Here is a 50,304-nt window from a genome sequence, read left to right on the forward strand (position 1 = left end):
AGTTGGATGCCCATTTTTTGGCCTTTATTCATTTGGCTGCAACCGTTCTCTGGTTGCGCGACTGTTAACACCTCCTAGCTTATTTGCCCGGCGCTTCTGACCCCGCCTGAATGACAACCACTTAATAAAAAACCTTCCGCCAGTGGCGGAAGGCTTTCCTAGCTATGAAAACAACTGTCTCCTGTAGAAGACTTGCCAGTATGTACGCCGGAAAGTGGGCGCCCGGTTTGCCGGGCCGGGTTTCAGGCGCCGTCCATGCGCACTATTTTGGGGGTGAATGAACCCAAAACGTCCACCAGTTCCCGCTGGTGCGCCATTACCTGCCGAATATCTTTATAAGCCGCCGGGGCTTCATCGAGCCCACCGCCCAGCAGCTCCACGCCGTGGTCCTTCAGTTCGCGCCGCAGTTCGCCTTGCGTGATTTGGTTTTTGGCCTGGGTGCGCGAAAGCCGCCGCCCTGCGCCGTGCGAAGCCGAATTGAGCGACTCCCGCTCGCCCCGGCCGCGCACGATAAAGCCGGGCGCCGTCATCGAACCGGGAATGATACCGAGCACACCCGCGCCCGCCGGCGTGGCGCCCTTGCGGTGCACAATGGCCGTGCAGCCGTCGGCCAGCGTCTCCTTCCAGGCGAAGTTGTGGTGGTTTTCAACCTGCGCCAACGGCTTTTCGCCCAGCGCCTTGCTCATGCGGCGGTGAATGTCGTGGTGGCAGGCCGAGGCGTAATCGCCGGCCAGGTTCATAGCCGCCCAGTATTCCTGCCCTTCCTGCGAGTCGAGCGACAGCCAGGCCAGGTGGCGGGCCTGCGGCGGCAGCGGGCACTTGTCCATGGCTACTTTGGTGTAGTGCTGGGCAATGGTCGCGCCCAGCCCGCGCGAACCTGAGTGCGAGAGCACGCCGAGGTACTGCCCCACGGGCAGGCGCAGGCCGTTGGCCGGGTCGGTGATGTCGACCACGCCAAATTCCACGAAGTGGTTGCCCGAGCCCGAGGAACCCAATTGCTTCACGGCGGCGTCGCGCTTCTGGCGCGCCACGGCTATTTCCCGGAACTCGGGCCGGTCGAGAATGGGGTCGTCGGTGTTGATTTTCTGGAACACTTCCTTGTTGCCAAAGCGGGTGTTTTCCAGCAGCAGCTTGCGCAGTTCCTGCCGGCTCTGCTCCAGGTAGGCGGCCGGCAGCTCAAACACCGACAAGGCCATGCGGCAGCCAATGTCCATGCCCACGCCGTAGGGAATCACCGCGTTATCCGCCGCCAGCACGCCGCCGATGGGCAGGCCGTAGCCCTGGTGGGCGTCCGGCATCAGCGCGCCGTCCAGGGTAATGGGCAGCTGCATGGCCACGTCCATCTGCCGGCGGGCGCCGTCCTCGATGAAGTCGTTGCCGTAGCGGCGGTAGTCTTTGATGGCCGGGTTCAGGGCCACGTCGCGCGCGGGCTGGGGCACCAGCTCCTCGGCCACCGGGCGCCAGTTCTCGTCCCGCACGTACTTGAACGGGTCGTCCTTGATTTGCTTGAGCAGCGCCAGGGCGCTGCCTTTGTCCATTTTCTTGAATGGCTTTTGGGCCAGCACGTCGAGGGCGCGGCCAATGGCCGGGCCTTCAGGGAAGCCGATTTTGCGGAGGTCGTTGCCGCGAATCTGGTTTGACATAGGCGGGAAGGAAAAGGTGGGATGGCAGATGTACGCGGGCGTCAGGGCGATGTTATGGCCCCGTAGAAGCCGGAAAAGCCCCGCCAGTTGCTACTGACGAGGCTTTTTTGATGGCTCTGGGGTTTCCTCAGCTTGGCCAGCAGCTGGTGTTCGCACTCCGGGGCAAGAAGCAACTCAAGGCCCACAATACCAAACACGGCCGTCGCGAGTGGCTGCTAAGCCAACCAACATGTTTGCTATATGCCTTAAATACGTTGTTTCAAGGCATTCTGTTCAGGATATGGGCACCGGTGAGATGTCTTTTTCATTACATTTTGCTAATCAGCAAGTGGCATATTGCTAAGTAGCTTGGGCAGAATCAGTTCCGTTGGTATAATCCACGAATCAGCTCATTCTTTTTGTAAAAAAGTGGCCTATCTTGATTTAAAGCCTGTTTCTAAACCAAAACCTACTTAGCAACTGAACAAAAGAAGTCCCAGCCATGCAGGCCAGGACTTCTTCATATTGCGCTAGAGAGTACTTGTCATAAGCAGCTCCGGCCAGGCAAATCCACTACGCCCCGTCCATCCGCACGATTTTTGGGGTGAACGAGCCCAGCACGTCCACCAACTCGCGCTGGCTGGCCATCACGGTATGAATGTCTTTATAGGCCATCGGCGCCTCATCAAGCCCGCCACCGATTAGCTCGATGCCGTGCTCGGCCAGGTGCTTCCGCACGCCCGATTCGGTCAGTTCCGCCTTGGCCCGCGTGCGCGACATGAGCCGCCCGGCGCCGTGCGAGGCCGAAGCCAACGACTCGGCCAAGCCTTTGCCGCGCACGATGAAACCCGGGGCCGTCATCGAGCCCGGAATGATGCCGAGTACGCCCTGGCCCGCCGGCGTGGCACCCTTGCGGTGCACCACCACCTCGCGGCCATCGGCCAGCCGCTCCTTCCAGGCAAAGTTGTGGTGGTTTTCCACTTTGGCCACGGGCCGTTCGCCCAAGGCTTTGGCCAGCCGCTGGTGAATCTGGGCGTGGCAGGCCGAGGCGTAGTCGCCGGCCAGGTTCATGGCGGCCCAGTATTCCTGGCCGGCTTCGGTGTCGAGGCCGAGCCAGGCGAGGTGCTGGGCTTCGGTGGGCAGCTGGCACACGTCTTTGGCGAGCTTGGTGTAGTGCTCGGCCACGCTGGCGCCCAGGCCCCGCGAGCCGGAGTGCGAGAGCGCCCCGAGGTACTGGCCCACCGGCACGCCCAGTTCGTTTTCCGCCTCGGTGATTTCGACAATACCGAACTCCACGAAGTGGTTGCCGGAGCCGGAAGTGCCCACTTGTTCAGCGGCTCGGTCGCGCTTGTTTTTCAGGAAAGGGATTTCCAGAAATTCGTCGCGCTCCAACACGGCCGAGGCCATGCGCTGCCCCCGCTCCCAGCCCCGGCCGGAGCCGAAACGGGTATTATTGAGCAGCACAGTGCGCAATTCCTGCACACGCTGGGCAAGGTACTTGGGCGGCAAATCGAACACCGACAGGGCCATCCGGCAGCCGATGTCGACGCCCACGGCGTAGGGAATCACCGCGTTATCGGTGGCCAGCACCCCGCCGATGGGCAGGCCGTAGCCGTGGTGGGCGTCGGGCATGAGGGCCCCGGCCACGGTCACGGGCAATTTCATGGCCGTTTCCATCTGGTGGATGGCGCTGGGGTCGATGTGCTCGGCGCCGAACGTGACGTAGGGCTTGCGCTCCACCAGAGCAATGTGCCGCGAGGGCGCCGGCAGCAAGGCCGCCGCGGTGTGGCTCCAGTCGAGGTCGGTGAGGTAGTTTTTGGGGTTGGCTAAAAGTTGACCTAGCAAAGCAAGCTGGTCGGTTTGCGAGAGTTTTTTGAGGTGCTTGCGTTGCAATTGTGCCAGCGCGAGCCCGATGGCCCGGCCTTCCGGAAACCCGAGGGTGCGAAGGTCGTTGCCGCGTAAAAGATTGGCCATAAAATGGTCGTTGCACGATGTAGAGACGTGTTTTCGCGTCTCCGTCGTTGATTGATAAAAAAGATAAAAACGGGCTGGGCAACAGGGCGCACCGCCCACATATGTGCTCTACCAACTGAGCTACCGCGGGCCGAAACCCACGAGCCGGAATCGAACCGGCGACCCCATCGACCCGAACGAAGTATGGCGGTGCTACGGCACCGGCCCGTTTTATCAGACAAAAAACCGGAGCGACAGACGGCCCGCGCAACGGGCATGAAGCCTGACGTGACAGGTCGAAGGAACGCAAGCCTACGGCATCCGGCTGGGTTTGTAGCGTGGGCTCTGCGAGTCCGCGCGTGGTAGAATGTTCGCCAAGGCGCGGACTCGCAGAGTCCACGCTACAGTTCCCTGCCCGGGGCAACAAGCGCCCGGCCTCCGATATCCTGCTCTAACCAACTGAGCTACGGCGACGGCCTTGCGGCAATTTCCGGCGGGGCTCGAACCCGCGACCTGGGCATTAAAAGTGCGAAGTATGGCCGGACTACGACACCCGGACAGGGAGTAGAATGAATGTATTGGGGCAACAAGCGGAGGGTGCAATGTTTTCGTCCTCCAGCCGAAGCCGGAAGCGGGATTCGAACCCGCGAGGTGAAAATGCTTTCACCCGAAAACTTTACCACGAAGTAGCGCCCGCCTACGGCACCCAATACAAGCCATCGTTTCCGGAAGGGGCAACAGGCGCCCGGCCAGCTGGTGCGGCCCTACCAATGCGCGGCGCGCGGCCTTGCGGCAGCACTTCGGGAGTCGAACCCGCGACCGCACCTACGGTTGAGCGAAGGAAGGCCCGGCTACGGCACCCACCCGGAAACGTATTTTTCTCGGCTTCCGCCGCAAATTCAGGGCAACAAGCGGCTGGCGCGTCAACCGCAGCCGAAGCTGCGGAAGGGGACTCGAACCCAATCTCTCTGATTAACAGTCAGATTTCAACCAACGAAGTAGCGCCCGCCTACGGCACCTGAACCATGCGGAGGCCGCCGAGGTGGAACGGGCCACCGCAGTGGCGCCGTCCCGGTCGGCGACTGCCCTGTTGGGCAGCCGTCGTCCTAGTCGTGGAGTGTACGTTTTAACGTCATGAGCGTAATTTTTAGTATAGTTTGAAGCAATAGACAGCGGTGGAATCCACTGCGCCAGGCTCAAATTCGATTACAGAAAGTGGCTTGAATAGCCCAATGGCGAAGTTTTGCCGCGAAGCAAGGGGAATGAGCGGCGGGCTACGATGGACGAAGGGACTCGAACCCTCGCCGCCGAAACGGCCACCCGATGTGCGCCCGCGAAGTAGGCCCGGCCTACGCCACCTTGCGCCGCGCTTAAAACCGGGCAACAGACGCCGGACTCCCGACTCTGGGCCCTAAACCCAGCGAAGCATTGCAGCTTCCATCGTGTTGGCAACGAAGTATGTCTCGGCTACGGCACCGGTTTAAGCGTTTTGGCAATCTCGTTGCGGCCGGGGATTCCGCTTTATTGCCCGGCCGTTCGGCATGGTTTTACAGTTCAATTTTCTCGATTTCGGTGAGCGCCGAGCCGCCGTTGTCCAGCGCCTGCAGCACGTCGAACACCTTGTCGGACCAGCCGGCGATGAGGGCCACGCCCGTTTCGGGGCGCACCTCCAGCGGCGCGGTGCCGTGGCCGGCCAGGTCGAAGAGGTAGAGGCGGGCGCCGGGGGCCACGGTGCGGCGGTACTCGGCCCATTCCTGGGCCAGGGTGCCGCCGTCGCCGGTGCTGTTCCACAGCTGCACGTCGGTGAATATCATCACCTTGTCCACCACTTCCCGGCGCTCACGCAAGTCGCGCACCACGAGGTAGCCGTTGGTGGAGTAGCCCACTTCGCCTTCGCGGCGGTAGAACTCTTCCACGTTGCGGAGCACCGGCCCGCGGGGCAGGCTGATGCGCTTCCACGTGTTGCCGAACATGCCGGTGGTCACGTGCTGGCAGCGGCTTTGCAGCAGCATGCCCAGCATGAGGCTCACGTCGTAGAGCAGCACTTTGCTGCGCGCCGAAATGGGCTGTTGCATGGAGCTCGACACGTCGCAGGCCACCACCACGCGGGTGTCGGGCCCGAAGCCGCGCAGGTTGACGGCGCTGTGCGCAATGGCCGTTTCCAGGGCCGCCAACACGCCCGCCACGAGGCCGCTTTGCACGGCTTTCACTTCGCGGTAGGCGGCCAGGAAGCGGAACGGCAGCTGCTTGCTGCGCGCCACCGCAAACCGGTCGGCCAGCGTGTCGCACACCCGCTCCATCGCCGCGGCCGAAACATTGGCTTCGAGGATGTTGCGCAGGTTGCGGAGCAGGGCCATGTAGCCCAGCTTGCCGCTCGCAATGAGCGTTTCCCAGGTGGTGCGAACGGCCGCTTGCCGCTCCGCCTCAGAGGCAAAGGCTTGCTGCCCCACCGCCGACAACTCAGTTTCCCAGGTGTAGGGCGTGGGCAATTCGCCGCGCACTAACTGGTCGAACAAGGCTTGCTGGGCCGCGTCGCGCGCCTTGGGGTGCACCACGAACAAGGCATCGCGCAAGCGCACCGCTCCGGCGCGGTCGTACTTCGCCAGCTGGTAGCCGTCGAAACGGTTGAAGCTGAGCGCCAGTCCTTTTTGCAGTTGCTTGGAAACGCGGTTGAGGATTTTGGTTCCGCCACGGCCGTTGGCCTGGGCGTAGTACGCCAGCAATTCCGTGATTTCGTCGGGGCGCTGCACCACCCGCGCCACCAGGCGGCTCAAGAGGCTGTCGCCGCGGTGCAGGCGGGCCAGCTCCACGCACAGCACCAGCGGCACCGAGCGCAAATGCAGGCTTTCGCGGGCATACACCGCCAGTTGCGCCACAAACAAGGGCTCGTTCTTGGCCACCAGCTCACGCAAACGCTGCAGGCGGGTGTCGGCTTTTTCGTAGAACAAGTCGCTGAGTGCGGCCGTGGCAACGGCCGCATACAGCTCCACCTGCGGCGTGAGCGTGAAGGCGGGCGCGCCCTCATGGTTGACGGTGGTGGGCGCGCGGTTTCGGGAGAAGAAGTTGAAGCGCATAATAGTAGGGATGGGATTTGAATGTGAAGGGTTTGCGCCCACTGGTCATGCAGAGCGCAGCGAAGCATCTTGCTTGTGGTAGTAATTATTTACGATTGGTTTACTGCTCCGAGCAAGATGCTTCGCTGCGCTCTGCATGACCAGCTGGATTATTCCTGCCAGTCGATGCCCACGTGTTTTGAGAGCACCAGGCGGGCCTGGCTGAGCCACTGAATTAGCCAAGCGTGTTCCTGCGGGGTCATCCAGCGGTTGTATTTGCCGCGCACCTGCACCACGGTGCGGTTGGCGGTTACTTCGATGGTCAGGCCGCGGGTGCCGTCCACGGTCAGCGAGAAGATGCCGCAGCGGCCCAGGCGGCACGACTGCAGGTAGGTGGCCACGCAGTTGCGCTGCGCGTTGCCCTCGTCCTGCAGTTGGGCGGAGGTGGTGAGCTGCTCGATGCGCACCGGCCCGGCCCGGAAATCATTCACCGGCAGGCCCGGCCAGCTACTGTCGGCAGGGCCGGCCCCGCCCGATTGGCGATGCCCCCGGGCCTGGCCGCGGTGCCACTGCTCGGCCTGGGCCAGCACCGAGGCCATGCCACGGCCCCGGAGGGTAAAGCCCGGCTGGGCCGGCTCGGGCCCGATGCCGACGCTGCGCTTCTGATGAATCCAGTCGCAGACCGGCCCAAAGTGGCACGGGTCGACCATGGGCGCGGCCACAAAAAAGTCCACCACGCTCAGCCAGAAGGCATCATCGACCAAGGCCGCGCGGCCCAGGCGCGATTCCATCACCACGCCCCACCAGTCCAGCGCGTTGCGGGCGGCCAGTTGGGCGTAGCGCAAGGCTTCGCGGAAGGTGCAGCCGGCGGGCGCTTCTCGCATGCCGTGCTCCAGCCGTTTGCTGATGGGCACGGGCAGCCGGGGAAAGCTGCGCAGCGAATGCCCCTGCCCGAGGTGCAGGGTCAAATCGGGCAGGCTCACGCCGTCTTCCGCCAGCGTGGGCCGCGTCCAGGACTCAATCAGCCAGTCCGGCGCGTTGCCGTAGCGGTCGAATAAGTGCCGAACCAGGCTGGCCAGCTGCCGAAACACGTTGTTGCTCCTGGGCTTCCAGTCGGCCACTTCGCGCACTCGCCGGGCGTATCGGCTGGCTAGGGCGGCTACGTTCAGGGCCAGTTCGGGGCGGTGAAGCAGGCCCGTGCGTTTGGCGGCCAGGGCCCGCAACGCCCCCATCACGCTGCCCTGCTCTGGACCGGTGCAATTCGCCACGCACGCCGCATACAGCTGCGCCAGGGCCGAATCGACGCCCAATGCTTCGTAGAGCGCGTGGGGCGAGCCGAAGGAAAACATATATTCTACTTGCTTGGACTGGGGCCAGTTGCGCCAGTCGACGTGCCGCGAAAGCGCGGCCCCGGCCTGTTTCCAGCGGTAAGCTTCCGCCGAAAGGGGTTTGTTACGGTTTGCCATAAAGCGGGGGCCTGCCCGCGGGCAGTGCCTAGCTAGAAGGTGAAAAGAGGGAGGCGGGCGCACGCAGTCGGCGCCCCGGTTTCAGTTGTTTCCGGGGCCACTCAGCGCGGCCCCGGTGCTGAGAATGGGCCACTACTGCCAGTGGCCAGTTCGCACCAGGCGGGATTAAAGCGGAATTGAACACGTAGAGACACATGGTGAAAGCAGAGTTAAAAAGCGTGGGCAATGAGTTGATTGGGGAAGGTAATTGCGACCAATTAATTAGCCGTTTTGCAATTGGTTATTGATTTAAATTGCATTAGACGCACCTTTCCCGTTCAAATAAAACAGCATTTTATTTGCGAATTAATAACACGAAAAAGCCCGGCTTTTGGTGGGCCGGGCTTGTCTGATTCGTGGAGTTTACGCCGAGGCTATCGACGTTTCCGACAAAGAAGAGAAGCACGGCCGCACCGGTCCCAGAGGCCGCCATCGAGCCGGGTCGAGAACTGCTTGGGCAGGTAACTGGGGCGGATATTGCGCATGGGTTGAGTGATATAAGCGGTTGAGAACCGGCTAGCAACAAAAAACCCGAGCGTTGCGGGCTCGGGCGGTGTCAGGTTTCAGCAGGAGCTGAAATCAGGCAAACGTACCGAGCGGGAGCAGCTTTTCTAGCTGCATCTTATCCGAATTGCTGGTGAATGTGAGGTGCCGGTACATGTTTGTTTGCTTTTGGTGCGACAAAGGTTTGCAATTAATTTTTAATGCACAAATTATTTTTAAAATAAATAGAAAATAATTTTCTCAATCTGCAAATTCAATTCATTTAAGCAGTTTTCGTCACCCAATTATTTTCACTAACACATTACTCTTCGTAAACCCAAGCTGCCGCTTCCCGGTATTATTGCCACATGCCGCGCCTTGCCACTTCCGACCATTACACCCTCGACCTGCCGGCCGGCCACCGCTTCCCCATCGCCAAATACGCCCTGATTCGGGAGCAGCTGCTGTGGCAGGGCATTGCCGCGCCGGAAGACTTCTACGAGCCCGGCCTGTGCGCCGAGGAAGACGTGCTGCGCGTGCACACCGCCGAATATTGGCACAAAGTCCGCGACCTTCAGCTGAGCCCCGCCGAGGTGCGCCGCCTGGGCCTGCCGCAAAGCCCGCAGCTGGTGCGCCGCTCGCTGAGCAGCAGCGCAGGCACGCTGCAATCGGCGCTGCACGCCCTGCGCGACGGCGTGGGGCTGAACCTGGCCGGCGGCACGCACCATGCCTTTGCCGACCGCGGCGAAGGGTTTTGCGTGCTGAACGACCAGGCCATCGCGGCGGCGCACCTGTTGGCGCACGGCCTGGCCCGGCAGATTTTGATTGTGGATTTGGACGTGCACCAGGGCGACGGCACGGCGGCTATTTTTGGGCAGGAGCCGCGCGTTTTCACGTTTTCCATGCACGCCGGGGCCAATTATCCTCTGCGCAAAGAGCGTTCGGATTGGGATGTGGCGCTGGAACTGGGCACCGCCGATGCCGAGTATCTGCGGCGGCTGTGCGAAACGCTGCCGGCCCTGCTGGAGCGCGTGCAGCCCGATTTCGTCTTTTACCAGGCCGGCGTGGACGTGCTGGCCACGGATAAGCTGGGCAAGCTGGCCCTGACGCCCGCCGGCTGCCGGCAACGTGATGAGTTCGTGCTCGGCCTGTGCCACGAGCAACGCCTGCCGGTGGCCGTGAGCATGGGCGGCGGCTACTCCGAGCGGCTGGCCGACATTGTGGACGCGCACTGCAACACGTTTCGGGTGGCGTTTGAGCTGTGGCCGTAGCCGCAGGCAGCTTTCCATCCGCCCTACCTTTGCACCCGATGAAAAAAGCTGATTCTGCGCATCCTGCGCCCATCAACGTGCCCGTTCGGCAAGCGGAGCAACCCGTAGGCTCGCCGGCCCAACAAGCCTTTCGGCAAGCCATTCTGGACGTGAAAAACCTGCGCGAGCGGCTGCGCGACCTGCGCGTCGAGCAAGCCGAAGCCCGGCGCCGCTACTGGCAGCAAGTGGGCCCCGCCGCGACGGCCGTGGTGGCGGCCCGACGCAGTCTGTTTCCGCCACTGGAAGAATCCCTGCTGCTGGGCTACTTCAGCCGCCTGGAAGAGCAGCAGATTACGGAGTTGATTCTGGGAAATGCGCGGGCGCTGGAAGACCGGTTTGGCGAGGACGAGGGCGCTATCATTCAAAAGTATGCGCCCAAGGGCCGGAGTGCAACCGTCGATTTAGAACCATCAGCTTCCAACGCGGCAAGTTCCAAAGTAGAGCCAGAATACCTCCCCGACCCTACCCTGCTGCCCCACGAGCAGGCCGCCGCGGCAGCCCGGGCCCGGCGCAAAACCAAAGCCCAGCGCCAGCAGGAAGCCGAAGCGCAAGCCGACCAAAAGCAACTCGAATCAAACGCGAAGACCATCTACCGCCAACTGGCCCGCACCCACCACCCCGACTTAGAGCGCGACCCCGACAAGCAAGCCGCTAAAACCGCCCAGATGCAGCGCATCACCGAGGCCTACGAGGCCGACGACCTGTATACCCTGCTGCAGCTGCTGGCCGAATCGGGCCCCGCCGATGCGGAGGCCGACGACGTGCTGGCGCGCTACACCCGCGCCCTGCAGCAGCAGCAAAACCAGCTGAAGCAGGAAATGAACGAGCTGAAATACGGCCCCAACGGCTTCGTTACCGGCACCGGCAAAAAGCAGGAGCTGGAGCTGCGTCAGCTCAAGCGCGACCTGCGGGCCGAGGCGGAGTACGTGCAGCACGTGGCGCGGCTCATCGGCGAACCCGACGGCTTGCGCGACGTGCTGCGCCAACTGGCGGCGGAAGGCCTGGATGCTATTTAGACTCTATGCGACAAGTGCTTTATCCGGCCGCGAAGTGCCGCCGCACCGACGCCGGCAAGTAAGGAATGCGGAGCAGCTCCCGCACGGCGGCGGGGTCCTGCAGCACACCGTAGTACAAATCGGCTACGTCCTGAATGGTCACGGAATATGGCGACTGCTGGCTCAGCTCGATGGCATCGCCGGCCTGCACCACGCCGGGGCGCAGCACCTGAAAGTAGATGCCGCTGCGGCCGGCGGCCACGAACCGAGTCACCATCTGCGGGTCATCGAAGCGCGCGTTGAGCTTGTAGCAGGGCTGCCGGGGCTGGGCCGCGCGCAGCCGGGCCGTGCCCACGGCAAATTCGTCGCCGATGCGCACGTCGCGCTCAAGCAGGCCCGCGGTAGTCAGGTTTTCGCCAAAAGCTGCGGGGCCGGCCAGGGCGCCGGGCGGCAATTCGGCTTCCCAATAAGCATAATGCTCGCTGGCGTAGGCATACACGGCCTTATCGGGGCCGCCGTGCACGCGCAGGTCGGCCTGCTGGTCGCCGGCAAAATTGTGCGCCGCCAAGGGCACCGGGCCGGTTACGGGCTCTTTGAAAATGGCGGTGGTAATGGCCCGGCCCTGCCAGTCCACGGTGCGGGGCCGGCCCACGTTTACGGAAAGAACTTGCATCAGCGACTGGTTGAAAGCCCGCAGGAAACGAGGTTCAAAAGTAGTGGCCGCAGCTTAGTTATGCGGCTGGGCTAATGTTACCCGTTTTTGCGGAGCTTTAAACGCAGTTCAGGCAGCTGGGCGCGTTGCCAGCACTTCCTGCACCGAAGTCCAGCGAATTTCCGGGTAGCGGGCGTTGTCGAGGGGCGCTAATTTGGGCTTGCCCGTGAACATGTTGTGCAAATATTGCATGCCCTGCCAGGGCGGAAACACGTCGTCGTTTTTCGGCGTCAGGGCTTTGGCAATCTTGCTCATTGCCCCCAAAACGCCCACGCTGCCGGCCCACAACAGCCGAAACGGCTGGCGCGTGGCGGCGCTGGCCGCCGCTTGCAGGCCGCGGACGGTGGCCACTTCGCCGGCCACGCGCAGGTAGCGCGGCGTGGTGGGGTCCAGGGCGGCCGCGGCGGTGAATTCGGCGGTGTTTTCTATCGTGGTGAAGTCCAGCGGCTGGTCGGCGCTGCCCCAATACACCACCCGCTTCGGGCTGAACAGAATGACCGGCGCCTGCCCGGTCAGCAAATCGGTGAACATGCCGTTGAGCACGGACGTGGCCTGAATGGGCGTCTGGTCGAGCCGCTGGCTGAATTCGCGGCGCAGGTCCAGGTTGCGGTTGCTGCCGGCGGGCAGCTTGGTGTAGTCGATGCAGTAGTCGGAGGGAATGAAGCGCGGCACGCCCGCGGCCACGGCCGCATCCAGCAGCCGTTTCTGGGCATCCACAATCACCTCCCGCAGCCCCGATAAGGCCGACACCACGCAGGCCGCGCCGGTGCAGGCCTGCTGCAGTGCCGCCACGCTGTTGAAATCGACTTCCACCACTTCCACGCCCAATTCGCGAGGAGAAGCCACCGCCGGGCTGGTATTGCTCGGGCGAACCAGCGCCCGCACCGCGGCCCCGCGCTGCACCAGGTGGCGGGCAATGCGCAGGCCCAGGTCGCCGGTGGCGCCGGCCAGCACGATGGTGGGATTAGAGGAAGTCGCGGAATCGGTCATAATAGAGAATTGGCTTGCAACTCTCCCACAACAAAAGCCGGGCGGTTTTGGCCGGAAAAGCGCGGATTTTTATCCGATGAACGCCACCGCGGCCTGCACCACGGCCGCGTCGCGCAGGATGCGGTTGTGGCCCAGCCCTTTGGTGGCGTGCAGCACCGCGCCGGGCCAGGCGGCGGCCACCTGCCGGCCTTCGGCGAAGGGAATGATTTCGTCGTCTTCGTCGTGGAGCACCAGCACCTGCTGCGCCCCCGTGGCCGGCCCCGAAACCGCGGCGGCAAACGAGCCAACGGGCCGGCCGGTGGCCTGCTCCACATATTGGGCAAACTGCGTCACAAAAGCGCCCGGCAAATGCAGAAAATCGGCAAAGCGGGCGGCCACGGCCCGCGGCCCTTCCGGCACGCTCAGCAGCACCAGGCGCGGCAAGGGCGCCCCGCCCGGCAGCCGCACCGGCAGCCCCGCCACCGACGCCGCCCCAAACGAATGCGCCACGATGGCGCGCACCTCCCCCACCGTGTCGGCCACGGCCTGCACGGCGCCGCCAAAGTTCATCAGCGTCACCAGCTTGCCCGCCGAGGCGCCGTGCGCGGGCCCGTCCAGCGCCACCACGCGGTGGCCGGCCGCCAGCAGCGGCGGCACCCAGGCGCGCCAGAAACTGGCCCGGTGCTCCCAACCGTGCACCAGCAGCACGGCCGGCGCGGCGGCCGGGCCCCACTCGTACACGGCCACGGGGCCGGTTTCGGCGGCCACGGTGCGGCGCCCGGCATCGGCCAGCGCGGGCGCTTCCCAGGCTTTTTCGGGCAGGCGCCGGGGCGTGCAAAACACCTTCCAGGCCATCTTAAAAGCCAGGCCCGGCGCCACGGCCGTCAGCACTTTCAGCTGCCAGCGCAGCAGGCGCAGGCCCGCCGGCGGCGAGGGGTAGCGCACGCGCAGCGCCGGGCGGGCACCGGCTGCTTCGGCCGGGTAATAGTCGTGGGCGGGCGAGAAGGTGTTGGTCATAGCGCTGCGAAAACGGGTGAAGAATCCAGATTTAAAATACCTTCTACCTCAGGCCAGCAGCTCCAGCCGAAGCTGGCCCACGATGACCTGAAAAGGCGTTTCGTCGTGCACCCGGGCTACTTGCAGGGCTCCGGCCAGCGTGGTGAGCACCTGCGCGGCCTTGGCGGCGGGGCTACCCACAAAGCGCAGGCTGGCGGTGGCGCGCCCCACGGCCAGCACCTGGGCCAGCCACTCGGTCAGCTCGCGGTTGAAGGTGCGCAGCTCCGCCTGCATGAGCGGCGGCAGCGTCCGAAAATCGGCCGCCAGCGACCCAAAAAGGCACACCCGCCGGTCGTGGCCGAGGTGGTTGTCATACACCGCAAATAGGGCTTCTAGCTGTTCGACGGGCGGCAGGTCGGCCACGCGGGGCAGGTCGCGCCACTTGCGCAGGCGCCGCAGCTGCCGCGTCACCAGGGCCGTGCCCAGGTCGTCCTTGCTCGGGAAATGATAGTGAATGGCCGCCGGCTTCACGCCCAGCTCTTTGGCCAGGTGCTGGTAGCTGAACGCATTGAAGCCGCGCTCCAGCAGCAGCGCCTCGGCCAGGTCGAGAATGCGCGTGCGGGTATCAGGGGCAAGAGTTGGGGCAGCAGCCTTAGTCGTCATAATAAGACAAAGATAACACTTACTTACTAAATAGTAAGTTATTTTTCATGAACCTAAAAAAGCCCTTTCCAATTCAGGAAGGGGCTTTTTGTTTTACATACGGGTTTCACTGAAACCGCTGGCCTTATTCTTCGGGCCCGCCAAGGCCCAGCGAGTCCACGGCCGCCTGCACGGCTTCGGCCCGGAAAGCTGGCGCGGTGGCCGGAGCTTTTAGGAGGCGCAGCAGGCGCTGGTATTTCTGCCGGCCCTCGGCCAGCATCTGCTCGCTCACTTCGATGGTGAACACGCCAAAGGGCTCCACTTTTTGCACGCCCACCAGCAGGAACCGCTCGGCGTGCAGGGCATCGGTGTAGAAGGCAGCTTGCCGGTCGTAGTCGTAGGCCGCGCACTGCCAGAGGAAGTGGTCGGCGTCGCGCGCCATGGTGGTTTTGAAATCGATGATGGTGAACGGCTGGTCGGGGTGGTCCACCACAAGGTCGGCCCGCAGCTTGCACAGCGTATCGGTTTGGGGCTCTGTAAACAGCACGCTCACCTCGGGCTGGCCCAGGGCCAGGAGCTCGTTCAGCCGCGAATCGAGCTTGACGCCCTCCACCAGCCACCACACCAGCGTGTCGTTGAGGCCGGGCTGGCCGGCTACATAGTCGTTGGGCTCCAGCAGGGCCGTGTGAAAGGCGGTGCCAAAGCTCAAAGCGCCGTCGCCGGCGCTGGTTTGGGGGCGGGGTGGGCGGCCGTCGAGGGCGTCGCGCAGGCGCGAAAGGTCAGAATTGGCCACGGCGGGCAGGGCCCGGTAGGTATCGTAGTCGAGGCGCAGCAGGTCGGGCCGGCGGAAAGTAGAATCAGATTCGGGCATGGGTGGTAAGGTAACAGCAAACTCGGCATTATGGCTCCGCCGGGAGTAGTACTAACGGCGGGGCCCGGCGGTTTCGGGGCGCGGTGCGTAAGCCTGCGTAAGTGCCCTGATTCGCCCGTTTATCCGCATTTTTATGGCCCCCTGGATTCCGTACGCGCTGCTTTCGGCCCTGTTTGCGGCCCTCACTGCCCTATTTGCCAAAATCGGCATCAAGGGCGTTGATTCCGACCTGGCCACGGCCATTCGCACCGTGGTGATTCTTATCCTGGCCTGGGGCATTGCCGCGGCGCGCGGGGCCACGGCCGGACTGCCCGCCCTCACGGGGCGCACGTGGCTGTTTCTGGTGCTGTCGGGGCTGGCTACGGGGGCGTCGTGGCTTTGCTACTTCCGGGCGCTGAAGCTGGGGCCGGTGAGCCGCGTGGCCCCCGTCGACAAGCTGAGCGTGGCCCTCGCGCTGGTGCTGGCGGTGGTGTTTCTGGGCGAAACCATTTCCGCCCGTGGCGCTCTGGGCGCGGGCCTGATACTGGCCGGCACCGTGGTATTGGTGTGGTCCTGAGTAAGCAATTAAGTAATTCGTGACCTGACCAACTGTTGGAAGACGCTATTTTTCGGTCTTCTCAAACAGGGAGCTTTGCGCTTTCAGCTGCGCCACTTTGCGCGCTATTTCCGGCAGGCCCAGGTTGTGAATGCTCCCCAAATGAGTGGTCTGAAATTCGCGGTGCGGCACGTAGCTGCCATCTTCCACGGCGCGTCCCACCTGCTGGTAGGCATCGCGAAACGGCACGCCGGAAATAATTAATTGATTAATGTTTTCCACTGAAAATATGGGGTCGTATTTCGCCTGCTCAATCACGCCCGGCTTAATCTTGATTTCGGGCAGCGCAAACAGCAGGATATCCAGCAAGTCCGAAAACTGCATCATGGGTCCGAACAACAGTTCTTTCAGCAGTTGAAAGTCGCGGTGGTAGCCGCTGGGCAGGTTGCTGGTGGCCAGAATGATGTCGTTGGGAAGGGCCTGCAGGCGGTTGGCGTGGCCGCGCACCAGCTCAAATACGTCGGGGTTCTTTTTGTGTGGCATGATGCTGGAACCCGTCGTAAACTCCTTTGGCAAGGTCACAAAGCCCAAGTCCTGGCTGTTGTACATCACCAAATCGTACGCCAGCTTGCCCAGCGTGCCGGCCGCGCCCGCGATGGCAAACGCCAGCGTTTTCTCGGTTTTGCCGCGTAGCATTTGGGCCCCCACGGCGCTCACGGCCACGTTGCCGAAACCCATTTCGCGGGTTGTCATCGCGCGGTCAATTGGGAAGCTGCTGCCGAAGCCGGCGCCTGAGCCCAGCGGGTTCTGGTCGGCCACGGTGTGCGCGGCCTCAAATAAGGCCAAATCCAGCAGCAGATGCTCGGCATACGCCGAAAACCACAGGCCGAAACTGCTCGGCATGGCCGCCTGAAAATGCGTGTAGCCCGGCAGCAGGTCGTTTTTGTGCGCTTCGGCCTTTTGCAGCAGCACCTCTACCAGCGCCAGCATTCTACTGGCAATACGTTCGGTATAATCCTTTATAAACAGCTGAATGGCCGTTAGAACCTGGTCGTTCCGCGAGCGTGCTGTGTGAATTTTCTTGCCCGCGTCGCCAAATTTCGCCGTCAGGTAATGCTCAATTTTGGAGTGTACGTCTTCAAAATCTGCCTCTATTTGGAACGTACCCGCTGCTACCTGGGCTAAAAGCTCATCCAGCCCAATTATCAACTGCTGCCGTTCGGCCTCGGAAATCAGGCCCACGCTGGCCAGCATGTTGGCCTGAGCTTTCGAGGCGAGCATATCGAACGGCGCGAGGTACATATCCAGCGCCCGGTCCTGCCCGACAGTAAATTGTTCGATGGTATCGTTCACCGAAAATCCTTTTTCCCAAATTTTCATAGCGCGAGCTAGTAATTAATTAAAAGCTGAAGCCCGATAACAAGGCGATGTAATCCCGAATGCCTGCCCGAATTTCACTCACCAAAATATATTCGTCCGGCGTGTGCGAGCGGGCGCTGTCGCCCGGCCCCATTTTCAGGGTTTCAAACGGCATCATCGACTGGTCCGACAGCGTGGGCGAGCCGTAGACTGTTTTTCCCATGGCTATTCCTTTGCGCACCAGCGGGTGGGTTTCGCTGATTCGGGAAGAATTTAAATGCGTGGAGCGAGGCACTATTTCGGACTGCAAATTTCCCTTCAGAAAATCGACAATTTCCTGATTCTGGTACAGCTCATTAGTGCGTACATCCACCACAAACTGACAGCGGTCGGGCACCACGTTGTGCTGCGTGCCGGCGCTTATCTGCGTCACCGTCGTTTTCACCGGTCCCAATAGCGGCGATACACGGAGAAACTGATGGCTCCGCAACCACTGAATATCATCCAATGCCTTGTAAAGGGCGTTTTCGCCTTCCTCACGGGCCGCGTGGCCGGTTTTGCCGTGGGCCGTGCAGTCCAGCACAATCAGGCCTTTTTCAGCAATGGCCAGGTTCATGCCCGTGGGCTCGCCCACAATACCAACGTCAATCTTGCCCAACTCCGGCAGCACGCTGCGAATGCCATTTACTCCGGATATTTCCTCCTCTGCGGTAATTGCGCAGATTAAATTAAACGCACTCGGCCTGCTCTCGAAATACAGAAACGTTGCCAGCAAACTCACGGCCGATGCGCCGGCATCGTTGCTGCCCAAGCCAATCAGTTTTTCCCCCTCCACCGCGGCGCCGAACGGGTCGAAAGTCCAGCCTACGCCGGGCTTCACGGTGTCGTGGTGAGAGTTGAGCAAAACCGTGGGCTTGTTCGCGTCGAAGTGCTGCGAAACTGCCCACACGTTGTTGTGCTGGCGCCGCACCCTGCTGCCGTGCGCCACAAGAAACTCCTGAATGAGCGTTGCCGTACCGGCTTCCTCACGGGAGAAGGAGGGCGTTTGAATCAGCCGAATCAATAAATTAACGGCCTCGTCGCTCAACTGATTTATCAGGTCAGGCATAGGGTCGTTTTCAGGTCGTCGTTGAGATGCAGCGCGTGCTCAATAATTACTTTCTCGACACCGAATTGCAATGCCTCGAACGCGTTTTCCAATTTGGGCAGCATGCCATCGGCAATAATGCCGCTTTCTTTTAATTCGGCGTAATCAGTTAGATTGATTTTTGTGATTACAGAATTGTTGTCGCTCACATCAGCAAGCACGCCGCGTTTTTCAAAGCAAAAATGCAGTATTACGGCGTATTGTTTGCTCATCGCCTTGGCTACGGCAGCGGCAATGGTATCGGCGTTGGTATTTAATAGCTGGCCATTGCCATCGTGATTAATCGGGCAGAAAACCGGCGTCAGTCCCCATATCAAAAATTGGTGAAGGAGGCCGGTATTTACGTTGGCCTCGCTTAAATCTCCCACGAAACCGTAGTCAATTTCGCGCACCGGGCGCTTCACAGCCCGAATTACGTTACCATCGGCGCCACTGAGGCCCAGGGCATTAACGCCGCTGCTTTGCAACGCGGCCACTATCTGCTTGTTGGTTTTACCGGCGTAGAACATGGTCACCAAGTCCAGCGTGACGGCGTCGGTGATGCGGCGGCCGTGTACCATGCGCGGCGTCAGGCCCAGGCGTTGAAGCATCTCGCTGGCACCTTTGCCGCCGCCGTGCACAAGAATTTTTGGGCTAGCTACGGCGGAAAACTGCCGCAGAAACTCCAACAAATCGGCTTCGTTGTCAATGATGCCGCCGCCTATTTTAAATACGTTTAATTCCGGCTTCATCGCTCCTTCACATGCGCGCAAACCCAAGGACGGGCTGCGCCTAATTCAAAAAAGACCTCGAAAAGGTTGCGGGCAAAAGTAGGGCCTTTTACCTTTGCGGCAGAATTGAACCACTTGGTTCGCGGCTTCGTTAGAGCGCCGAATCGACTTGCTATTCGCCATGCCCATCTTCGTTTCCACGTCTTTAGTGCCCGCTCCGGCCTTCCAGCCGGTCGTGGCCGACGTGCGCGAAACGACGTGCGCCCTGGTGCGACGACCCTAGCGGCTTCAGCAGCCGCATGTTGGCCCCTTGGCCAGCGCCTTTGAGCCGGGCTAGTATCCGCTCAACTTACAGACAGGTTTGGGCTTTAGCAGGAATTTCCCGTAGCCAACGGGTTTCCGGACAGCCACGCATCTATCCCTAAGTTTCTCATTAACAATGACAATACGGGTTGCAACGGCAGCGGACGCGCAGTACGCTGAACAATTATGCCAATGGTACGTCGAGTCGGCCAAAACGCGGGGCACCGGCATCGCCAAGCGCGAGCCGGCTTACGTGGCCCAAAAGATGGCCAGCGGCGACGGCATTATTGCTTTTGTGGATGATGAGCTGGCCGGCTTTTGCTACATCGAAACCTTTGATGACAAGACCTTTGTGGTCAACTCGGGCCTGATTGTGAACGCCCAGATTCGCAAGGGCGGCGTGGGCCGTGCCATCAAGCAGGCGGTGTTTGAACTGTCGCGCACCAAGTACCCGCAGGCCAAGATTTTCGGCATCACGACCAGCCTGGCCGTGATGAAAATCAATACCGACCTGGGCTACGAGCCCGTCACGTTCTCGGAGCTCACGAGCAGCGAAGACTTCTGGAAAGGCTGCAAAAGCTGCAAAAACTACGGCATCCTGATGGAGAACGAGCGCAAGATGTGCCTCTGCACGGGCATGCTCTACGATGCGGCCGACAAGCTTGTGCAGGTACAAGTGCCCGATTTCGCCAGCCATAGCACGCCGCCGCTGCCCATTGGCGCCGACCCTGCGCCTACTCCCTCTTCTGAAACCGACTCTGCATCTTAGAAATGAAGAAAAAAGCCATTCTCGCCTACAGCGGCGGCCTCGACACCTCGTTTTGCGCCGTGTATTTGTCGCGCGAGCTCGACCTGGAAGTCCACACTGTCATCGTCAATTCCGGCGGTTTCACGGCCGAAGAGTTAGCTGCCATTGAAAAGCGCGCCTACGAGTTGGGTTCGGTGAAGCACGAGGTAATTGACGTGACCGCACGCTTCTACCAGGATTGCCTGCGCTACCTACTGTTTGGCAACGTGCTGAAGAACGATACCTATCCGCTGAGCGTGAGTGCCGAGCGCATGTTTCAGTCGCTGGCCATTGCCGAGTACGCCCGCGCCAACGAGGCCGAATACATCGCACACGGCAGTACCGGCGCCGGCAACGACCAAGTGCGTTTTGACGTGGCTTTTGCGGTAATTGCACCCAAAACAGAGATTCTGACGCCCATCCGCGACCTGAAATTGTCGCGTCAGGCCGAGATTGAATACCTGCAAAAACAGGGATTTGAGATGAGCTGGGAAAAGGCGAAATATTCGATTAATAAAGGCATTTGGGGCACCAGCGTGGGCGGCGTCGAAACGCTGACTTCGCACGAGGCCCTGCCGGAAACCGCTTACCCCTCGCAATTGCAGCGCCAGGACTCGGAGCGCGTGGAAATCACCTTCGAAAAAGGTGAGCCCGTGGCGCTGAATGGCGAAGCGCTAGAGCCCGTGGCTCTGATTCAGAAGCTGAACGAGTTGGGTGCGGCCTTCGCCGTGGGACGCGACATTCACGTGGGCGATACCATTCTGGGCATCAAAGGCCGCGTGGGATTTGAGGCGCCCGCGCCGCTCATCCTCATCAAGGCCCACCACCTGTTGGAGAAGCACACCAGCACCCGCTGGCAGTTGCTACATAAGGATTACATCGCCAACTGGTACGGCACCTTGCTGCATGAGGCACAGTACCTTGACCCGGTAATGCGCGACATGGAAGCCTTCCTCGCTTCGTCGCAACACCACGTGTCGGGCAAGGTTTTCGTCAACTTAGAGCCGTATCGATTTGAATTACTCGGCATCGAGTCGAAGTATGATATGATGCAGTCGAAAGTGGCGACCTACGGCGAGGAAAACAACGCCTGGGATTCGCGCGACGCCCGCGGTTTCATCAAGATTTTTGGCAATCAACTGAAAATTAGCGCCAGCCTGCACGATGAAAATTAAAGCCGGCATTGTGGGCGGCGCTGGCTACACGGCCGGCGAGCTTATCCGCATTTTGCTGCACCACGAGTTTGTGGAGCTGGGCAACATCGTGAGTTCTTCAAACGCGGGCAACCCTGTGTACCAGGTGCACGACGACCTGGTGGGCGAAACCGAACTGGTTTTCGCTGCGGAATTGGCTGGCGACGAAGACGTAGTATTTCTGTGCCTCGGCCACGGTAATTCCAAGGCGTGGCTGCACAAAAACGCCCTGCCCGCAACCACGCACGTCATCGACCTGAGTAACGATTTCCGCCTGCACGCCGATGCCGAATTTGAAGACCGAGAGTTCGTGTATGGCCTGCCGGAACTGAACAAAAGTCGCATCCAGCAAGCCCAGAGTATTGCGAACCCCGGCTGTTTCGCCACGGCCATTCAGTTGGCGCTGCTGCCGCTGGCGCAGGCCGGTAAGCTCACCGACGACATCCACGTTTCGGCCATCACCGGCTCGACCGGAGCGGGCCAGAGCCTGTCGGAAACCACGCATTTCTCGTGGCGCACCAACAACGTGTCCATCTACAAGCCCTTCACGCACCAGCACCTCGGCGAAATCGGCGAGAGCCTGGCGCAACTGCAGCAGCAGTCGGATGCTGAGATTTACTTTATTCCCTACCGCGGGAATTTCTCGCGGGGCATTTTCGCCAGCGTCTACACGCCGTCAGATTTGACGCAGGACGGGGCACGGGCGCTGTACCGGCAGTTTTACGCCGACGCGCCGTTCACCACGGTTTCGGATAAGGAAATTCACCTCAAGCAGGTGGTGAATACCAACAAATGCCTGCTGCACGTGCAGAAGCAGGGCAGGCAGTTGCTCATCACCTCGGTTATCGACAATCTGGTAAAAGGCGCCTCGGGCCAGGCCGTGCAGAATATGAACTTGCTTTTTGGCTTGCCAGAAACGACGGGCCTCAACCTTAAATCAGTGCTTTTTTAATGGAGCTTTTCAACGTTTATCCCCTCGTCAACATCACGCCCGTAAAGGCGCTCGGCGCCAAGCTGTGGGACGACCAGGGCCAGGAATACCTGGATTTCTACGGCGGCCACGCCGTTATTTCCATCGGCCACAGTCACCCGCACTACGTGCAACGCCTCACCGAGCAGCTGCAAAACATTGGCTTCTACTCCAACTCGGTGCAGATTCCGATTCAGACGCAGCTGGCGCACAAGCTGGGCCAGGTGTCGGGCTACGAGGATTACGCGCTGTTTCTGTGCAACTCGGGCGCCGAGGCCAACGAAAACGCGCTGAAGCTAGCTTCCTTTCACACCGGTAAAACCCGAGTGGTAGCGTTCAAAGGTGCCTTTCACGGCCGCACCAGCGGCGCGGTGGCTGCCACCGACAACCCAAAAATCGTGGCGCCCTTCAACGCAAGCCACGCTGTCAGCTTCCTGGAATACGACCTGGCGGCGGTGGAAACCACGCTGCAAGGCGGCGATGTGTGTGCCGTAATTATCGAGCCGATTCAGGGCGTGGGCGGCATTATCAGGCCTTCCGATGAATTCCTGCAGGGCTTGGCGGCGCTGTGCCAGCAGTACGGCGCGTTGTTGATTGCTGACGAGGTGCAGAGCGGCTACGGCCGTAGCGGCAAGTTCTTTGCGCACCAGCACGCCGGCATCCGGCCCGATATCATTTCTGTGGCCAAGGGCATGGGCAACGGCTTCCCCGTCGGCGGCATCCTGATTGCGCCCGAGCTGAAAGCTTCCTACGGCCTGCTGGGCACCACTTTCGGCGGCAACCACCTAGCCTGCGCCGCAGCCCTGGCCGTGCTCGAAGTTATTGAGCAGGAAAACCTACTGGCCCACGCCACTGAGATGGGCAACTACCTACGCACGGAATTATTGGCCCACGCCGGCGCCGAAGAAATTCGCGGCCGCGGGCTACTGGTAGGCATCAAATACGACTTTGCTATCAAGGATGTGCGCGATAAATTGCTCTCGGAACACCATATTTTCGTGGGCAATGCTTCTGACCCCACGGTGCTGCGGCTGCTGCCCCCGCTCAACATCACCAAAGCCGAAGTTGACCGGTTCCTGCAGGCGCTTTACGCACTGGTTGCGCCTGCAGTAAGCGCTTAAATTCTAAAAAGCCCAAGCCGATGAAATTATCAACAACTGTCATCGTCATCTGCTGTCTCCTGTCGATAGGCTACGGGCTTTATTTGAAATATTTCGCTCCCGCATACAATTCCTACGTCCGCATAAGCAAGGCGAAAGAAGGCATGACGCGACAACAGGTCATAACTGCTCTAGCGACTCCCGATTCAACTTATTGGGAGCAATTGGGTAATGATTCCCTACTGGTAATGGCCTATGAGCTACCTGACACCAAGGGAGGCACTATTCGAGTAAAACTGCGCAACGACACCGTCCGGGTTGTAAGATACCACAAATAAGAAGGTAGCTGAATTAGACAGGCTAAAATTTCTTCTAACCGAACCATCACATTGGAAAATCAGAAATCGGTCAAATTAATCCTCGAAGACAGCACCGAAATTGAGGGCGCTTCCTTCGGCGCTTACACCTCTGTAGCGGGCGAAGTGGTATTCAGCACGGCCATGACCGGCTACCCCGAAAATCTCACCGACCCGTCCTTCGCCGGCCAGATTCTGGTGCTTACCTATCCCATGGTAGGCAACTACGGCGTGCCCGGCGAGGAATTGTACGAGTCGGTTTCCCGGATTTTTGAGTCGGACAAAATTCACATTGCCGGCCTCGTGGTGAATTATTACTCTGAGGAGCACAGCCACTGGAACGCCGCCAAAAGCCTCGGCGACTGGCTGGCCGAGTACAACATTCCCGGCATTTTCGGCGTCGATACCCGCATGCTCACCAAGAAGCTGCGCGAGAAAGGCGCCATGCTGGGTAAAATCGTGGCCGCGGAAGACATTCCGATGCACGACCCCAACCAAGACAATCTGGTGGCCCAGGTGAGCCAGCCCGGCGTGCAGCACTACGGCAACGGCCAGCACAAAATTGTGCTGGTGGACTGCGGCACCAAAACCAACATTATCCGCTGCTTCCTGGAGCGCGACGTGGAGTTGATTCGCGTGCCCTGGGACTACGATTTCACCCAAATCGACTACGACGGCCTGTTCCTGAGCAACGGCCCCGGCGACCCCAAAATGTGCGAGGCCACCATCGGCCACCTCCAAACGGCTCTGCAGCAGGACAAGCCCATTTTCGGCATCTGCCTTGGCAACCAGCTCATGAGCCTGGCCGCGGGCGCCGACACCTTCAAACTGAAATACGGCCACCGCAGCCACAACCAGCCCGTCCTGCTCACGGGCACCAAGCGCAGCTTTATCACCAGCCAAAACCACGGCTTCGCGGTAGATACCGCCACGCTGCCCGCCGAGTGGACCATGCTGTTCGAAAACCTGAACGACGGCACCTGCGAAGGCATCAAGCACAAAACCAAGCCCTTCTTCTCCACCCAGTTTCACCCCGAAGCCGCCGGCGGCCCGGAAGATACCGAGTATCTGTTTGACGAGTTTTTGACGGCGGTAGCAGCGTACAAGCAGGCTGCTGATTAACCATGATATCCCGCAAACTTCGCTTGCTATCATTTCTATTGCTCACTCTTCTTTTGAATGTAATTAATGGGTGCGAGAAGAAGGAAACGAAGTTTGATAAGAGCCAGTGGTTGATTATGGGGGATATAGGCAGTTTCCCATGCCGCGAGCACATGCTTGAGGATTCGGTTAAGCATCATCAGTTGCAAGGACTTACCTACAATCAACTTCTTGCTTTGCTTGGTGAACCTTCTAATTATGGCGAGTCCGACGGCACCATTCGACACCTAATTATTGAAGATTTTGCCTCAGATATCGACCCGGTGCACGGCAAAACGCTTGATTTGACGTTGGGACCGGATTCAATTACAACCTCCTATAAGGTATCTGTATGGTAGAAGGTTGTAATTTAATATGCTCCGCCGTCCTTATCAATCACTCGACTTTACCATCACCAACACCTTACTCCCATGCAAGTAAAAAACCAACGTTTTCAATACTGGGGATATTTGCTAATGGGAGCATTGGTTTTCGCCACGTTCCTTTTAATTAAGTACATGGGGCAGCAAACGGTTTTGAAAGCAGTGCTGGGTGAGCCAGGTGAGATAGTTAATAATGCCATGAATTCTGCCCGGGTTTCTCCCAGAATAACCAGTAAAACGGGAGCGATAACAGCTAGAAGTTTCAAGATGGAAGATATGAGTGCTACGAAAGACACCCTCATCTACCGCTTTTTATTAGATGGCGAGCATGCTGATGCCGCGATAAAAATCTGGATGACCAAACGGACGTCCGGCAAGTGGGAAATCGTGAAAAGCGACACCCTTTACACCAATTAAACTTCAACCTGCCAGGCACCACGCTTCAGCAGGCACTGTACGACTGCCTTTTAACACGACCGCACTAGCAGTCTGTTACCTCATCCCCAGAATGAATAAACCCAATAAAGTTCTCATCCTCGGTTCCGGCGCGCTAAAAATTGGCGAGGCCGGCGAATTTGACTACTCCGGCTCCCAGGCCCTCAAGGCGCTGAAAGAGGAAGGCATCCGCACCATCCTCATCAACCCCAACATTGCCACCGTGCAAACGTCGGACAACATGGCCGACGACGTATATTTCCTGCCCGTGACGCCCTTCTTCGTGGAGGAAGTCATCAGGAAAGAGCAGCCTGATGGAATTCTGGTGGCCTTTGGCGGCCAAACGGCGTTGAACTGCGCCGTGGCCCTGTTCCGCGGCGGGGTGTTTGAGAAATACGGCGTGAAGGTGCTGGGCACGCCCGTGCAGAGCATCATCGACACCGAGGACCGGGATATTTTCAAGGACAAGCTCGACCAGATTGGCGTGCTCACGGCCCGTAGCGTGGCCGTGACGACGATGGAAGACGCCCTGGCCGCTGGCGAGAAAATTGGCTTTCCTATTATCGTGCGGGCGGCGTTTGCGCTGGGCGGCCTGGGCAGCGGCTTCGCCAACAACATGGACGAGCTGCGGGCCCTGGCCCAGAAATCCTTCACCACCTCCGACCAGATTCTGGTGGAAGAATCCTTGAAGGGCTGGAAGGAAGTGGAATACGAAGTGGTGCGCGACCAATACGATAACTGCATCACGGTCTGCAACATGGAGAACTTCGACCCCATCGGCATCCACACCGGCGAGAGCATCGTGGTGGCCCCGTCGCAGACCTTGAGCAACCGCGAGTACCACAAGCTGCGCAGCATCGGCATCAAGACCATTCGTCACCTCGGCATTGTGGGCGAGTGCAACATTCAGTACGCCCTCGACCCCGCTTCGGAAGATTACCGGGTAATTGAAGTGAACGCGCGCCTGTCCCGCTCCTCTGCGCTGGCCTCGAAGGCCACGGGCTACCCGCTGGCTTTTGTGGCGACCAAGCTGAGTTTGGGCTACTCATTGTCGGAGCTGAAAAACAGCGTGACGCAGACTACCTCGGCGTTTTTCGAGCCGGCTCTGGACTACGTGGTGGTGAAGCTGCCGCGCTGGGACCTGGGCAAATTCGAGGGCGTGAACCGGCAGATTGGCAGCGCCATGAAGAGCGTGGGCGAGGTCATGGCCATCGGCAAATCCTTCGAGGAAGCCATTCAAAAGGGTCTGCGGATGCTGGACACCGGCAAGCGCGGCTTCGTGGCCAACAAGCCCGAAACCGTCGATAACGCCACCATCGACCAGCTGCTGAGCGAGCCCAACGAGGAGCGCATCTTCGCCATTAACCTGGCGTTTGAGGCCGGCTACACCCTGCCCCAGGTGCACGAACTGACCAAAATCGACCATTGGTTTTTGCAGCGCCTGTACACCATTTTCCAGCTTGGCAAGAAGCTGGCCGACGGCCGCAACAATGGCGTGGACGGTCTGGAAACCAAGCTGCTACGCAAGGTAAAGAAAGCCGGCTTCTCCGACCAGCAGATTGCCGTGCAGCTGCTGGGCGAAGGCGACGTGAAAGCCGACGAGTTGCTGGTGCGCGCCCGCCGCAAGGCGCTGGGCGTGCTGCCGGTCATCAAGCAGATTGACACGCTGGCGGCCGAATTCCCGGCCAAAACCAACTACCTCTACAGCACCTACCACGGCACCGAAAACGACCTGGCGCCCGAAACCGACAAGTCCATTGTGGTGCTGGGCTCGGGCGTGTACCGCATCGGCTCGTCGGTGGAGTTTGACTGGTGCGGCGTGAATGCCGTGCAAACGGCCGCCGCCGAAGGCTACAAAACCATCATCATCAACTACAACCCCGAAACCGTTTCGACCGATTACGACGTCTCGGACCGGCTGTATTTCGAGGAGCTGAGCTTCGAGCGAGTAATGGACATCTTAGAATTTGAGCAGCCGGAGGGCGTCATTCTCTCCACCGGCGGCCAGATTCCCAACAACCTCGCCACCCGCCTGGCCGAGGCGAAGGCGCCCATCCTGGGCACCGCGCCGGCCCGCATCGACGAGGCCGAAAACCGCCACAAGTTCTCCAGCATCATGGACGAGTTGGGCATCGCGCAGCCCCGCTGGAAGGAGTTGACCTCGCTGGAAGCCATGCACGAATTCGTGCAGGAAGTAGGCTTCCCGGTGCTCATCCGGCCGAGCTACGTGCTGTCGGGCGCGGCCATGAACGTGGTTTCCAACCCCCACGAGCTGGGCGCTTTCCTGCAAACAGCCGTGGAAGTGAGCGCCGAATACCCGGTGGTGGTGTCGGAATTCATCCAAGAAGCCAAGGAAATTGAACTGGATGCGGTGGCCGACAAAGGCGAAATCGTGAGCTACGCCATTTCCGAGCACGTAGAATTCGCCGGTGTGCACTCCGGCGACGCCACCATGTACTACCCGCCCCAAAAGGTGTACGTGGGCACCATTCGCAAGCTGAAAATCATCGCCGAGAAAATTGCCCGGCGCTACGAAATCAGCGGCCCGTTCAACATCCAGTTCCTGGAAAAAGACGGTGAAATTCGGGTAATTGAGTGCAACATCCGCGCCTCGCGCAGCTACCCCTTCGTGTCGAAAGTATCGGGCAACAACCTGATTCAGAAGGCCACGCAGGTGCTGCTGGGCAAAAAAGTGGAGCGCGACGAAAGCGAGCGGGTGTACGACCTGCCCTTCGTGGGCGTGAAGGCCCCGCAGTTCTCCTTCACCCGCCTGCCCGGCGCCGACCCGGTGCTGCGCGTCGACATGGTGAGCACCGGCGAAGTAGGCTGCCTGGGCGACACCGCCGAGGAAGCCCTGCTGAAAGCGATGCTGAGCGTGGGTTACAAAATCCCGCAAAAAACCGTGCTGATTTCCGGCGGCCCCATCACCTCCAAAGTGACGCTGCTTTCCGCCGTGGAGCAACTCGTGCGCAAGGGCTACACCATTTTCGCCACCCAAGGCACGCACCGCTTCTTCGCCGAAAACAATATCCCCAGCAGCCTCCTTTTCTGGCCCGACGACTACCAGGAGCCCAACGTGCTGACGTATTTGAAGGAAAAGAAAATTGACCTGGTCATCAATATCCCGAAAAACCTCTCCAAAGGCGAGCTGGATAACGACTACAAAATCCGCCGCACCGCCATCGACTTCGGCGTCCCGCTGCTGACAAATGCACGTCTGGCGAAGGCGTTTATTCAGGCTTTCTGTACGCTGGAGATGAAGGATTTGAAGATTAAGAGCTGGAACGAGTATAAGGCAATGTAAATTGGCAGCGCGGACTGAATAAGAGTCCGCGCTTTTTGCACATATACTCTATAAAGCATAGCAGGCCAATAATCTAGGTTACTACGGCTTACTTTTCCAGCGAATACAATGCAAGCTTCTCCTAAAATATACATTTCATACAGCTGGTCAGAACAAGAAATGCTCATAGCTGATACAATTGACCAAGACTGGCAGTCCGTTGGCATCAAACTAATACGTGATAAACGTGACGTAAACTACAAAGATTCTCTCAAGGATTTCATGCGAAGCATGTCTGAAGGGGACTATGTACTAGTTATAATAGGTCAGGGCTATTTGCAGTCTAAAAAATTGTATGTTCGAAGCTTTAGAGCTATTTCAGCATCCAGACTTTAAAAACAAAATCCTTCCTATAATAGCACCCAACGCTGGCATACATAGTGGGCTAGGAAAAATAAAATATGTTAGGTATTGGGAAGAGAAGATATCTGAACTTAACCAAGAAATAAAATCACTCGGCAATGTATCTAATATCCAAAGCATTAGCGAAGAGCTACATCATTTCACCAGAATACGCAATTCATTTTCTGATTTCGCAGGAATATTAAGCGACATGAGGGCAGCAACTTGGCCGGAAATTAGAGGAAATCAATACAAAGAAATATTCGAGCACATTGGATTTAGTGCTGAAGATACTGGCATCAAAGCCGAATGTTTACAAATTCTTGATATTAAGGACAAAGAAGAGAAGGAACTACAGCTGTACCGACTTTATGCTAAGTACCCGAGAAATTATACTGTACTATACGGCCTAGTTTCAACATTACATCAAGCTGGTGAATTCAAGAAGGCTAAAAGCCATTTACTTGAGATAATGAAAATTTATCAAGAAGAGTGGATATCATATTTCATACTTGGCGACATTGAAATGAACCTTGAAAATTATGAAGAGGCTTTAATATTATTTAATAAAGCATTGGCAATTAGACCTGATAGTTATGAGACACATTACAGTTTAGCCCAATACTATAACCAAGTGGAAGATGCTTCCAAAATGCGTGAACATCTTGAAAGAGCGTTAGAAATCGCACCAGACAGCACAAACAGCCCAGGATTACTTAGCCAACTGTCTATTTTACTAAATAATCAATTCAATGATTTGAACGGCGCTTGTGCTATGCTTGAACAAGCTATAAAGTTGGAGCCCAATAATGATAAGCTTTACTACAACTTAGGCTTCTTGTTATTGCAAAGTGGCGATAACGCAAAATATGACCAAGCCCGCGAGAATTACGAGCATGCTCTAGCTATTAACCCTAAGCAGGTACAGGCACAAAGAGACCTTGGCTACCTATTTTACATGCATTTCAAAGATTATGATAAGGCGCTAGAGCACTATACCTCTGCGCTAATACTGGAACCGAATAACCCTATAACTCATATGAATATTTCTAATATATACAGGTTGGACCCAAGGTCTTACAAAGAAGCTCTATTTCATGTACAACAAGCCGAACGGTTGGCACCCGAGGACTATACAATTCAATTAAGTTTTGGCCATCTGTTAATGAAACAATTAAAAAATTATCCAGTAGCGCGTACAAAGTTTGAAAAGGCCATTAATCTTGAGCCAAGTAGCGCACAAGCACATTTCGACCTTGCTTTTCTATTGTGCTCAATTGGTCCCATCAAGGAAGAAGAAGTAGCTAGGGAACATTACTTAATTGCCTGTGGATTGTCTCAACAATACAAAACCACAAAAAATGACGCCCTATTTGGCATTGATTAACAGTGCATTATAAATCCTTTGTAATGCTTGTTGGTATACCTACTTCTTGTCTTGTGTAGATATGCCAATAAGCATTATTATTTAATTACATTAGAAAGCTGCAAAAACCAAATGAAAAAATTCACCTCCTTCGCCGATGCCAGCGACTACAAACCTCTGCTCCAACAAGCGCTGGAAATCAAAGCCAACCCTTACGGCTACCAGCACATCGGGCGCAACAAAACCGTCGGCCTCATCTTCTTCAACCCCAGCCTGCGCACCCGCCTCAGCTCGGTGAAAGCGGCCTACAACCTCGGTGCGCAAGCCTGGGTGCTGAACGCCGGCGCCGACTCCTGGACCCTGGAAATGGCCGATGGCGCGGTGATGAACGGCGGCACCCAGGAGCACATCAAAGACGCCATCGCGGTGATGAGCCAATACTGCGACGTGCTGGGCGTGCGCACCTTCCCCACCCTCAAGGACAAGGCCGAGGACTACGGCGAAGTCGTATTCAACAAGATTCTGCAGTACGCCACCGTGCCCGTCATCAGCCTGGAAAGCGCCACGCTGCACCCGCTGCAGTCCTTTGCCGACCTTATCACCGTGGCCGAAACCAAGCAGAAAGAGCGCGTGAAAGTGGTACTCACCTGGGCCCCGCACGTGCGCGCCCTGCCCCAGTGCGTGCCCAATTCCTTCTGCGACTGGTTCTCGGAAATCGACTGGGTCGACTTCGTCATCACCCACCCCGAAGGCTACGAGCTGGACCCCAAATTCACCAAAGGCGCCCGCATCGAATACGACCAGCGCAAGGCCTTGGAAGGTGCCGACTACGTGCAGGCCAAAAACTGGAGCAGCTACCGCGACTACGGCCAGGTACTGCAAAACGACCCCACCTGGATGCTCACCCCCGAGCACATGGCCCTAACCAGCGACGCCAAGTTCCTGCACTGCCTGCCGGTGCGCCGCAACGTGGAAGTGTCTGACGCCGTGCTCGACGCGCCCGGCTCGCTCATCATCCAGGAAGCCGGCAACCGCACCATCTCCATGCAAACCGTGCTGCACGAGCTGCTGAAGTAGCCGCGTAGTATTTCTCGAAGCAAAAGTCTATTCTGCGGAGCTTTTCGCCTGGTGTTTAAAGACACTTCCCGTATTCGCTTATGACTGAACCAACCGTAATCAAAGCGCCCCGTTCTATTTCCAAAATGGGGCGCTTTGCTGCGTTTCCGTTGGGTGTTGATGCATTGTACGGCGGACTCATTTGAACCCAGCTTGCCGCCGGCCCTGAAAGGCTCCATGGACGCCACAATTTGGTAACGCCGATGGCGCAACCCTGCGGCGCTGGCGCGGGTACTGCGAGGGATTATCGCCGACGGCCATGAAATTTGCTACCCTTCGCCCCCGCATCGCCTACCTCCGTTCACGCCAGGCGCGCCTGGTGTACGTGCTGATGGGATTGGTCGCCGCTCTGGGCTTGGGGTGGGCTTTGTGGAAGCATTGGCTGGGCCGGTAGCCCGGCGGGCGTGTATTTCTTTGGGTTTACCCTTTGGCTGCGCTTGCCAAAGGCGTTGGCGGGCGCTGGGCCGCTGCCCTGCCTTTGTTGCGCTACACGCCCCAGACCTGGCGTTGGTGGGTGAGCGCCCGGGGACGCGCCTGGTGAAGTGCGCGGTGGGCAATGAGGAATAACGGCAATGGCCTCCCCCTGCAAGGTGGGGCCCAGCACGAATTGGGTGATGGCGCCCCAACTGCGGTCGTGCAACTCAGCCCACTCCTGCGTCGCAAAATCGAAGCGGCGCACAGTACCGTCTTCCAGGCCCACGAACAGGGCGCCGTCAGCGCTCAGCAATTGGCTAATGGGGAAACCCAAGGGACGTCCGATGGAGCATCCGAAACACTATTCATGGCGTGGCAAGCAAAGGGAGAAGGCATGCGCAGCGCCCCGGCGGATAAGGAACGAGACATATGACGATTCGCTCGGCTATCCTAGCGCGGGCGTACTGGTGGAGAGAAAAGCTCCGACGGGGGGGCTGCTGTTCCGCGGCTCTTGGCACGGCTCCCGGCAACGCTCCCTCGCCCGTGCGGGGACTACAGTTGAACCAGTTGCAGATAATTGCCGCACGTGTCGGCCAAGACCGCCAGCCGCACGGCGCCCATGGCGGTGGGCAGGACGCTGAAGTGCACGCCGTGCCCCAGCAAGCGCTCGTATTCTTGCTGCAAGTCCTCGACGTGGAACATGGCCGCCGGAATGCCGGCCTCGAACCAGGCCTGCTGGTAGGTCTGGGCCGGCGCAAAGCTCATCGGCTCCAGCAGCAGTTCGACGCCGTCGCGCTCGTTTGGGGCAACGACGGTCAGCCACTTGTGTTCCCCGAGGGGAACGTCGGTTTTTTTGACAAAGCCCAGGACCTGGGTGTAAAACGTCAGGGCGTGGGCCTGGTCGGCGACGGGAATACTGGTGAGGCGAATGTTCATGGCGGTGGGGTTGAGGCGGCAAGTAACGGCCCGCGGCTACGACCCGGCTTCTCCAAAATTGCTTTTTGCGCGACGCTGCCGAAATGCGGCGGGCGAACAGCCCGCCCACTCCCGGAACAGCCCCGAAAAGGACGACACGCTGTCGAAGCCGGCCGCGAAGCAGACGTCGCGGACCGATTGGCCGGCCAAGAGCGCGCGCCGGGCGTGCGCCAGGCGCACCGTGCGCAGGTATTCGTGCGGCGTGCAGCCGTAATAGCGCTTGAACTGGCGCAGGAAGTGAAACCGAGAATAGCAGGCCGCCGCGGCCAACTGGCCCAAATCGAGGGGGTCGGCGAACTGCCGGTCGATGAGGTGCCGGGCCCGCCGGAGCCGGTCGCCAACCTCAGGCTGCGGGTAGAGCCGGGCTTGCAACTGCTGCAACTGCTGCTGGTAATATGTCATGCGCGGGCGGCGGGAGGCCAGTATTTCACGGGGGCAAGGTAAATGGCGGGCATAAAAAAACGTCAGGAAGCCGCGGCCTTTTTAGGAGCGACAGGTGGCAAGAGGCGGCACGTACCTTTGCCCCCGATGCTATCTCCGTTATTCTTTTTTCATGAGAAGACTTTTATTCCTCTTGACGGGCTGCCTGTTTGCGCAAAGCGCGGGCGCTCAAGTAAACGCCGGCTTGCTGGGCCGCTTTCCCTTCGACAACAACACGGCCGATGCCTTGGGAAACATGGGCGTGAACAGTGCCACCAACGCGGGCTTCGGGCCCGATGCCCGCAACCAAGCCAACGCGGCGCTGCGGCTGGGCGGCAACGGCGAAGTCTGGATTCTGCCCAACGGCCTGCTCAGCTTCGGCACCACGGGCGACTTCAGCTTCTCGGTGGCTTTCCGGTCGCTGGGCTCGTCTACCCAGGCCTTTTTCACCAACCAGGGGTATTACACGGCAACGGGCACCGGGGCCCGGGGCTGGAGCTTGGGCTTTGACAACGCGCGCGTGGGCAAGGTGTACCTGGGCCTGGTGGCGGCCAGTTCGCCCAACGGTGCGCTTGGGCTGGCCACGCAGGCTTCTTTCAACGACGGGCTCTGGCACACGGCCGCCGCCGTGGTAAACCGGGGCACCCGGGAAATTCGGGTGTACGTGGACGGCGCGGCCCAGCCCCTGACCTACGTCTCGCCCCGCCCCAACTACGGCACAGTCAGCGGGTCGGTGTTCACGCTCGACGCCACGGCCGCGATGTTTGTGGACCTGAACCCGGGCTTCAGCACGAGCACTACGGGCTTTCTGGTCGAGGCAAACCGCTTCGGGCTGGGCCTGAACGGTAGCCTGGACGAGGCCCGCTTTTACAACCGGGCGCTGGCCGCGTCAGAGGTGCAGGCCCTCAACGCACAGGTGCTGGCGGCTGCCCCGGCCCGCGCCGCCGGGGCTGGGGTGCAGTGCTTTCCCAACCCGGCGCGGGACGGCCAACTACGGGTGCGCTGGGCCCAGCCCCTGGCTCCGGTCGCCGGCTCGTTTTACACTGCCCTGGGCCAGCGCGTGGCCCCCACCGTAACGGCCGCGACGGACACCGAGTGGCAGGTGACCGGGCTGGCCCCGGGCCTATACTGGCTCACGGCCCAGGTCAACGGGGCCCGCGTCAGGCAATCCTTCCAGGTGAAATAGCGGGTCCTTGTCATTGGTTCAACAAAAACGCCCCGGTGACGCCGGGGCTTTTTGCTGGTCTACTTCTCCCTTTCCTTGCCCATGACTGCGGGGTGGCTTGGCGGCGGTTACTTGGTAGCGCCACTTGCACGGGCCCGTGCGCTGCTGAGCAGACGTCAGGCTCATTTTCTCCAGCACGGCGCCGCAGCGGGACAAGCCCCGGCAGCCGGGCGAGGCGTAGTATTTGACCGTGTTGCCGATGGCGCAGTAGTACACCGTGCGGCCGCTGGCGTGCTTGGTTTTGACCTTGGCTTTGGCGCCGACGTGGTGATTGACCGTTTTGTGGGTGGTGCAGGGGTGGGTGGCCTGGACGGTGGCCGCGAAGGGCAGGGCCAGCAGGGCGACGTGGAGAAGCAGGCGGTTCACGGGTGGAAAGGTAGGGAGCGGGCGTCAGAAGGGTGTGCAGCAAAAAATACCTGCTCACCAAAAAAAGCTGAAAACGAGAAAAGTAATCCAGGGTAGAAACAACGTTCCTGCGGTAGCAACAGGAAGCATTATGTCTCCACCCATCCGATTTCCTTCCCGCCACGCTTTAATGCCCACCCACCACCATCATACTTAGCATGCTCAGGTACGCGAGCAGTTCCGGCTAGTTAACGCCTACCCCACCCGGTATTGGTGAGAAGAGCATACCGGGTGCCACCAGCAGGAAAGGGTCTTTCATGTTCGGATATCAGCCGAAGCCTTGGCCAAATCATTTTTCAGAAGGCGAAAGCACGAGTATTGCTTGGTCCCCAATTAGGCTAGGCTAGTTTTGGGTTTATGTGAATTGTTTCCTGATGAAGATTTTGGACTAAGCAGCAACCAAGCGCACCGGTACCACTCCATAAAATTCCCGCACCTCCCAAATGGAGTGGATGTCCTTCCGGGCCACTGTGAAAGACCCACCAGCCCCGCCGGTGGCGTGCAGCGTAAGCCCGTCAGTATTGTTGAGGTCGTTTTTTAGAATTGCCTTCACCGTCACGGTATCGTCGTAATCCACGACGCATATAGTATTGTGCAGATACTCCCATTTGCCCTCTGACACCGGCCAGGCAATCACCTGCTGGCCGTCGCGTAGGCTGGGCTCCATGCTGTCCCCCTCGATGTCGAACACCAAAGCATCCTTGTAATCCTCCGCTGTGCGGCCTGGGGGCAAACGGAAGAGCACCTTGTCAAATAGCTCACTGCTCATGAAGCGCTGCAGTTGGGCATAGTTAAACGACGCCCGGGCTTTGAAGCTTACACGGCCCAAATCAATGACGGGGATATCGGAGAGCAGGCCCACAGCCTGTACGTTGTTTTGGCTGGGAGGATAAGAAGAAATTTCTTGTAAGGGAGCTGAAACCTTCGTTTTGAGCATTTCACCCTCGCCAGTAAGCAACCAACGCTCGCTCACTTCAGGATACGCCAGCAAGATTTTTCCAGTAAGCTCGAACCCGGGCTTGGACTTCTTTTTGCCTAAAATGTCCCCGATTGTACCCGTAGGTACTCCTACACGGTCAGCGAAGCGTGCCTGAACACCGCCAGCGAGCCTTTCGATTAAAAAAATTAATCGCTCGTGAACAGGCTGTTGCGTTTTTTCTACGATTTTTCTAGTTTCGGTCACTTGATTTTTCTTGCTTTTTGCTAGAAATATCGCATATCTTTGCCAACATCAACAATCACCCGCAAGATACGCGAATGAAAGTTCTCCAAAATCCCGCCCAAGTTCTACAAGGTGGCAAACTGGGCAGAAAAAGAATCGGGCACAGAACAGGCTGTCCAGCGGGCCGCCCTGATTCAGGGCATTGCTGATGCGGCTTTCGCCAGGCTTGCGGGCAGTGCCAGCCCACAAGCCCGCAAGCGCCCACTCATACAACTAGCCGGGTCGTGGGTGGCTACACGAAATATCGGCGACTGCCGCTCTTCCCGCAGCTTCTGCAAGCGCCACCGCACCCCGTCCACCGATTCTGGTGACTTCTTCCTGCACCAGCTTCATTCAGCAAGGCCTCCCAAGTATCAGGCGGCGCATATAAGAACTTCGATGCGCCCTGCCGCTGTCGCAACAGTAGCTCTGCTTGCGCAAAGAGAATGACACCCAGTTCCTCATTAAGCACTTGGATGTCGCCCTGGGCAGCAGGCGCAGTGGGTCGGCAGCCATAAGTCAGTCCAATATCGGGGAGCAATAAAAATTCACAGAAAGTCAATTTTATTAGCAATAATTGCCAACTAAATTAGTTACGTTTGTGTACTAAACATGTTAGCTATTCAGCAGCGTCGATGCATAGGCGAGGCTAGTTACGCAATGTGTTTACCACATATTATCAACCCTTTACCCTTTTACACTTATGAATGCTTACGTTTTTGACAACTTAGTTGACTTGGCGGGCACGCTGGGCGCAACGCACGACACGGCAACTCTGCTTGGCCGTAACACCCCTGGAGACGGCGGCGGCAGCCCGTTCTTCTGGGACGACTCCTCCACGGCCACTGGCGACGGCGTGATGGTCGTGCAAGTGCCCGGCGTCGCGCAAGGCCGGTGGGTGCGCATCACGGAAAACAACACGCTCAACCTGTGCTGGTTTGGGGCCAAAGCCGACCGGCCCGAATCGGCCGGGACTTCCACCAGCAACGTTCAAGACAACCTACCGGCCATGCAGGCGGCGCTGGACTTTGTGGCCAACCATTCCAAGTACCGCACCATCTACGTACCGTCCGCCCCGGTGGGACTGTCGTACTTCTTTTCCGACACCATCCACGTGTACGTCAACGTGCAGATTGAAGGGGAAGGCAATTTGTTCTACGATTACCCGACGGCCTTTTCCTTCCTGGGGACCGCCGGCATTCATTTCCATACGGCCCCGACGCCGACGTCCCACGGCGATTTCGTGGCCGCGCTTCGGCGAATCCATTTTGGCAACATCGCGTCTTCGCCCTATCAAGCCGACGGGCAGAAGCACGGCGTAACGGCGGACTGCCGCATGATAATCGAAGACGTGAGCGTCTATAATTTTCAGGGCTGCGGCTTTCGTTTAACCGGCAACGTGCCGGCTTCCAATTCCAGCCTCTGGGAAGTGCACCGGTGCGTGGCTCGTTTCAACGCCGAACACGGCATTCACGTCAGCGGCAGCGACTGCAACGTGGGGAACATCAACAGCTTCGATGCCACCAGCAACAAGTACTGGGGTATTTTGGATGAAAGCATCTACAGTTGCGTGTGGACCAACTGCCACACCAACAACAACAGCGTCTACGGGGATTCTGCCCTGACGGGCTCTACCTGCCGCGTGCACACCGGAAACTTTGTTCAAAAAGTGGACCAAGGCATCCAGTACTATTTTGCTTGCGCGGAAAGCAACACGAACCAAGCGCCTGTTCCCCTTCAAGATACGACGTATTGGACGTATTTGGGCAAGTTTGACCCAAGCGCAACCAACCACCAATTTGATTTGCTAGAAAGCCAGTGGAACACCACGTTTGACGTTTGGAACGCAACGGCTGCGTATGAAAAAGTTCTTTATTATGTTGCCCGGGTGGACAACACGGGCCAGATGCCCGAGGCTGGTTTCATCAGCGGCAAGTGGACCGGCTTCAGCAACGCCACATGGACTTCTATCGGCGAGGTAACCACATTTGCCTCCAATCTCTACTACCGCTGGAACAGCACCCGAACCTTTCGCAGCGGCGGGGCCATTGCCACCGTACCCGTGGCTAATAATTCGGTTTTCGTGGGGCCCTATATCGAAGGAAATCAAGGACACGTCCTCCTGCGCGGGGGGAGCATTTTATTTGGTGGGGAAACTGCCACGCCGGTCTTGGAAGGCACGTTTCTGAAAGGCGGCGGTGGCTTGAGTGTACCTAATGGCCAAGTGGCTTCAGGCTTTGGCTTTCGGTCCTTGGAGGAAGGGGGCTATTCAATGGAGTTCAATAACGGCAACCGCGACTTGGTGCGCACGAAGCACGCCGTGGATTTCACCATCGGCAGCACGTTTGGCGTGACGTACCTTAGCCCCACAGGCGTGCCAGATTTGCCGACGTTCATCCACGACCCCAAGCCGCCAACAACAGACGCGTTGGGGCAGCCAGTGCCCGCGGGCAAAACCCTGTTCGGCACGCATTATGACCGGGCCGGAACGCGCTACCAATTCTATGATGGCGACGTCAGCGTATTGGCGGGTAACTTTTACGCCGAGGTAGGGGGGCAACTACGAGTGATTACGCCGTTCGTGCCTATTGCGGCGAATGGGTACGGCACGCACCCATCGTTCACCACAGCTCAAGACGCGATTGCGTGGCTGCTGCAGAACATGTAACGACGTCGCTGTGCTCATTGGCTAAACGCTAGCTACCTAGCGCTCCAGTTTCTTCTTGCTTCGAAGCCCCGGTTGCATTCAGCAGCCGGGGCTTCATATTTGTTTGTTTACCCGTGCAAAGCGCTAGCTTAAGGGTGCAAGTCCAACTGCATAAAAATAAAAAAGCCCCCGGCTTTACGCCGAGGGCTTTGCGGTGATCCCGCTGGGATTCGAACCCAGGACCCGTACATTAAAAGTGTACTGCTCTACCAGCTGAGCTACAGAATCGGTACCTTGTCACTTCAAAAGGCGCTACCTTTTTTGTGGGCACAAAAGTACGACGACCTCCCGAACTACACAACCTTGACTCAAAAAAAAGTCTCTTTCCTTTCCGTGCGGACGCTTTTACTGGCATTAATCCTGCTGCCTGTCTGGGCATTGGGTACAAAATCGGCTGGAAAAAAAATCTCCGCTATTTCTACGACTACGTCGCTGGCCCTTGTCCGGCAAGCCGATTCGCTGTTCGCGGCCGGGCAATTTTCGGCCGCCGCGGCGGATTATCACCGGCAGGTTTGGAAAGAAAGACGGGTTTCGCCCGTGCTGCTACTGAAAATGGCGTACGTGCAGCAACAGTTGGGGCATTACCCGGCCGCCTTGCTCTACCTGAGCCTGGCGCAGGCGCGCCAGCCGCGGGTGCGCACGTGGCGGCAAATGGTGGCCCTGGCCACGCAGCACCGGCTGGTGGGCTACCCGGCCACCTGGCAGCAGGAGCTGCGGGTGCAGGCCCAGCGCTACTACTACCCGGGGCTGCAGGCGCTGCTGGGCGGGGCCATGGTGGGCGCTGTGTGGTTGCTGTGGCGCCGGGGGCCGCGCGGGGCGTGGCTGGGGTATGCCGCCTACGTGGCGCTGCTGGGCGCCTACCTGCATTGGCTGCGGCCGGTGCCGGCGGGCCTGGTGGCTCGCTCCGGGGCGGCGCTGATGGCGGGGCCCAGCGCGGGCGCGGCATGGTTGAGCACCGCGGCCATCGGCGACCGGCTGCCGGTGCTGGGGCGGCAGGACATCTGGTACCGGGTGGAATGGCAGCGCAAGGTGGCCTTTGTGCGGGCTTCCGACTTGCTGGTGGTGGAGTGAGCGGTTCGCCATCTTGCCATTTCCCGGGTACTTTTGCCGCATGGTTGCACCGCTTCAGCTCACTGGCCTTTTTCTTTATCCCGTTAAGTCCCTGGGCGGCTACGCCGTGCCCGAGGCGGAAGTGACGCCCCGCGGGCTGCGCCACGACCGGCGCTGGCTGCTGGTGGACGAGCGCAACCGCTTCATGACGCAACGGCAGCACCCGGAACTAGCTCTGCTGGCGGTGGCGCCGGCCTACAATGGCTTTCTGATTTCGCACCGTCAACGGCCCGAACTGCTGCCGCTGTTCATTCCCTTTGAGGCCACGCCCGACCGAACGCTGTTTGTGACCTTGTGGGACGACATTCTGTGGGCCTGGCGCGGCGCCCCCGAGGCCGATGACTGGCTGGCCGAAGCCCTGGGCCGCCCCTGCCGGCTGGTGTACATGTCGGACATGGTTCGCCGCGACGTGGAACCCGCGCTCAACCCGGAGGGCCAGCTGGTGAGCTTTGCCGACGGCTACCCCTTCCTGCTGCTGGGCGAGGCGGCGCTGGCCGACTTAAACACCCGCCTAGCCCAGCCCGTTCCGATGAACCGCTTTCGGCCCAACCTGGTGTTTGGCGGTGGCGCGGCGTACGAGGACGATAAGTGGGAGCAATTCCGGATTGGCGACCTGCCTTTCCGGGCCGTGCGGGGCTGCGGGCGCTGCGTGCTGACGACTATTGACCAGGAAACCGCCCGGAGAAGCCCTACCAGCGACCCGCTGCGCACGCTGGCCACCTATCGCCAGGCAGAGAACAGCACGCTTTTTGGCCAAAACGTGACGGGGCCCGACCACGGCCGCCTGCGCGTGGGCGACGCCCTGACGGTGCTCAGCTACAAATAGCCGCCCGCGTGCCGGCCGCAACTCTGGCGCCCGCCGTGGCGTTTTGCGAAGCCGGGCCCTTTGCCCGGCTTTTGCATGGAACTTGACTATTTGCTGAAATTTATGGCCGAGCTGGCGGCTAATAACACCACTGCCTGGATGGCCGCGCACCGTCCGGAATACCAGCGCGCCCGTGCCGCCTGCACCGAGCTGGTGCGCCAGGTGCTGGCCCGCGTGGCCACCACCGACCCCGACCTGGCCAACCTGACCACGGCCGACGTCATGTTTCGGCTGCACAAAAACGACCGCGCCCACCGCGACCCCGAGCCCTACAAGCGCCGCATGGGCGCCGGCCTGAAGCGGGGCGGCCGGCACGCGCCGCGGGCGGGCTATTTCCTGGCCATTCAGCCCGAGGGCAAGAGCTGGCTGGGGGCGGGCACCTTCCACCCCACGCCCGAGATGCTGGCGGCCATTCGGCAGGAAATCCACTACAGCGGCGAGGAATTTCACCGGCTGCGGCAGGCGCCGGGGCTACTGCGCTACTTCCCGGACGGGCTGGACACCACCGGGCCGCAACTGACGCGGCCGCCGCGCGGCTACGCGGCCGATGACCCGGACCTGGCGTGGCTGCGCCTGAAAACCTTCGGGGCCGGGCGATTTTATGCCGACGCGGAAGTGCTGGCGCCGGGGTTTGTGAACGAGGTGGTGGCGGGCATTGCGGCGGCGCAGCCGCTGGTGGATTTTTTCAATCAGGCACTGCCGGTTGCTGAATAAATCTGCTAAAAACCGTCATGTCGAGCTGGTCGAGACATCTCGCGTGCCAGAGTAATAATCACTGCTGCACGCGAGATGTCTCGACCAGCTCGACATGACGGTCTATAGGATATCTTAGAAAAGCCCGAACAGCGTGTTGTTAATCTTGTCGATGATGGTGCCGAGGTCCTCGGGGTTGCGCACGTAGTCGAGCTCGCTCACGTCCACGATGAGGGAACGGCCGGCGCTGTAGCTGCTTATCCACTTCTCGTAGTGCTCGTTGAGGCTTTTGAGGTACTCGATGCTGATGCTGTTTTCGTAGTCGCGGCCGCGCTTCTCAATCTGGCTCACGAGCTTGGGCAGGTCGGCGCGGAGGTAGAGCAGCAGGTCGGGCGGCGCCACTAGGTCAATCATCGACTCGAACAGGGCGTAGTAGTTGTTGTAGTCGCGAGTTTCGAGCAGGCCCGACTCGTGCAGGTTGGCGGCGAAGATGTGGGCGTCTTCGTAGATGGTGCGGTCCTGGATAATGCCGCGGCCGGCCTTCTGCAACTCTTTGATGCGCTGCGTTTGGCGGAAGCGGCCGTTGAGGAAATACACCTGCAGGTGGAAGGCCCAGCGGGGCATGTCGTGGTAAAAATCCTTCAGGTACGGGTTGTCATCCACGTCTTCCAGAAAGACTTCCCAACGGAAATGGTGGGCCAGCTTGTGGGCCAGCGTGGTTTTACCGGCCCCAATGTTGCCGACGATGGCAATGTGCATGCGCTACGAACGAAAAAGGCGAGAGAAAAGCAGAACCCCAAAGGTAGCAGCCCAACCGTATTTTGCCGGCTTTATCAAACACTTGCTATATTTGGAAAAGCTTGCGAAATTGTTGTAATTTCCTGCTATGCATCCCGCCTCTTCCGACCACCTGCTGACCCTGACCGACGTCCACGGGGCGCCCCTGGCGGAATATTTCTATTACCCGGAGTACAAGCTGCTATACGTGCGCTGGCACGGCCACCTGGCGGGGCCGGAGCTCATCCGGGGGGTGCAGCAGGCGGCGCACTGGCGCGCGCAGTTCGAGTACCCGCTCATTCTGAACGACAAAAGCGACACCGGCGGCGACTGGAGCGACGCCCTGCCCTGGCTGCAGTACGAGTGGCTGCCCCAGGCCCTGAAAGCCGGCGTGCGGGCCATGGCCTACCTGTTTTCGCCCGACCGCGAAAACCAGTTTGCCAGCCACGAATTCATTGCGGCGCTGCGCCCGCACATCGCCATCGAGCAGTTCGACGACCTGGAAACGGCCTTTAAGTGGCTGATTGAGCGCGGGGCGGAAGCGGGCCCGGCGCGCGGCTAGTCCAGCTTTTCTTTTACGTCGCGGGCGCCGCGCAGGGTGTGAAACTCGCCCTGGAAGCTGCGGATGCGCAGGCGCTCTTCGAGGGGCAGCTCGGTGCGCACCTGCTCGTAGCGCTGGTTGAGGCGGGCGAGCACCTGGCCGGCGGCGTCCCACTGCTGGGCAGTCCAGGCGCGGCGCTCGTCGCGGGTGGTGGCAATGAACCGCTCGTAGAGGTCGGGCATCTGGTGGGCGCTCACCTGGGCCAGGTTCACGTCGGAGCTGAGCAGGTGCTGCTGCACGGGGTCGGACGCGGCGGGGCGGGCGGCGCGGGGCCGGGCCAGGGCGGCCGAAGGGCGGGCGCCGGTGAGCTCGCCGCGCCGGAGCAGCTCGTCCTGGGGGGTGCCGGTTTGGGCCCGGCCGGCGAGGGGCAGGCCGGCCAGCAACAGAAAAAAGAGAGAGGCAGATTTCATGCGTAAGCGAAAATGAACGTTTGGAGTCGGCTTTTTAACGCAAGGAGCGCGCCAACCGTATGAAACGCGCGGCCTGTTTCGGTTTTTTCGCCGCAATTTCGTGTTTTGCCGCTTATGACTTCTGACGCCCAACTCGCCCTGCCGCGCATCGAGCCCGCCACGCTCAAGGACATCCCGACTATTATTCAGCTGGCCGAGGCTACGTGGGAGCCCACCTACCGCTTCATCATCTCGCGCGAGCAGCTGGAGTACATGTACCGGGTGATTTACACGTCGACCTCGCTGAAGCGGCAGATGGCCGAGCAGCGCCACACCTTCCTGCTGGCGTACGTGGACGGCGAGCCGGTGGGCTTTGCGTCCTTCAGCCCCCTGCCGGCCGAGGAAGACGGCGGCACCGGCTACAAGCTGCACAAGATTTACGTGCTGCCCACGCGGCAGGGCCAGGGCCTGGGCGTGCACCTCATCGAGGCGGTGGAAAACGCGGCCCGCGCCGCCGGCGGCACCTTCCTGGACCTGAACGTGAACCGCTACAACCCCGCCATTGCCTTCTATGAGCGGCGCGGCTTTGCCCGGCAGCGCGAGGTAGACGTGCCCATCGGGCCGTACTTCATGAACGACTACGTGATGCGCAAGCCGCTATAATTTTTACTCATTTACCCCAACTCCCCATGCCCACCAAACTCACCGTCCTTTCCAACGGCTCCCTCCGCGTGGAGGGCGAAGACATCGAACTCGTAGATGCCCAGGGCCAGCCCTACGGCCTCGGCGGCCGCCAGCGCATCAGCATCTGCCGCTGCGGGCTCTCGAAGCAAAAGCCCTTCTGCGACGGCTCGCACAAAGGCCATTTCGAGCACGACGCCACCGCCTTTGACCTGCCAGCGCCCAAGCCGGCCGTGTAGCCCGGCCCGCAAGCCATGCAAAAAGCCCGCTGACCGATTGGCCAGCGGGCTTTTTGCATTTTTCAGCACGCCGCTTTCTTATTCCACCACCAGGCGCTGGCTAAGTTGGCCGCAACGCACCACGTAGACACCGGCGGGCAGCCCGCGCAGGTCCAATTCAGCCTCGGGCGTGGCCGGGGCGGGGTACTGCCGCACGGGGCGGCCCAGCGCATCAGTGAGGGTGATGCCCTGGCGGGGGGTACTGGCGGGCAGGCGCAACGTAGCTGTGCCGTGGGCCGGGTTGGGGAACAGGGCCGCGAAACCAGTTGGAGCAGCGGCGCGGGCAGCCAGCGGCACGCTGGGGTCGTAGATGCCGAAGCGGGACATGACCTTGCTGCCATCGCCAACGCCGGTGAAGGACCCGCCGACGTACACCTTGCCGCTGGTTCCCATGGTCAGGGCGGTAACGTTGCCGTCGAGGCCGGTGCCGAGCGGGCCCCAGGTGCTCCCGTTCCAGTGCGCAGCGCGGGCCGCTGCCGTCCCGTCGAATTGCGTGAAGCTGCCGCCCACGTACACCTCGCCGTTGCCGGCCAACCCCAGCGCGGAGACGCTGCCATTCGTGCCGTTGGCGGCGCCCGTGCCGATGGGTGCCCAGGCGGTGCCGTTCCAGCGGGCCACCCGGCTGGCCGGGGCCCCGCCGGCCTGCGTGAAGCCGCCGCCCGCGTACACGTCGCCGTTGGCGGCCACCGCCAGCGCATTCACGGAGGCGTCGATGCCGTTGGCCGGGCCCACTCCCAGGCTGCTCCAGGCCGTGCCGTTCCACCGGGCCACGTGGTTGGCGATGATGCCATTGGCCAGGCTGAAGCTGCCGCCCGCGTACAGGTCCCCGTTGCCGGCCAGGGCCAGCGCGCTCACGGTGCCATCCATACCGTTGGTGAGGCCCGAGCCCAGGGTGCTCCAGGTCGTGCCGTTCCACTTCGCTATGAAAGCGGCAGCCACGCTCCCGGCCTGCGTGAAGGCGCCGCCCACGTACAGGTCGCCGTTGGGGGCCAGGGCCAGGGCATTCACGGCGTTGTTGACGCCGCCAGCGGTGCCAGAGCCCAGGCTGCTCCAGGCCGTACCGTTCCACTTGGCCACGTAGCTGATGGCGGTGGGGCCTATTTGCGTGAAGGCGCCGCCGATGTACACGTCGCCGTTAGTAGCCACCGCCACGGCTCGAATGGAGTTGTTGACGATGCCGGTGCCCACCGCGCTCCAGGCCGTGCCGTTCCACTTCGCCACGCCGTTCACATTGGCGCTGCCGGCCAGCCGGAGGTCGCCGGCCGCGTACACGTCGCCGTTGGCAACGGTCGTCAGGGCATAAATCGCGGGGTTGTAGGTGGTGCCGAACACCCCGTTCAGGCCGCTGTTGACGGTGCCCCAGGCCGTGCCGTTCCAGCGGAGCAGGTAGTAGGCGGCGGCCCCGGCAATGGAGTTGGCGCCGGTGCTGGCGGCGTACAGGTCGCCGTTGCCGGCCACGGCCAGCGCCTTTATCGTGGTGCCGATGGCATTGGCGGGGGGCGTGCCCACGGCGCTCCAGGCCGTGCCGTTCCAGCGGGCCACCCGGCTGACGGTGGCGCTCCCGGCCTGCGTGAAGTTGCCGGCGATGTACAAGTCACCGTTGGCGGCCAAGGCCATCGTTTCAACGGCCGCGCCCCCATTGGTGGTAGTGCCCGTGCCCAAGGAGGTCCAGCCGGTGCCGTTCCACTGGGCCACGTTGCCGGCGGATGCGCCGCCCGCCTGCGTGAAGAAGCCGCCCACGTACAGGTTGCCGTTGGGGGCCACAGCCAGCGTATAAATCCCGCCATTGGTTCCGTTGGCCGTGCCCGCGCCCAGGGAAGTCCAGGCGGTGCCGTTCCAGCGGGCCACGTTGTTGGCCGGCAAGCCGCCGGCCTCGGTGAAATTGCCACCGGCGTACACGTCGCCGTTGCCGGCCACGCTCAGGGCGGTAACGGTGGTTCCGCCGGTGCTGCCCAGGCTAATGCCGGCGCCGAGGGCGCTCCAGGCGGTGCCGTTCCAGCGGGCCACGTTGTTGACCGGTATTCCGCCGGCCCGGGTAATGGTGCCGCCCACGTATAAATCGCCGTTCGGGGCCACGGCCAGGGCGGCGGCAAAGCCGTCCAGTTCGCCGGCAGGCCCCGTGCCCAGGGCGCTCCAGGCCGTGCCGTTCCAGCGGGCCAGGCCGTTGGCCGGCACACCTCCGGCCAAGCCAAAAAAGCCGCTGGCGTACACGTCGCCGTTCGGGGCCGCGGCCAGCACCTGCACTTCGCGGTCGGTGCCATTGGCGGTGCCCGTGCCCAAACTGGACCAGGCCGTGCCGTTCCAGCGGGCCACGTAGTTGGCCGCGATGTTGCCGATGAGCCGGAACGCGCCGCCCACGTAAATATCGTTGCCGGACCGCACCACGGTGTTTATGCGCCGTTCGGCGCCGTTCAGGCCCAAGCCGTCCTGCCACCGCTCATCCCCGGCGCCGGCCACGCCCGCGGGCCGAAACACCGGCCGGCCATCGGGCGCGGTGCGCAGGCAAAACCGGCGGGCGTCGAAAGAGCCGGTGGCTTCGGGTTTGAGGGTGCCGTCGGGGTTGAGGGCCGCGGCCAGCGAGGGCGTAGCGGGCGGCGTGGCGGCCCGTGCCAGGGCGGAGAAGCTCAGGACCAGCAGCAGCAGGAAAGAACGTAACGTTTGTTTCATGCCGCGGGCCACAGCAAATACTTTGCCTGAAACCGCCATCCACAACCAGCTGACTACTCCACCACCAAGCGCTGGCTGAGCTGGCCGCAACGCAGCACGTAGGCGCCGGCGGGCAGGCCGCGCAGGTCCAGTTCCGTTTCGGGCGTGGCCGGGGAGCGGTATTGCCGCACCACCCGGCCCAGCGCGTCGGTCAAAACCACGGGCAGACGGGGGGCCCCGGCGGGCAGGCGCAGCGTGGCCACGCCGTGGGCCGGGTTGGGGAACAGAGCCGCAAAGGGCGCGGCCGGGGCCTTCGTGGCCAGCGGCGCGTTGGGGTCGTAGATGCCGAAGTAGGCCATCGCCTTGCTGCCGTCGCCGGTGGCGCCAAAATTCCCACCAGCGTAAAGTTTATTGTTTGTTCCCATAGCTATAGCCAGTACATTTTTATTCGTGCCCGTCCCCAAGCTATTCCAGGAAGCACCATTCCAACGGGATACATAGTTCATGGAGGCACCGCCCGATTGAGTGAAAGTCCCCCCGGCGTACACGTCCCCATTGCCGTCAATTGCCAATCCTGTAACACCAATATTCGAAGCAACGGGGCCAGTAAAGCCACTGCCCAAGTTGCTCCACGCGGTGCCATTCCACATAGCCACCAAGCTGGCCGGTTGGCCACCGGCTTGCCTAAAAGTCCCGCCAGCGTAGACGTCTCCGTTGCCGGCCACCGCCAGCGCAAGGACGGCGCCATCCGTGCCGCTGCCCAATGCGCTCCACGATGTACCATTCCATTTAGCCACCCGGATGGCAGTCGTCCCGCCAGCCTGATTAAAGCTGCCCCCCGCATATAAGTCACCATTTGGAGCCACGGCCAGCGCATACACATCTCCATTTACGCCGTTGGAAAAGCTTGTTCCCAACAGGCTCCAGCTCGTTCCGTTCCAGCGGGCCACTCCTCGGGCAAAAGAGCTGCCGACTCTCACATTGATGCCAGTTCCCCCGACGTAGATGTCCCCATTGGGAGCTTCAGCAAGGGCCGATACTATCCCGCCGTTCACGCCGTTGCCATTGCTGGTGACCAAGGCACTCCAGGCCGTCCCGTTCCATTTGGCAATGCCTTCGGCGGCAACCCCACCGGCGGTGTCAAAGGTGCCCCCCACGTACACGTCCCCGTTTCGAGCAACCAGCAACGCCTCCACTATGGCCAAGCTGCCGGATGCCCTTACGCCATTGGCCGCGCCGGTGCCTAGGGTACTCCACGCCGTGCCGTTCCATTTGGCGATTCGATTCACCGCCACGCCTCCCGCCTGGGTGATATTGCCGCCCACGTACACGTCGCCATTGGGAGCGACGGCCACGGCATAGACTTGCGAGTCCAAGCCCAAAGCGGTAGCACCGCCCACATTGTTCCACGCGGTGCCGTTCCACTTGGCCAAGCGGTTTGCCTTCAGAGCACCGACTTGGGAAAAGATGCCGCCGGCATACACGCTGCCACCCCCGTCAACAGCCACCCCGTAAACCGTGTAGCTGAAAGCGGGGGCCGTGCTGAGCGCCACCCACGCGCTGCCGTTCCAGCGCGCCACGTTGCTGGTTGCCTGGCCGCTGGCCGCGTTAAAGTATCCCCCAGCGTAAACATCACCGTTTGCACCCACCGTCAGGGCATAGACGTAGCCGCCGCCGGGGCTGAGGCTGGTCCAGGCCGCCCCGTTCCAACGAGCGACCTGAGTGAGGCTGAGAGTTGAGGTGCCCCCCAGAAAAAAGCGGCCGCCTGCATATACGTCGCCATTGGGGGCCAGCGCCAGCGCATACACCTCGCCACCGCCAAAGCCACCGTTTCTTCCAGAGTCCATGTCATGCCAAGTGGTGCCGTCCCAGTAAGCAACGCTCTGAGCGCTGTTGGCTCTGCCGGATATGCCAAATATCCCGCCCACGTATAAATTCCCATTGCCTGCCACCGCCAAGGCGTTAACCGTACCAAACACGCCTTCGGCTCCCGTCGCACCCAAGGCACTCCACGCCATGCCGTTCCACTTGGCCACGTTGCTGACCGACGTTGTGGCACTCATCGTAGCCGGTGAGAACCCAGCGAAGGAAAACGACCCGCCCACGTACAAATCCCCGTTTCCGGCCACCGCCACCGCATTCACTTCGCCATTTACGCCGTTGTAGGTCGCCGATGCGCCTACGGCACTCCAGGCCGTGCCATTCCAGCGGGCCACGTTGTTGGCGGCTACGCCGCCCGCCTGGGTGAAGGTGCCGCCCGCGTACACGTCCCCGTTGGGAGCCACGGCCAACGCCAGCACCCCGTTGCCCGTGATACCGCCCCCCAATGCCCGCCAGGTCGTGCCATCCCAGCGGGCTACCCGGCTGGCCGCCGTTTCGCCGATAACGGAAAAAGCCCCGCCGATGTAGATGTTTGCGCCCGACCGCACCACCACGCGCACATCGGCGTCGGCACCTATAGGCAGACCAAACCCGTCCGCCCACCGCTCATCCCCACTCCCGGCCACGCCCGCCGGCCGAAACACCGGCCGCCCGTCCGGCGCCGTCCGCATCCGGAACTGACTGGCATCGAAGGAGCCGTTGGCGCCGGGGCGCAGGGTGCCGTCGGGGTTGAGGGCGGCGGCCAGCGAGGGCGTGGCTGCGGCGGGCGGCGTGCCCGGCCACGTCACGGCCCGCGCCGGGCCGGTCAGTTGGAGCAGGAACAAGGGCAGGAGCCAGCGGAGTAACTGTTTTTTCATAAAGGGTAGTAGAAGAGTCGGCAAAAAGCTAAATGCCTGCTGAAAGGTAGCGAGTAGCGGCAATTCGTTTTCGCGGTGTTATAAGAATCAGGGAGGGGTCAGATTTTATAACAGCGGGTTGTTATAAAATCTGACCCCTCCCTGATTCTTATAACAGCCCGCCCTATCTTGCCCGCTCACTACTAGCCCGGCCCCGGCTGAGGGGCCACGCCCGCGTATGATTCCCCTGATTTCGCCCACCGGCACCGGGCTGCTGGCCGAGCTGCGCGCCTGGTTCGGCCTCACCCAGGCCAACATGGCCCGGCTGCTGGGCGTGGGCCAGGTGCCGGTGGCGCAGGCCGAAACCGGCGCCCGCCTGCTGCCGGCCGCCGCCTGGCCCCGCCTGCGCGCCCTGCAAGCCGCCAGCCGCGCCCCCGCCACCGCCCTGCCCCCGCCCGACCTGGGCCCCCTGCGCGCCCGCCTGGCCCAGTGCCGGGCCCAGGC

At 60.5% G+C, this 50,304-nt stretch carries 43 protein-coding genes and 1 tRNA gene; 23 read left to right on the plus strand and 21 right to left on the minus strand.

Going from position 1 to position 50,304, the window contains the following annotated elements:
* Positions 1-242: 242 nt before the first annotated feature.
* From I2H31_RS24265 to I2H31_RS24280, 4 genes are all read right to left on the minus strand, one after another.
* Positions 243-1,643: an RtcB family protein gene (locus I2H31_RS24265; RefSeq protein ID WP_196295657.1), complete on the minus strand. Its 1,401-nt coding sequence runs from the start codon at positions 1,641-1,643 to the stop codon at positions 243-245.
* 552 nt (positions 1,644-2,195) lie between these two features.
* The gene (locus I2H31_RS24270) at positions 2,196-3,596 is read right to left on the minus strand and encodes an RtcB family protein (RefSeq protein ID WP_196295658.1); all 1,401 of its coding nucleotides are present in this window, start codon (positions 3,594-3,596) and stop codon (positions 2,196-2,198) included.
* 1,526 nt (positions 3,597-5,122) lie between these two features.
* Entirely contained in the window at positions 5,123-6,649 is a 1,527-nt protein-coding gene (locus I2H31_RS24275; protein WP_196295659.1) for a TROVE domain-containing protein, read from the minus strand.
* 149 nt (positions 6,650-6,798) lie between these two features.
* Complete coding sequence (locus I2H31_RS24280) at positions 6,799-8,094, minus strand: PcfJ domain-containing protein (protein WP_196295660.1); 1,296 nt, start codon at positions 8,092-8,094, stop codon at positions 6,799-6,801.
* Positions 8,095-8,984: 890 nt separating this feature from the next.
* Here I2H31_RS24280 and I2H31_RS24285 point away from each other — a divergent pair.
* Both I2H31_RS24285 and I2H31_RS24290 read left to right on the plus strand, forming a co-directional pair.
* Complete coding sequence (locus I2H31_RS24285) at positions 8,985-9,887, plus strand: histone deacetylase family protein (RefSeq protein ID WP_196295661.1); 903 nt, start codon at positions 8,985-8,987, stop codon at positions 9,885-9,887.
* 38 nt (positions 9,888-9,925) lie between these two features.
* A complete protein-coding gene (locus I2H31_RS24290; protein WP_196295662.1) occupies positions 9,926-10,942 on the plus strand; it encodes a J domain-containing protein in 1,017 nt (338 codons plus the stop codon).
* A gap of 19 nt (positions 10,943-10,961) precedes the next feature.
* On the opposite strand, the gene I2H31_RS24295 is transcribed toward I2H31_RS24290, so the two are convergent.
* The 5 genes from I2H31_RS24295 to I2H31_RS24315 form a co-directional block, all read right to left on the minus strand.
* Entirely contained in the window at positions 10,962-11,594 is a 633-nt protein-coding gene (locus I2H31_RS24295; RefSeq protein WP_196295663.1) for an MOSC domain-containing protein, read from the minus strand.
* Positions 11,595-11,702: 108 nt separating this feature from the next.
* A complete protein-coding gene (locus tag I2H31_RS24300) occupies positions 11,703-12,623 on the minus strand; it encodes an NmrA family NAD(P)-binding protein (RefSeq protein WP_196295664.1) in 921 nt (306 codons plus the stop codon).
* A gap of 69 nt (positions 12,624-12,692) precedes the next feature.
* Complete coding sequence (locus I2H31_RS24305) at positions 12,693-13,619, minus strand: alpha/beta fold hydrolase (protein ID WP_196295665.1); 927 nt, start codon at positions 13,617-13,619, stop codon at positions 12,693-12,695.
* Between the two features lie 48 nt (positions 13,620-13,667).
* Positions 13,668-14,261 (minus strand): TetR/AcrR family transcriptional regulator, encoded by a 594-nt coding sequence (locus I2H31_RS24310; protein WP_196295666.1) that lies wholly within the window; start codon positions 14,259-14,261, stop codon positions 13,668-13,670.
* A gap of 124 nt (positions 14,262-14,385) precedes the next feature.
* On the minus strand, positions 14,386-15,111 hold the full coding sequence (locus tag I2H31_RS24315) for a PD-(D/E)XK nuclease-like domain-containing protein (protein ID WP_196295667.1): 726 nt from the start codon (positions 15,109-15,111) through the stop codon (positions 14,386-14,388).
* Between the two features lie 133 nt (positions 15,112-15,244).
* Here I2H31_RS24315 and I2H31_RS24320 point away from each other — a divergent pair, with 133 nt between their 5' ends.
* Positions 15,245-15,667: an EamA family transporter gene (locus tag I2H31_RS24320; protein WP_196295668.1), complete on the plus strand. Its 423-nt coding sequence runs from the start codon at positions 15,245-15,247 to the stop codon at positions 15,665-15,667.
* Between the two features lie 45 nt (positions 15,668-15,712).
* On the opposite strand, the gene argH is transcribed toward I2H31_RS24320, so the two are convergent.
* From argH to argB, 3 genes are read right to left on the minus strand one after another with little or no spacing between them, the layout of a single operon-like run.
* Entirely contained in the window at positions 15,713-17,026 is a 1,314-nt protein-coding gene (gene argH, locus I2H31_RS24325) for an argininosuccinate lyase (RefSeq protein WP_196295669.1), read from the minus strand.
* Positions 17,027-17,045: 19 nt separating this feature from the next.
* Positions 17,046-18,092, minus strand: coding sequence for a M20 family metallo-hydrolase (locus I2H31_RS24330; RefSeq protein WP_317192273.1), 1,047 nt, complete (start codon positions 18,090-18,092; stop codon positions 17,046-17,048).
* A gap of 8 nt (positions 18,093-18,100) precedes the next feature.
* Positions 18,101-18,883: an acetylglutamate kinase gene (argB, locus tag I2H31_RS24335; RefSeq protein WP_196295671.1), complete on the minus strand. Its 783-nt coding sequence runs from the start codon at positions 18,881-18,883 to the stop codon at positions 18,101-18,103.
* Positions 18,884-19,301: 418 nt separating this feature from the next.
* Between argB and I2H31_RS24340 the strand changes: the two genes are divergently transcribed.
* From I2H31_RS24340 to I2H31_RS25565, 11 genes are all read left to right on the plus strand, one after another.
* Complete coding sequence (locus tag I2H31_RS24340; protein ID WP_230688037.1) at positions 19,302-19,934, plus strand: GNAT family N-acetyltransferase; 633 nt, start codon at positions 19,302-19,304, stop codon at positions 19,932-19,934.
* Between the two features lie 2 nt (positions 19,935-19,936).
* Positions 19,937-21,127: an argininosuccinate synthase gene (gene argG, locus I2H31_RS24345; RefSeq protein ID WP_196295672.1), complete on the plus strand. Its 1,191-nt coding sequence runs from the start codon at positions 19,937-19,939 to the stop codon at positions 21,125-21,127.
* Positions 21,117-22,097, plus strand: a complete 981-nt coding sequence (gene argC, locus I2H31_RS24350) for an N-acetyl-gamma-glutamyl-phosphate reductase (protein WP_196295673.1) — start codon at positions 21,117-21,119, stop codon at positions 22,095-22,097. Before argG ends, argC begins: the two co-directional genes overlap by 11 nt.
* Positions 22,097-23,236: an aspartate aminotransferase family protein gene (locus I2H31_RS24355; RefSeq protein WP_196295674.1), complete on the plus strand. Its 1,140-nt coding sequence runs from the start codon at positions 22,097-22,099 to the stop codon at positions 23,234-23,236. Before argC ends, I2H31_RS24355 begins: the two co-directional genes overlap by 1 nt.
* A gap of 368 nt (positions 23,237-23,604) precedes the next feature.
* Positions 23,605-24,693, plus strand: a complete 1,089-nt coding sequence (carA, locus tag I2H31_RS24360) for a glutamine-hydrolyzing carbamoyl-phosphate synthase small subunit (RefSeq protein WP_196295675.1) — start codon at positions 23,605-23,607, stop codon at positions 24,691-24,693.
* 38 nt (positions 24,694-24,731) lie between these two features.
* Positions 24,732-25,070, plus strand: a complete 339-nt coding sequence (locus I2H31_RS24365) for a hypothetical protein (RefSeq protein ID WP_196295676.1) — start codon at positions 24,732-24,734, stop codon at positions 25,068-25,070.
* Positions 25,071-25,142: 72 nt separating this feature from the next.
* A complete protein-coding gene (locus tag I2H31_RS24370) occupies positions 25,143-25,511 on the plus strand; it encodes a hypothetical protein (protein ID WP_196295677.1) in 369 nt (122 codons plus the stop codon).
* Between the two features lie 91 nt (positions 25,512-25,602).
* Positions 25,603-28,833: a carbamoyl-phosphate synthase (glutamine-hydrolyzing) large subunit gene (gene carB / locus I2H31_RS24375; protein WP_196295678.1), complete on the plus strand. Its 3,231-nt coding sequence runs from the start codon at positions 25,603-25,605 to the stop codon at positions 28,831-28,833.
* 334 nt (positions 28,834-29,167) lie between these two features.
* Complete coding sequence (locus tag I2H31_RS24385) at positions 29,168-30,601, plus strand: tetratricopeptide repeat protein (RefSeq protein ID WP_196295680.1); 1,434 nt, start codon at positions 29,168-29,170, stop codon at positions 30,599-30,601.
* 111 nt (positions 30,602-30,712) lie between these two features.
* Positions 30,713-31,657 carry a Rossmann-fold NAD(P)-binding domain-containing protein gene (locus tag I2H31_RS24390; protein WP_196295681.1) on the plus strand — a complete coding sequence of 315 codons (945 nt, stop codon included), beginning with the start codon at positions 30,713-30,715 and terminating at the stop codon, positions 31,655-31,657.
* Between the two features lie 298 nt (positions 31,658-31,955).
* Positions 31,956-32,090, plus strand: a complete 135-nt coding sequence (locus tag I2H31_RS25565) for a hypothetical protein (protein WP_262895816.1) — start codon at positions 31,956-31,958, stop codon at positions 32,088-32,090.
* Positions 32,091-32,662: 572 nt separating this feature from the next.
* Here I2H31_RS25565 and I2H31_RS24395 read toward each other — a convergent pair.
* Both I2H31_RS24395 and I2H31_RS24400 read right to left on the minus strand, forming a co-directional pair.
* Positions 32,663-33,046: a VOC family protein gene (locus tag I2H31_RS24395; RefSeq protein WP_196295682.1), complete on the minus strand. Its 384-nt coding sequence runs from the start codon at positions 33,044-33,046 to the stop codon at positions 32,663-32,665.
* 36 nt (positions 33,047-33,082) lie between these two features.
* On the minus strand, positions 33,083-33,487 hold the full coding sequence (locus I2H31_RS24400; RefSeq protein WP_196295683.1) for a helix-turn-helix domain-containing protein: 405 nt from the start codon (positions 33,485-33,487) through the stop codon (positions 33,083-33,085).
* A gap of 151 nt (positions 33,488-33,638) precedes the next feature.
* Between I2H31_RS24400 and I2H31_RS24405 the strand changes: the two genes are divergently transcribed.
* The gene (locus tag I2H31_RS24405) at positions 33,639-34,691 is read left to right on the plus strand and encodes a LamG domain-containing protein (protein WP_196295684.1); all 1,053 of its coding nucleotides are present in this window, start codon (positions 33,639-33,641) and stop codon (positions 34,689-34,691) included.
* Between the two features lie 18 nt (positions 34,692-34,709).
* On the opposite strand, the gene I2H31_RS24410 is transcribed toward I2H31_RS24405, so the two are convergent.
* Both I2H31_RS24410 and I2H31_RS25750 read right to left on the minus strand, forming a co-directional pair.
* Positions 34,710-35,096 (minus strand): hypothetical protein, encoded by a 387-nt coding sequence (locus I2H31_RS24410; protein WP_196295685.1) that lies wholly within the window; start codon positions 35,094-35,096, stop codon positions 34,710-34,712.
* Between the two features lie 427 nt (positions 35,097-35,523).
* Positions 35,524-36,318, minus strand: coding sequence for a S24 family peptidase (locus I2H31_RS25750; RefSeq protein WP_196295686.1), 795 nt, complete (start codon positions 36,316-36,318; stop codon positions 35,524-35,526).
* A 721-nt stretch (positions 36,319-37,039) separates the two neighbouring features.
* Here I2H31_RS25750 and I2H31_RS24420 point away from each other — a divergent pair.
* Positions 37,040-39,004, plus strand: a complete 1,965-nt coding sequence (locus tag I2H31_RS24420; protein ID WP_196295687.1) for a hypothetical protein — start codon at positions 37,040-37,042, stop codon at positions 39,002-39,004.
* A 194-nt stretch (positions 39,005-39,198) separates the two neighbouring features.
* Here I2H31_RS24420 and I2H31_RS24425 read toward each other — a convergent pair.
* Positions 39,199-39,271: transfer RNA gene (locus I2H31_RS24425), tRNA-Lys, on the minus strand.
* Positions 39,272-39,580: 309 nt separating this feature from the next.
* Between I2H31_RS24425 and I2H31_RS24430 the strand changes: the two genes are divergently transcribed.
* From I2H31_RS24430 to I2H31_RS24440, 3 genes are all read left to right on the plus strand, one after another.
* Positions 39,581-40,114 carry a hypothetical protein gene (locus I2H31_RS24430; RefSeq protein ID WP_196295688.1) on the plus strand — a complete coding sequence of 178 codons (534 nt, stop codon included), beginning with the start codon at positions 39,581-39,583 and terminating at the stop codon, positions 40,112-40,114.
* Between the two features lie 40 nt (positions 40,115-40,154).
* On the plus strand, positions 40,155-40,979 hold the full coding sequence (locus I2H31_RS24435) for an MOSC domain-containing protein (protein ID WP_196295689.1): 825 nt from the start codon (positions 40,155-40,157) through the stop codon (positions 40,977-40,979).
* Between the two features lie 75 nt (positions 40,980-41,054).
* A complete protein-coding gene (locus tag I2H31_RS24440; protein WP_196295690.1) occupies positions 41,055-41,732 on the plus strand; it encodes a DUF2461 domain-containing protein in 678 nt (225 codons plus the stop codon).
* A 114-nt stretch (positions 41,733-41,846) separates the two neighbouring features.
* Here I2H31_RS24440 and I2H31_RS24445 read toward each other — a convergent pair whose 3' ends face one another.
* Positions 41,847-42,470, minus strand: coding sequence for a deoxynucleoside kinase (locus I2H31_RS24445; RefSeq protein ID WP_196295691.1), 624 nt, complete (start codon positions 42,468-42,470; stop codon positions 41,847-41,849).
* A gap of 127 nt (positions 42,471-42,597) precedes the next feature.
* Between I2H31_RS24445 and I2H31_RS24450 the strand changes: the two genes are divergently transcribed.
* Entirely contained in the window at positions 42,598-43,050 is a 453-nt protein-coding gene (locus I2H31_RS24450; RefSeq protein WP_196295692.1) for a hypothetical protein, read from the plus strand.
* Here the strand turns inward: I2H31_RS24450 and I2H31_RS24455 are convergent.
* Complete coding sequence (locus tag I2H31_RS24455) at positions 43,047-43,499, minus strand: hypothetical protein (RefSeq protein ID WP_196295693.1); 453 nt, start codon at positions 43,497-43,499, stop codon at positions 43,047-43,049. The genes I2H31_RS24450 and I2H31_RS24455 overlap by 4 nt on opposite strands.
* 114 nt (positions 43,500-43,613) lie before the next feature.
* On the opposite strand from I2H31_RS24455, the gene I2H31_RS24460 reads away from it, so the two are divergent.
* A complete protein-coding gene (locus I2H31_RS24460; protein WP_196295694.1) occupies positions 43,614-44,141 on the plus strand; it encodes a GNAT family N-acetyltransferase in 528 nt (175 codons plus the stop codon).
* Between the two features lie 26 nt (positions 44,142-44,167).
* Positions 44,168-44,398 (plus strand): CDGSH iron-sulfur domain-containing protein, encoded by a 231-nt coding sequence (locus tag I2H31_RS24465; protein WP_196295695.1) that lies wholly within the window; start codon positions 44,168-44,170, stop codon positions 44,396-44,398.
* A 78-nt stretch (positions 44,399-44,476) separates the two neighbouring features.
* Here I2H31_RS24465 and I2H31_RS24470 read toward each other — a convergent pair whose 3' ends face one another.
* Both I2H31_RS24470 and I2H31_RS24475 read right to left on the minus strand, forming a co-directional pair.
* On the minus strand, positions 44,477-47,104 hold the full coding sequence (locus I2H31_RS24470) for a T9SS type A sorting domain-containing protein (protein WP_196295696.1): 2,628 nt from the start codon (positions 47,102-47,104) through the stop codon (positions 44,477-44,479).
* Between the two features lie 53 nt (positions 47,105-47,157).
* Entirely contained in the window at positions 47,158-49,821 is a 2,664-nt protein-coding gene (locus I2H31_RS24475; RefSeq protein ID WP_196295697.1) for a T9SS type A sorting domain-containing protein, read from the minus strand.
* Positions 49,822-50,038: 217 nt separating this feature from the next.
* Between I2H31_RS24475 and I2H31_RS24480 the strand changes: the two genes are divergently transcribed.
* Positions 50,039-50,304 (plus strand): helix-turn-helix domain-containing protein (locus I2H31_RS24480; protein ID WP_196295698.1); only part of this gene is annotated, 266 nt, incomplete at its 3' end.

The organism is Hymenobacter ruricola (genome assembly GCF_015694525.1).
GTDB classification, from domain to species: Bacteria; Bacteroidota; Bacteroidia; order Cytophagales; family Hymenobacteraceae; genus Hymenobacter; species Hymenobacter ruricola.

Coding starts and splice junctions, on each gene's coding strand:
- I2H31_RS24265 (WP_196295657.1), bottom strand. CDS start 1,643: ATGTCAAACCAGATTCGCGGCAACGACCTCCGCAAAATCGGCTTCCCT.
- I2H31_RS24270 (WP_196295658.1), bottom strand. CDS start 3,596: ATGGCCAATCTTTTACGCGGCAACGACCTTCGCACCCTCGGGTTTCCG.
- I2H31_RS24275 (WP_196295659.1), bottom strand. CDS start 6,649: ATGCGCTTCAACTTCTTCTCCCGAAACCGCGCGCCCACCACCGTCAAC.
- I2H31_RS24280 (WP_196295660.1), bottom strand. CDS start 8,094: ATGGCAAACCGTAACAAACCCCTTTCGGCGGAAGCTTACCGCTGGAAA.
- I2H31_RS24285 (WP_196295661.1), top strand. CDS start 8,985: ATGCCGCGCCTTGCCACTTCCGACCATTACACCCTCGACCTGCCGGCC.
- I2H31_RS24290 (WP_196295662.1), top strand. CDS start 9,926: ATGAAAAAAGCTGATTCTGCGCATCCTGCGCCCATCAACGTGCCCGTT.
- I2H31_RS24295 (WP_196295663.1), bottom strand. CDS start 11,594: ATGCAAGTTCTTTCCGTAAACGTGGGCCGGCCCCGCACCGTGGACTGG.
- I2H31_RS24300 (WP_196295664.1), bottom strand. CDS start 12,623: ATGACCGATTCCGCGACTTCCTCTAATCCCACCATCGTGCTGGCCGGC.
- I2H31_RS24305 (WP_196295665.1), bottom strand. CDS start 13,619: ATGACCAACACCTTCTCGCCCGCCCACGACTATTACCCGGCCGAAGCA.
- I2H31_RS24310 (WP_196295666.1), bottom strand. CDS start 14,261: ATGACGACTAAGGCTGCTGCCCCAACTCTTGCCCCTGATACCCGCACG.
- I2H31_RS24315 (WP_196295667.1), bottom strand. CDS start 15,111: ATGCCCGAATCTGATTCTACTTTCCGCCGGCCCGACCTGCTGCGCCTC.
- I2H31_RS24320 (WP_196295668.1), top strand. CDS start 15,245: ATGGCCCCCTGGATTCCGTACGCGCTGCTTTCGGCCCTGTTTGCGGCC.
- argH (WP_196295669.1), bottom strand. CDS start 17,026: ATGAAAATTTGGGAAAAAGGATTTTCGGTGAACGATACCATCGAACAA.
- argB (WP_196295671.1), bottom strand. CDS start 18,883: ATGAAGCCGGAATTAAACGTATTTAAAATAGGCGGCGGCATCATTGAC.
- I2H31_RS24340 (WP_230688037.1), top strand. CDS start 19,302: ATGACAATACGGGTTGCAACGGCAGCGGACGCGCAGTACGCTGAACAA.
- argG (WP_196295672.1), top strand. CDS start 19,937: ATGAAGAAAAAAGCCATTCTCGCCTACAGCGGCGGCCTCGACACCTCG.
- argC (WP_196295673.1), top strand. CDS start 21,117: ATGAAAATTAAAGCCGGCATTGTGGGCGGCGCTGGCTACACGGCCGGC.
- I2H31_RS24355 (WP_196295674.1), top strand. CDS start 22,097: ATGGAGCTTTTCAACGTTTATCCCCTCGTCAACATCACGCCCGTAAAG.
- I2H31_RS24370 (WP_196295677.1), top strand. CDS start 25,143: ATGCAAGTAAAAAACCAACGTTTTCAATACTGGGGATATTTGCTAATG.
- carB (WP_196295678.1), top strand. CDS start 25,603: ATGAATAAACCCAATAAAGTTCTCATCCTCGGTTCCGGCGCGCTAAAA.
- I2H31_RS24385 (WP_196295680.1), top strand. CDS start 29,168: ATGTTCGAAGCTTTAGAGCTATTTCAGCATCCAGACTTTAAAAACAAA.
- I2H31_RS24390 (WP_196295681.1), top strand. CDS start 30,713: ATGAAAAAATTCACCTCCTTCGCCGATGCCAGCGACTACAAACCTCTG.
- I2H31_RS25565 (WP_262895816.1), top strand. CDS start 31,956: ATGAAATTTGCTACCCTTCGCCCCCGCATCGCCTACCTCCGTTCACGC.
- I2H31_RS24395 (WP_196295682.1), bottom strand. CDS start 33,046: ATGAACATTCGCCTCACCAGTATTCCCGTCGCCGACCAGGCCCACGCC.
- I2H31_RS24400 (WP_196295683.1), bottom strand. CDS start 33,487: ATGACATATTACCAGCAGCAGTTGCAGCAGTTGCAAGCCCGGCTCTAC.
- I2H31_RS24405 (WP_196295684.1), top strand. CDS start 33,639: ATGAGAAGACTTTTATTCCTCTTGACGGGCTGCCTGTTTGCGCAAAGC.
- I2H31_RS24420 (WP_196295687.1), top strand. CDS start 37,040: ATGAATGCTTACGTTTTTGACAACTTAGTTGACTTGGCGGGCACGCTG.
- I2H31_RS24435 (WP_196295689.1), top strand. CDS start 40,155: ATGGTTGCACCGCTTCAGCTCACTGGCCTTTTTCTTTATCCCGTTAAG.
- I2H31_RS24440 (WP_196295690.1), top strand. CDS start 41,055: ATGGAACTTGACTATTTGCTGAAATTTATGGCCGAGCTGGCGGCTAAT.
- I2H31_RS24445 (WP_196295691.1), bottom strand. CDS start 42,470: ATGCACATTGCCATCGTCGGCAACATTGGGGCCGGTAAAACCACGCTG.
- I2H31_RS24450 (WP_196295692.1), top strand. CDS start 42,598: ATGCATCCCGCCTCTTCCGACCACCTGCTGACCCTGACCGACGTCCAC.
- I2H31_RS24455 (WP_196295693.1), bottom strand. CDS start 43,499: ATGAAATCTGCCTCTCTCTTTTTTCTGTTGCTGGCCGGCCTGCCCCTC.
- I2H31_RS24460 (WP_196295694.1), top strand. CDS start 43,614: ATGACTTCTGACGCCCAACTCGCCCTGCCGCGCATCGAGCCCGCCACG.
- I2H31_RS24465 (WP_196295695.1), top strand. CDS start 44,168: ATGCCCACCAAACTCACCGTCCTTTCCAACGGCTCCCTCCGCGTGGAG.
- I2H31_RS24470 (WP_196295696.1), bottom strand. CDS start 47,104: ATGAAACAAACGTTACGTTCTTTCCTGCTGCTGCTGGTCCTGAGCTTC.
- I2H31_RS24475 (WP_196295697.1), bottom strand. CDS start 49,821: ATGAAAAAACAGTTACTCCGCTGGCTCCTGCCCTTGTTCCTGCTCCAA.